This window comes from Enterovibrio coralii (genome assembly GCF_001559595.1).
GTDB classification, from domain to species: domain Bacteria; phylum Pseudomonadota; class Gammaproteobacteria; order Enterobacterales; family Vibrionaceae; genus Enterovibrio; species Enterovibrio coralii.
Genome location: NZ_LNTY01000049.1, coordinates 1 through 56,099 on the forward strand (window position 1 = coordinate 1; position 56,099 = coordinate 56,099).

General features: G+C 48.1%; 55 protein-coding genes and 5 pseudogenes (1 of these 60 running past the window's edge). 36 read left to right on the plus strand and 24 right to left on the minus strand.

Annotated features, from left to right (window positions below; genetic code table 11):
- Positions 1-590 (minus strand): annotated as a pseudogene (locus tag ATN88_RS17125) (hypothetical protein); the annotation flags it as partial.
- A gap of 217 nt (positions 591-807) precedes the next feature.
- On the opposite strand from ATN88_RS17125, the gene rodA reads away from it, so the two are divergent.
- Positions 808-1,920, plus strand: coding sequence for a rod shape-determining protein RodA (rodA, locus tag ATN88_RS17130; RefSeq protein WP_067418576.1), 1,113 nt, complete (start codon positions 808-810; stop codon positions 1,918-1,920).
- A gap of 51 nt (positions 1,921-1,971) precedes the next feature.
- On the opposite strand, the gene ATN88_RS17135 is transcribed toward rodA, so the two are convergent.
- The 4 genes from ATN88_RS17135 to ATN88_RS17145 form a co-directional block, all read right to left on the minus strand.
- Positions 1,972-5,091, minus strand: a complete 3,120-nt coding sequence (locus tag ATN88_RS17135; RefSeq protein ID WP_067418579.1) for an efflux RND transporter permease subunit — start codon at positions 5,089-5,091, stop codon at positions 1,972-1,974.
- 11 nt (positions 5,092-5,102) lie between these two features.
- Positions 5,103-6,017: an efflux RND transporter periplasmic adaptor subunit gene (locus ATN88_RS17140; RefSeq protein ID WP_232313372.1), complete on the minus strand. Its 915-nt coding sequence runs from the start codon at positions 6,015-6,017 to the stop codon at positions 5,103-5,105.
- A complete protein-coding gene (locus tag ATN88_RS27590; protein ID WP_232313378.1) occupies positions 5,912-6,205 on the minus strand; it encodes a hypothetical protein in 294 nt (97 codons plus the stop codon). Before ATN88_RS27590 ends, ATN88_RS17140 begins: the two co-directional genes overlap by 106 nt.
- Before the next feature lie 316 nt (positions 6,206-6,521).
- Complete coding sequence (locus ATN88_RS17145; protein ID WP_067418581.1) at positions 6,522-7,508, minus strand: ABC transporter substrate-binding protein; 987 nt, start codon at positions 7,506-7,508, stop codon at positions 6,522-6,524.
- Positions 7,509-7,767: 259 nt separating this feature from the next.
- Between ATN88_RS17145 and ATN88_RS17150 the strand changes: the two are divergent.
- The 4 genes and pseudogenes from ATN88_RS17150 (at position 7,768) to ATN88_RS17165 (ending at position 12,320) form a co-directional block, all read left to right on the plus strand.
- A pseudogene (locus ATN88_RS17150) lies at positions 7,768-8,879 on the plus strand (ABC transporter ATP-binding protein).
- Between the two features lie 172 nt (positions 8,880-9,051).
- Complete coding sequence (locus ATN88_RS17155) at positions 9,052-10,137, plus strand: ABC transporter substrate-binding protein (protein WP_067418584.1); 1,086 nt, start codon at positions 9,052-9,054, stop codon at positions 10,135-10,137.
- A gap of 67 nt (positions 10,138-10,204) precedes the next feature.
- On the plus strand, positions 10,205-11,461 hold the full coding sequence (locus ATN88_RS17160; protein WP_067418586.1) for an ABC transporter permease: 1,257 nt from the start codon (positions 10,205-10,207) through the stop codon (positions 11,459-11,461).
- A 10-nt stretch (positions 11,462-11,471) separates the two neighbouring features.
- Positions 11,472-12,320 carry an ABC transporter permease gene (locus tag ATN88_RS17165; protein WP_067418588.1) on the plus strand — a complete coding sequence of 283 codons (849 nt, stop codon included), beginning with the start codon at positions 11,472-11,474 and terminating at the stop codon, positions 12,318-12,320.
- A 59-nt stretch (positions 12,321-12,379) separates the two neighbouring features.
- On the opposite strand, the gene ATN88_RS17170 is transcribed toward ATN88_RS17165, so the two are convergent.
- The gene (locus ATN88_RS17170; RefSeq protein WP_067418590.1) at positions 12,380-12,727 is read right to left on the minus strand and encodes a DUF6404 family protein; all 348 of its coding nucleotides are present in this window, start codon (positions 12,725-12,727) and stop codon (positions 12,380-12,382) included.
- Positions 12,728-12,947: 220 nt separating this feature from the next.
- Between ATN88_RS17170 and ATN88_RS17175 the strand changes: the two genes are divergently transcribed.
- Together ATN88_RS17175 and ATN88_RS17180 are read left to right on the plus strand one after the other, a co-directional pair.
- On the plus strand, positions 12,948-13,847 hold the full coding sequence (locus ATN88_RS17175) for an AraC family transcriptional regulator (RefSeq protein WP_067418592.1): 900 nt from the start codon (positions 12,948-12,950) through the stop codon (positions 13,845-13,847).
- A gap of 69 nt (positions 13,848-13,916) precedes the next feature.
- A complete protein-coding gene (locus ATN88_RS17180; RefSeq protein ID WP_067418594.1) occupies positions 13,917-14,369 on the plus strand; it encodes an AraC family transcriptional regulator in 453 nt (150 codons plus the stop codon).
- 38 nt (positions 14,370-14,407) lie between these two features.
- On the opposite strand, the gene ATN88_RS17185 is transcribed toward ATN88_RS17180, so the two are convergent.
- Entirely contained in the window at positions 14,408-15,559 is a 1,152-nt protein-coding gene (locus tag ATN88_RS17185) for a multidrug effflux MFS transporter (protein ID WP_067418596.1), read from the minus strand.
- A gap of 102 nt (positions 15,560-15,661) precedes the next feature.
- Here ATN88_RS17185 and ATN88_RS17190 point away from each other — a divergent pair, with 102 nt between their 5' ends.
- The 3 genes from ATN88_RS17190 to ATN88_RS17200 all read left to right on the plus strand — a co-directional run bounded on the left by ATN88_RS17190 (position 15,662) and on the right by ATN88_RS17200 (position 17,584).
- Entirely contained in the window at positions 15,662-16,426 is a 765-nt protein-coding gene (locus ATN88_RS17190) for an AraC family transcriptional regulator (protein ID WP_067418599.1), read from the plus strand.
- Between the two features lie 104 nt (positions 16,427-16,530).
- On the plus strand, positions 16,531-16,812 hold the full coding sequence (locus ATN88_RS17195; RefSeq protein WP_232313359.1) for a hypothetical protein: 282 nt from the start codon (positions 16,531-16,533) through the stop codon (positions 16,810-16,812).
- A gap of 310 nt (positions 16,813-17,122) precedes the next feature.
- Complete coding sequence (locus tag ATN88_RS17200; RefSeq protein ID WP_332308921.1) at positions 17,123-17,584, plus strand: Hsp20 family protein; 462 nt, start codon at positions 17,123-17,125, stop codon at positions 17,582-17,584.
- Between the two features lie 127 nt (positions 17,585-17,711).
- Here the strand turns inward: ATN88_RS17200 and ATN88_RS17205 are convergent, their stop codons facing one another.
- The 4 genes from ATN88_RS17205 to gbdR form a co-directional block, all read right to left on the minus strand.
- Complete coding sequence (locus tag ATN88_RS17205; protein WP_067418604.1) at positions 17,712-18,056, minus strand: rhodanese-like domain-containing protein; 345 nt, start codon at positions 18,054-18,056, stop codon at positions 17,712-17,714.
- Positions 18,057-18,078: 22 nt separating this feature from the next.
- Entirely contained in the window at positions 18,079-18,534 is a 456-nt protein-coding gene (locus ATN88_RS17210; protein ID WP_067418606.1) for a GNAT family N-acetyltransferase, read from the minus strand.
- Positions 18,524-19,207, minus strand: coding sequence for an SDR family oxidoreductase (locus tag ATN88_RS17215; RefSeq protein ID WP_067418609.1), 684 nt, complete (start codon positions 19,205-19,207; stop codon positions 18,524-18,526). Before ATN88_RS17215 ends, ATN88_RS17210 begins: the two co-directional genes overlap by 11 nt.
- A 499-nt stretch (positions 19,208-19,706) precedes the next feature.
- The gene (gbdR, locus tag ATN88_RS17220; protein WP_067418612.1) at positions 19,707-20,741 is read right to left on the minus strand and encodes a choline metabolism transcriptional regulator GbdR; all 1,035 of its coding nucleotides are present in this window, start codon (positions 20,739-20,741) and stop codon (positions 19,707-19,709) included.
- 523 nt (positions 20,742-21,264) lie between these two features.
- Between gbdR and ATN88_RS17225 the strand changes: the two genes are divergently transcribed.
- The 5 genes from ATN88_RS17225 to ATN88_RS17240 are packed head-to-tail and all read left to right on the plus strand — an operon-like array spanning position 21,265 to position 26,507.
- On the plus strand, positions 21,265-21,780 hold the full coding sequence (locus tag ATN88_RS17225; protein WP_067418923.1) for a formate dehydrogenase subunit gamma: 516 nt from the start codon (positions 21,265-21,267) through the stop codon (positions 21,778-21,780).
- Positions 21,777-23,363 carry a formate dehydrogenase beta subunit gene (locus tag ATN88_RS17230; RefSeq protein ID WP_067418614.1) on the plus strand — a complete coding sequence of 529 codons (1,587 nt, stop codon included), beginning with the start codon at positions 21,777-21,779 and terminating at the stop codon, positions 23,361-23,363. Before ATN88_RS17225 ends, ATN88_RS17230 begins: the two co-directional genes overlap by 4 nt.
- A gap of 20 nt (positions 23,364-23,383) precedes the next feature.
- Positions 23,384-25,021, plus strand: a complete 1,638-nt coding sequence (locus tag ATN88_RS17235; protein ID WP_269748180.1) for a molybdopterin-dependent oxidoreductase — start codon at positions 23,384-23,386, stop codon at positions 25,019-25,021.
- Entirely contained in the window at positions 25,018-26,256 is a 1,239-nt protein-coding gene (locus ATN88_RS28335) for a molybdopterin oxidoreductase family protein (RefSeq protein WP_269748181.1), read from the plus strand. The genes ATN88_RS17235 and ATN88_RS28335 overlap by 4 nt, the downstream gene beginning before the upstream one ends.
- 14 nt (positions 26,257-26,270) lie before the next feature.
- On the plus strand, positions 26,271-26,507 hold the full coding sequence (locus tag ATN88_RS17240) for a formate dehydrogenase subunit delta (protein WP_067418617.1): 237 nt from the start codon (positions 26,271-26,273) through the stop codon (positions 26,505-26,507).
- A 54-nt stretch (positions 26,508-26,561) separates the two neighbouring features.
- Here the strand turns inward: ATN88_RS17240 and ATN88_RS17245 are convergent, their stop codons facing one another.
- Positions 26,562-27,158 (minus strand): hypothetical protein, encoded by a 597-nt coding sequence (locus ATN88_RS17245; RefSeq protein ID WP_067418619.1) that lies wholly within the window; start codon positions 27,156-27,158, stop codon positions 26,562-26,564.
- 303 nt (positions 27,159-27,461) lie between these two features.
- Here ATN88_RS17245 and ATN88_RS17250 point away from each other — a divergent pair, with 303 nt between their 5' ends.
- Together ATN88_RS17250 and ATN88_RS17255 are read left to right on the plus strand one after the other, a co-directional pair.
- A complete protein-coding gene (locus ATN88_RS17250) occupies positions 27,462-27,869 on the plus strand; it encodes a GFA family protein (RefSeq protein WP_067418622.1) in 408 nt (135 codons plus the stop codon).
- 59 nt (positions 27,870-27,928) lie between these two features.
- Complete coding sequence (locus ATN88_RS17255; RefSeq protein WP_067418625.1) at positions 27,929-28,342, plus strand: GNAT family N-acetyltransferase; 414 nt, start codon at positions 27,929-27,931, stop codon at positions 28,340-28,342.
- 3 nt (positions 28,343-28,345) lie between these two features.
- Here the strand turns inward: ATN88_RS17255 and ATN88_RS17260 are convergent, their stop codons facing one another.
- Positions 28,346-28,912 carry a TetR/AcrR family transcriptional regulator gene (locus ATN88_RS17260; RefSeq protein ID WP_067418628.1) on the minus strand — a complete coding sequence of 189 codons (567 nt, stop codon included), beginning with the start codon at positions 28,910-28,912 and terminating at the stop codon, positions 28,346-28,348.
- Between the two features lie 82 nt (positions 28,913-28,994).
- Between ATN88_RS17260 and ATN88_RS17265 the strand changes: the two genes are divergently transcribed.
- Complete coding sequence (locus ATN88_RS17265) at positions 28,995-29,528, plus strand: dihydrofolate reductase family protein (protein WP_067418631.1); 534 nt, start codon at positions 28,995-28,997, stop codon at positions 29,526-29,528.
- Positions 29,529-29,577: 49 nt separating this feature from the next.
- On the opposite strand, the gene ATN88_RS17270 is transcribed toward ATN88_RS17265, so the two are convergent.
- From ATN88_RS17270 to ATN88_RS17280, 3 genes are all read right to left on the minus strand, one after another.
- Positions 29,578-30,354: a siderophore-interacting protein gene (locus ATN88_RS17270; RefSeq protein WP_067418925.1), complete on the minus strand. Its 777-nt coding sequence runs from the start codon at positions 30,352-30,354 to the stop codon at positions 29,578-29,580.
- A 115-nt stretch (positions 30,355-30,469) separates the two neighbouring features.
- A complete protein-coding gene (locus ATN88_RS17275) occupies positions 30,470-31,609 on the minus strand; it encodes a Gfo/Idh/MocA family protein (RefSeq protein ID WP_067418633.1) in 1,140 nt (379 codons plus the stop codon).
- A 27-nt stretch (positions 31,610-31,636) separates the two neighbouring features.
- Complete coding sequence (locus ATN88_RS17280; protein WP_067418635.1) at positions 31,637-32,344, minus strand: GntR family transcriptional regulator; 708 nt, start codon at positions 32,342-32,344, stop codon at positions 31,637-31,639.
- Between the two features lie 224 nt (positions 32,345-32,568).
- Here ATN88_RS17280 and ATN88_RS17285 point away from each other — a divergent pair, with 224 nt between their 5' ends.
- The 6 genes and pseudogenes from ATN88_RS17285 (at position 32,569) to ATN88_RS17310 (ending at position 38,163) form a co-directional block, all read left to right on the plus strand.
- Positions 32,569-33,726 carry an LLM class flavin-dependent oxidoreductase gene (locus ATN88_RS17285; protein WP_067418638.1) on the plus strand — a complete coding sequence of 386 codons (1,158 nt, stop codon included), beginning with the start codon at positions 32,569-32,571 and terminating at the stop codon, positions 33,724-33,726.
- 26 nt (positions 33,727-33,752) lie between these two features.
- Positions 33,753-34,655, plus strand: a complete 903-nt coding sequence (locus tag ATN88_RS17290) for an aldo/keto reductase (protein ID WP_067418640.1) — start codon at positions 33,753-33,755, stop codon at positions 34,653-34,655.
- On the plus strand, positions 34,652-35,128 hold the full coding sequence (locus ATN88_RS17295) for a flavin reductase family protein (protein ID WP_067418642.1): 477 nt from the start codon (positions 34,652-34,654) through the stop codon (positions 35,126-35,128). Before ATN88_RS17290 ends, ATN88_RS17295 begins: the two co-directional genes overlap by 4 nt.
- On the plus strand, positions 35,128-35,775 hold the full coding sequence (locus ATN88_RS17300; RefSeq protein WP_198158402.1) for a TRAP transporter small permease: 648 nt from the start codon (positions 35,128-35,130) through the stop codon (positions 35,773-35,775). Before ATN88_RS17295 ends, ATN88_RS17300 begins: the two co-directional genes overlap by 1 nt.
- A pseudogene (locus tag ATN88_RS17305) lies at positions 35,775-36,973 on the plus strand (TRAP transporter large permease). The gene ATN88_RS17300 and the pseudogene ATN88_RS17305 overlap by 1 nt, the downstream one beginning before the upstream one ends.
- A gap of 98 nt (positions 36,974-37,071) precedes the next feature.
- On the plus strand, positions 37,072-38,163 hold the full coding sequence (locus ATN88_RS17310; protein WP_067418645.1) for a TRAP transporter substrate-binding protein: 1,092 nt from the start codon (positions 37,072-37,074) through the stop codon (positions 38,161-38,163).
- Positions 38,164-38,208: 45 nt separating this feature from the next.
- On the opposite strand, the gene ATN88_RS17315 is transcribed toward ATN88_RS17310, so the two are convergent.
- The gene (locus ATN88_RS17315) at positions 38,209-38,634 is read right to left on the minus strand and encodes a helix-turn-helix domain-containing protein (protein WP_067418647.1); all 426 of its coding nucleotides are present in this window, start codon (positions 38,632-38,634) and stop codon (positions 38,209-38,211) included.
- Positions 38,635-38,711: 77 nt separating this feature from the next.
- Here ATN88_RS17315 and ATN88_RS17320 point away from each other — a divergent pair, with 77 nt between their 5' ends.
- A complete protein-coding gene (locus tag ATN88_RS17320; protein WP_067418650.1) occupies positions 38,712-39,203 on the plus strand; it encodes a DUF2938 domain-containing protein in 492 nt (163 codons plus the stop codon).
- Between the two features lie 165 nt (positions 39,204-39,368).
- Positions 39,369-39,710, plus strand: a complete 342-nt coding sequence (locus ATN88_RS17325; RefSeq protein WP_067418653.1) for a hypothetical protein — start codon at positions 39,369-39,371, stop codon at positions 39,708-39,710.
- A gap of 110 nt (positions 39,711-39,820) precedes the next feature.
- Here the strand turns inward: ATN88_RS17325 and ATN88_RS17330 are convergent, their stop codons facing one another.
- Complete coding sequence (locus ATN88_RS17330) at positions 39,821-40,609, minus strand: sulfite exporter TauE/SafE family protein (RefSeq protein ID WP_067418655.1); 789 nt, start codon at positions 40,607-40,609, stop codon at positions 39,821-39,823.
- 375 nt (positions 40,610-40,984) lie between these two features.
- On the opposite strand from ATN88_RS17330, the gene ATN88_RS17335 reads away from it, so the two are divergent.
- The 7 genes and pseudogenes from ATN88_RS17335 (at position 40,985) to ATN88_RS17365 (ending at position 47,361) form a co-directional block, all read left to right on the plus strand.
- Positions 40,985-41,674 carry a GNAT family N-acetyltransferase gene (locus tag ATN88_RS17335; RefSeq protein WP_067418658.1) on the plus strand — a complete coding sequence of 230 codons (690 nt, stop codon included), beginning with the start codon at positions 40,985-40,987 and terminating at the stop codon, positions 41,672-41,674.
- Between the two features lie 231 nt (positions 41,675-41,905).
- The gene (locus ATN88_RS17340; RefSeq protein WP_067418660.1) at positions 41,906-42,124 is read left to right on the plus strand and encodes a hypothetical protein; all 219 of its coding nucleotides are present in this window, start codon (positions 41,906-41,908) and stop codon (positions 42,122-42,124) included.
- Between the two features lie 155 nt (positions 42,125-42,279).
- Positions 42,280-43,548 carry an HD-GYP domain-containing protein gene (locus ATN88_RS17345; protein ID WP_067418662.1) on the plus strand — a complete coding sequence of 423 codons (1,269 nt, stop codon included), beginning with the start codon at positions 42,280-42,282 and terminating at the stop codon, positions 43,546-43,548.
- Between the two features lie 123 nt (positions 43,549-43,671).
- Complete coding sequence (locus tag ATN88_RS17350) at positions 43,672-44,550, plus strand: helix-turn-helix domain-containing protein (protein ID WP_408607714.1); 879 nt, start codon at positions 43,672-43,674, stop codon at positions 44,548-44,550.
- A gap of 186 nt (positions 44,551-44,736) precedes the next feature.
- Positions 44,737-45,551, plus strand: a pseudogene (locus ATN88_RS17355) (nuclear transport factor 2 family protein).
- A gap of 62 nt (positions 45,552-45,613) precedes the next feature.
- Positions 45,614-46,504 (plus strand): protein-ADP-ribose hydrolase, encoded by an 891-nt coding sequence (locus ATN88_RS17360; RefSeq protein WP_067418664.1) that lies wholly within the window; start codon positions 45,614-45,616, stop codon positions 46,502-46,504.
- Positions 46,492-47,361 (plus strand): SIR2 family NAD-dependent protein deacylase, encoded by an 870-nt coding sequence (locus ATN88_RS17365; RefSeq protein WP_067418667.1) that lies wholly within the window; start codon positions 46,492-46,494, stop codon positions 47,359-47,361. The genes ATN88_RS17360 and ATN88_RS17365 overlap by 13 nt, the downstream gene beginning before the upstream one ends.
- Positions 47,362-47,421: 60 nt before the next feature.
- Here ATN88_RS17365 and ATN88_RS17370 read toward each other — a convergent pair whose 3' ends face one another.
- The 5 genes from ATN88_RS17370 to gfa form a co-directional block, all read right to left on the minus strand.
- Entirely contained in the window at positions 47,422-48,021 is a 600-nt protein-coding gene (locus tag ATN88_RS17370; protein ID WP_067418670.1) for a hypothetical protein, read from the minus strand.
- Positions 48,022-48,237: 216 nt separating this feature from the next.
- Positions 48,238-49,449, minus strand: a complete 1,212-nt coding sequence (locus ATN88_RS17375; RefSeq protein WP_067418672.1) for a multidrug effflux MFS transporter — start codon at positions 49,447-49,449, stop codon at positions 48,238-48,240.
- A gap of 135 nt (positions 49,450-49,584) precedes the next feature.
- Positions 49,585-51,057, minus strand: coding sequence for a hypothetical protein (locus ATN88_RS27600; RefSeq protein WP_232313361.1), 1,473 nt, complete (start codon positions 51,055-51,057; stop codon positions 49,585-49,587).
- On the minus strand, positions 51,030-52,109 hold the full coding sequence (locus ATN88_RS27605) for a hypothetical protein (RefSeq protein WP_232313363.1): 1,080 nt from the start codon (positions 52,107-52,109) through the stop codon (positions 51,030-51,032). The genes ATN88_RS27600 and ATN88_RS27605 overlap by 28 nt, the downstream gene beginning before the upstream one ends.
- Before the next feature lie 196 nt (positions 52,110-52,305).
- Positions 52,306-52,875 (minus strand): S-(hydroxymethyl)glutathione synthase, encoded by a 570-nt coding sequence (gene gfa, locus ATN88_RS17385; protein WP_067418674.1) that lies wholly within the window; start codon positions 52,873-52,875, stop codon positions 52,306-52,308.
- Between the two features lie 436 nt (positions 52,876-53,311).
- On the opposite strand from gfa, the gene ATN88_RS17390 reads away from it, so the two are divergent.
- Positions 53,312-53,929 carry an HAD family hydrolase gene (locus ATN88_RS17390; RefSeq protein ID WP_067418677.1) on the plus strand — a complete coding sequence of 206 codons (618 nt, stop codon included), beginning with the start codon at positions 53,312-53,314 and terminating at the stop codon, positions 53,927-53,929.
- A 4-nt stretch (positions 53,930-53,933) separates the two neighbouring features.
- On the opposite strand, the gene ATN88_RS17395 is transcribed toward ATN88_RS17390, so the two are convergent.
- Positions 53,934-54,488 carry a hypothetical protein gene (locus ATN88_RS17395; protein WP_067418680.1) on the minus strand — a complete coding sequence of 185 codons (555 nt, stop codon included), beginning with the start codon at positions 54,486-54,488 and terminating at the stop codon, positions 53,934-53,936.
- A 266-nt stretch (positions 54,489-54,754) separates the two neighbouring features.
- Here ATN88_RS17395 and ATN88_RS17400 point away from each other — a divergent pair, with 266 nt between their 5' ends.
- Positions 54,755-55,633: an NAD-dependent epimerase/dehydratase family protein gene (locus ATN88_RS17400; protein ID WP_067418931.1), complete on the plus strand. Its 879-nt coding sequence runs from the start codon at positions 54,755-54,757 to the stop codon at positions 55,631-55,633.
- Between the two features lie 29 nt (positions 55,634-55,662).
- Positions 55,663-56,099, plus strand: a pseudogene (gene catB, locus ATN88_RS17405) (type B chloramphenicol O-acetyltransferase) (it continues 192 nt past the right edge of the window).

Genomic DNA, 56,099 nt, shown 5'->3' on the forward strand with positions numbered 1-56,099 from the left:
AAGGCTTTTGCTTGGGCAACCGAGGCCTCGGCTTGTTGGAGTTGCTCTGCTCGCGTGCCTGCTAACAACAGGGCAAGGTACTGCTCGGCTTCTTCGAGTGCAGATTCGCAGCGGTCTCTGGACGAGCGCGCGCTGTCCAAATCGGCTTTGCCTTGCATGCCTTTGGAGACCAGTGATTTCGTGCGCGTAAACGCTTTTCTGGCTTCAACCAGTGCCGCTTGTGCGCCGTCCACTGTGGCTTTTGCTTTCGCGATTTCTTCTTGGCGAGGCCCCGCCATAAGCTCTGCTTGTTTGGCTTCAGTCATTGCAAGTTGTGCTAACGCATTGTTCACATCGAGTCTTGCTTGCGTGCTATCCAATCGCGCGATGAGGTCACCTTGCTTTACGGTTTCTCCTTCTGAAACCAAAAGTTCGGTAATGGTTTTTGATACCGGACTCTTGGCGAGATAGCGGTCTTTTTCAATCAAGCCGAGCGCATGGTGTTCTTCTGGCTCAAAACAGCCAGCGAGGAAGAGCGTGCACACGACACCTAGCAATAAGGTCGAGTATCGGCGAAGTAGGTTGGGTGAGGTGGTGACAATGCTGGACATAATGGAATCCAAATGTGAGTGGCGATAGATTTATCTTACTCTTTGAATTCATTGTTAAAAGGTGAATAATTCCGCAAAAACCACGTAGTGATTGAAAAAGTTTTACGGAGCAACAGTAGAGAACACCTCTGTATTTTCGAAAAGAATCGTTACTTTTTCCGAGAACCCAATATACTAGTGCCTCGCCTTGTTGTTGTAAGAGATACCTTCCGTGTCGATGATTCGCCCTCGGCTCGATTACCCGCTGTTTGCTGCAATCTGCACATTGATCGCTTTAGGCTCCATGAGTGTGTGGAGCGCGAGTGGTTACAGCGTTCCGATTATTGAGCGTCATTTAGCGCGAGCATTTATGGCTATTTTTGCCTTGCTTGCATTGTCTACTATCCCAGCCAAGAAATTTAAAGATCTGGCACCGCACCTATTCGGTTTGGCCGTCATTTTGTTAGTTGGCGTTATCATTGCTGGTGATACCACCAACGGTGCTAAACGTTGGCTAGCCCTTGGTCCTGTTCGCTTCCAGCCTTCTGAGCTGGTGAAAGTGGCCGTGCCCATGATGGTGGCCTGGTTAATTGTGAAAGACCCCGGCAGGCCGAATTTCCAGAAAATTATTCTCTGTGCGCTCGTCACGGCGGTGCCTGCAGGTTTAATTGTTATTCAGCCTGACCTTGATGGCTCCATCTTCACTGTCATGTATGCCTTGTTCGTGCTCTTCCTTGCCGGGATGAGCTGGAAAATCATTGGCTCTGTGTTGATAACCGTTGCGTCGTCTGTACCTTTGATGTGGTTCTTCTTTATGGAGGAGTACCAGAAAAAGCGTGTTACCCAGTTCCTGAATCCGGAATCTGACCCACTCGGTGCGGGTTACCAAATCATCCAATCGCTGATCGCGATTGGCTCCGGTGGCTTTAAAGGCAAAGGGTTTATGAATGCGACTCAAGGTCAGCTTGGGTTTATTCCTGAAAGCCATACAGACTTCATTTTCTCGACCTTTGCTGAGGAGTGGGGCTTTATTGGCAGCGTAGTGATCATCTTGCTCTACTTGTTTATTGCAGGTCGTGCATTGTGGTTGGCTGCTAACGCTCCTGCACCTTTCTCGCGTTTGGTGAGCGGTGCGTTGGCGATGAGTTTCTTCCTTTATGCCTTTATTAACTTGGGCATGGTGAGTGGTTTGCTGCCTGTGATGGGGAGCCCGTTACCGTTTATCAGTTATGGTGGTACGGCTATGATCACCCAAGGGGCATGTTTCGGCATCATCATGGCGCTGTGCTGTGGTAAGCAACCGACGCAGGCTACCTGGAGTCATCGAACCTTCTCGAAGTCGTCAATGTAGTGACAAAAACAAAAAAGGCAGGGATTTCCCTGCCTTTTCTATTTCTAGCCATCAAGTACTGGGCTTGGGTTGATCTTCCAATTCCTCCTGAAGCTCAACTTCTTCCTCTTCGTCTAAATCCCCTTCATGCAAACGGTGTCCGCCTGCAATGTAGGTATAAAGCACTGGCAACACAAAGAGGGTGAACAGCGTACCTACGGCGAGACCCGCGACGATAACCAGACCGATATTGTAACGAGAGGCTGCACCTGCGCCTGTTGCGAACAGCAATGGAATCAAACCCGCAATCATTGCGGAGGTGGTCATCAGGATAGGGCGAAGACGCACTGTCGCCGCTTCCACAATCGCATCTTGTTTAGAAACGCCTTTGTGGATTTGCTCCTCTTTGGCCACCTCACACATCAAGATTCCGTGTTTGGTGATTAGACCAACAAGGGTGATCAAACCAACTTGCGAGTAGATGTTCAGCGAGGTCTCTCCGGAGATATGCGTCCAGCCCAATGCAATCAAGGCACCGCTAATCGCCAGCGGAACGGTACACATAATAACCAACGGGTCTCGCCAGCTTTCGAACTGACTTGCCAGCACCAAGAAGATAATCGCCAGTGCTAGAGCAAAGGTCACGTATAGCGAGCTACCTTCTTCAACGAACTGTCGAGACTCACCACCAAACGAATAGGTGTAACCTTGCGGCAAATCGGTAGCAGCAATGCCTTCGAAGAAGCTAATCGCATCACTCATGGCAACGTTAGGCGCAGGAACCGCAGAGATATTGATAGAGTTCATTTGGTTAAAGTGAGGCAGTGTTTTCGCCTGACCTTTGACCGAGAAACTCACCAAACTCGACAGTGGAATCGCCTCACCGTTTTGGGCCGTCACGTAGTACTTGCTGATGAGATGCGGATTCGCGCGGTCTTCACGCACCAACTCAGGGATAACCTCGTAAGAGCGACCGTCGATGTTCACGCGGTTGATGTAGCCGCCACTCATCATGCTGCCCAAGGTTTGACCGATAGCTTGCATGGTAACGCCATACGCACCCGCTGCATCACGGTCGATGGAAAGCTGAACCAAACCAGAGTCGTATTTCAAATCCACATCTGAGTACACAAATAGTGGGCTGGCTTTTGCCTTGTCGAGGATTTTGCTACCTATGTTGTAGATGGTTTCGAAATCCGCTGGGCTGGTAATGATGAACTGAATGGGCAAACCGCCAGATGCACCCGGCAGCGAGGGCATTTGATATGCGGTTGCATTAATACCAGGCAGCTTTTTCGCGGCTTTGTTGACGGTATCAGAGATCTCTTTTTGGCTTTCCGAACGCTCACTCCAAGGGATCAAGGGGCCAATTGCAATACCCTGACTACTCGTCGGCACACCAATCAATGCCAACGACGCTTCCGCTTGTGGCTGCTCACCTAGAATCTTCGAGATAAGCTCCATGTTGGCCTGAATGTAGTCATTGTTTGAGGTCGATGGCGTATTACCAATCACTACGACCACGCCCTGATCTTCATCTGGTGCAAGCTGTGAGGGAATGAAGCTGAACAATACAGGTAGAGACACCAACACGATGAGCGCGAAAAAGACGACGGTCTTTTTGTGGTCGAGCACTGCGTGTAAGCCACGTTGATACTTGTTCGTCAGTCCTGAAAGGACGCGCTCTACCGTTTCCTCAAACTTGTCAGGCTTGGTGTGTGGCTTGAGCATTTTCGAACACATCATGGGTGACAGCGTTAGCGCCACGAAGCCGGAGATAAACACTGAGCCTGCCAGCGTCAATGCGAACTCTTTAAACAGCGACCCCGTGATCCCGCCCATCAAAGCAATCGGCGCGTACACTGCCGCGAGAGTAATGGTCATCGAGATTACGGGCACGGCGATTTCGCGTGTGGCATCAACCGCGGCTTTAAACGGTTTCACACCCATCTTGATATGACGGTCGACGTTTTCCACCACCACGATGGCGTCATCCACCACCAGACCGATTGCGAGCACCATGGCGAGCAGTGTCATCAGGTTAAGTGTGAAGCCAAAGCCTTGCATCACGAACATCACGCCTATCAGTGACAACGGGATGGTGACGATAGGAATGACAACCGCACGGAAAGAGCCAAGGAAAAGCAGGATAACGACAATTACAATGACTGCCGCTTCAACAATGGTTTTGATGACTTCGTCGATGGAGTCAGTGATTGCTTCGGTGGAGTCATAGAGCACTGAGGCGTCAATGTTTGACGGCAGGTTGCGATGAATCGACTCAAACTGAACACGAATACCTGCGGCAACATCGAGCGGGTTAGCGGTTGGTGTGGCATTAACACCAACGATAACCGCTTCACGTCCATTCGCGAGTGCACGCGTGCTGTCAGAGCTTTTGCTCATGTTCACTTCAGCGACATCACGAAGGTGCACGACCTGACCGCCTTGGCTTTTGATGACCAAGTTTTTCAGCCCTTCAACCGTGTCTACCTGACTGTCGATGGTACTGTTCAAAATGGTCAAATAGCTGTTGAACTGACCAACGGCGGACTGGTAGTTGTTTTGCTGAAGAATACTGATGAGCTGGCTGGTGGACAGGTTGTATTGCCCGAGTTTTTCAGGATCTGGCCATATACGTAGCGCAAAGGGCGCACCGCCCATCATGGCAATATTCGACACGCCATTCACGGTTGAAAGCTGCGGATTCACAACCCGTTCGAGGTAGTCTGCAATCTGGCTTGAGTTCAACTCACCACTGAAAAACGAAATGTACATGATGGAGGTGGTGGAACCGGTCGAAGAGGTCACGGACGGATCGTAGGCCTCTTGCGGTAGCTGGTTTGCGACTGAGTTTATCTGCGAAAGCACGTTGGCAAGTGCTTCTTCAGGGTTGGTGTTGAGCAGCATGTTCAAGACTATGCTGGACGCCCCTAGCTGACTAGAGGATGTCATAAAGTCGAGGTTATCAACCTGAGACAGCGCTTGTTCTAACGGCTGGGTAATAAAACCCTCTACCAACTCAGCATCTGCGCCAGGGTAAGCGGTCGCTACCGTTATTACCGTGTTGGTCATGTCGGGGTACTGACGAACCTGTAGGTCTTTTAGCGCGTTGAGCCCAAGCAACAGCAACAAGATGCTGAGCGATGCCGCCATCACGGGGCGGTATATGAAGATATCGGTAAATTTCATTCCCGTGCTCCTTACAGTTGCGGCATTTTGTCAGGCACGGAGATTGGGTTTGGAACTATGTCGACCTTAGTGTTGTTACCAAGGTTCAAAATTCCAGTGGTGACGACTTCTTCATCAAACTTCAAATCGCCTGAAATCAGCGCGTTGTTGCCGCTTCTTTCAAGCACTTCAACGGTGACTTGTTTAACGCGTGTGTCGTTGTCTTTCTTCTCAACCACAAAGATAGAGTTGCCATACAGCGCAAAGACAATCGCGGTTTGAGGCACAACAAACTGTTTTTCGAGATTGGTCAGCGCAATGTTTACATCGGCAAACATTCCGCCACGAAGTGTACCGTCGTCATTTGGTAATTCCGCTTGCACCATCACCAAACCGGTTTGATTGTTCACCACAGGCTCAATCGCGTTGATTTTGCCTTCGTAGACACGGCCTGGAAACGCCTCAACCGTCAAAGAAATTGGCTGGCCGATGGCAATTTTGCCAATGTCCGCCTGAGGCACACTAAAGCGCACGCGCATTGAAGAAAGATCGTCAAGACGCACAATGTCGGTACCCGCTGAAACATATTGTCCGAGGTTGACGTTACGAATACCTAGTTGGCCGTTGAACGGTGCTTTGATCTCTCGCTGCGCGATGGTGGCTTGGAGGCTTTCGATGTTCGCTTGCAAAGATTCATATTTGGACTGCGCTGTTTCAAGGCTTTGCTCTGATACTGAGCGTTCTTTGTAGAGCTTTTGCAGTCGTAAAAAGTCGTCGCGCACGGACGGGAGTTGTACTTGCTGCGCTTTTAAATCGGCTTGCTGAACAGAAGAGTCCAGACTCACCAAAACGGTTCCGGCTTCAACAGAAGCCCCGTTGTCGAAGTTAATGGCAGTGACAATACCAGATACTTCGTTGGAGACGTCAACACCTTGATTAGGTTCAATAAACCAATTGCCTGAATACCTTGGGGCCAAACGGTTGGCGCAAGTTTTTCAACAGACACGGGGTAAACTGGTTCTGGAAGGTTAGCCAATGCGGTTTCAATTTTGTTATTCACGAAAAGGTTAAAGCCAATCACAGTGCCAAAAGCCAGCACAGCGACCACTATCATCCCTAATACCCATCTATTCATCTGATGATTCTCCAAGTGTTTACTTTGGTGAGAGTTTTGGATCTTGCGTGTCTGAGAAAGACACAAATAAACACGCTGAGTGAGTCAGGTCTGAGATTCGCCAACACGTGAAGCAAATAATCAAGTTGTTTCATATTCACTCTATTTATGCTTTAAGTTCACTCAGAAGTATAAGCAAGGGTTTTAATGGTTGTGTTTCCAAGTTGGGACGATTTGATTAAAGGGGTAAGTAAGGTGTTGTTTTATAGGGTAGGATCTTGAACAGAGGTACTAAAAAAGGAGGCAATGTGCCTCCTTCAATACAAGATGTGAAAGACTACAGTGCTTGTTTTACTTTTTCCGCCACGTCTGCAGGCACCCACTGGGTCCAGACTTGCGGATAGCTTTCGAGGAATTCAAACGCTGCAATTTCGCCATCTGCTTGGTTTTCTTCCATCCAAGCCATCATCGCGCTCATGTCTGCATTTGAGTATGAACGGTTGCTGATATAGGCGTAAGCAGCAGGTGATTCTTGAGCGAAGCTTTCTGTGGTGATGGTGTTTACGGCAGAGGGTGGATAAGCCGTCACCTTCGGCTCAAGGCAATCTGCTTGCGTAATACATTGCTCATAATGTGCAGGATCCGGTGCAACGCCGAAATCCACTTTAACCATTTCATAGCGGCCAAGCACGGGTGTTGGTGACCAATAATAGCCAAACCAAGGCTTTTCACGGTCATATGCGCGAGCAATAGAACCTGCCAACGCTGCACCTGAGCCGGGGTCGACTTGTTCAAAGCCTGCTTTTTCTAGTTCAAGAGCATCAAACAAATGACCTGCCGTAATTTGACATGTCCACCCCGCAGGGCATGTCATAAAGCCAGAAACGCCATCTTCTTCTGGATGAGGAAACAATGCTGCGTTGGCCTTAATGCCTTCAATGGTGGCGAGTTCTGGGTTTTTATCCACCATGTACTTTGGAACCCAAAAGCCCTCTTCGCCACCTTCCGTAAAGGCTTTACCTGCGAAACGCAACTTACCTTCTTTTTGCCCTTTCTCAAGCATCTCTTTATGCGAATTGCTCCAAAACTCTGGGGCAATATCCGGCTCGCCCTTTTCAGACATTGAAATGCCTGTCGGCATGGTATCGCCGGGAACGAGTTCAGCATTGCAGTCGTAGCCATGTTCCAAAATGAATTGATCAACGTGCGCCATTAAGGTGGCGGAATTCCAGTTCATATCTGCGATGGTGACATCGCCACATTCTTCAGCAGAAACGAAAGGAGAGAGGGCAAGTAACGGCAGCGAGAGATAGCGAGCATGCATGGCAGAAATCTCCGATTTAGACAAAAGAGTATTGTTGTTTTAGACCTGTCTAAGATAACAAACTGGATGTAATCATTGTTGCCAAATTGTTTTTAAATGTGATGAAAGTGACGCGAAAACCTTATTAATTGGAGTGTAATGCGTTTTTTGACTACATCTTGTATTGATCCGTCTCTCACTAGAGATCATGGACTTTGATTAATGTTAACACCCTGTTATAGGCTTTATATGTTTAGAGGTGTAAGGGAAATCATTAAGTATGCAATCTGGTAATGGCGGGAATAACTCAGGGTTTCCTTTTGTTAAGTTCGATAATGTCCAAAAGAGCTATGACGGCAAATCTTTGGTGGTCAAAGGATTTGAAATGGACATTGATCAAGGGGAATTTATTACCCTGCTCGGGCCGTCCGGATCAGGAAAGTCTACGGTACTCATGATGATGGCTGGCTTTGAACAGCTACCCACGGTGAAATTTACCTCAACGGCAATCCAATAAAAACCTTGCCACCCCACAAGCGGGGCATCGGTTTGGTTTTTCAAAACTATGCACTTTTCCCGCATATGACGGTGGAAGAGAACCTTGCCTTCCCGTTACAAGTTCGTAACTTATCCAAATCGGAAATTGAAGACAAAGTGAGGCGCGCATTAGACATGGTGCGTCTCTCTGACTTTGGTCACCGCCGACCTGCTCATCTTTCAGGTGGACAGCAGCAACGTGTTGCCGTTGCGCGAGCCTTGGTTTTCGAGCCTGAGCTGGTCTTGATGGACGAACCCTTGGGCGCGTTGGATAAAAATCTGCGAGAAGAGATGCAATATGAGATCAAACACATTCAGGAAGATCTCGGCGTTACTATGATTTATGTAACGCATGACCAATCCGAAGCACTCACCATGTCAGACCGTATTGCGGTATTTAACGATGGGATCGTACAGCAACTCGCAACGCCTGAAGAACTCTATGAACGCCCAGTGAATGCGTTTGTTGCTCAATTCATCGGTGAGAATAACCGCTTAAAAGGCGACGTGATTTCGCTAGATAGCCAACGTTGTCAAGTTAAAGTACCGAATGGTGACGTGATAACCGCTAAACCCGTTGCAGTTGGTAAAGAGGGCGAGATTTCAACGCTTTCCTTACGTCCAGAGCGCATCATCATCAACCCGTCTCAGGGAACGCTCCCCAATATTTTTGATGCCCAGGTAGAAGAAGTTATCTACCTCGGTGATCACCTGCGCACGCGCGTGAAAGTGTGTGAAAGCGATGAATTTATTATAAAAACACCGAATGCCGAAGGGCATCCGAATTTACGTCGTGGCGACATGATTAGGATTGGCTGGTCCGAAGAAGACTGCCGAGCCTTAGATGCATCATAGGCATCGACTTTACGGAATTAGCTGAGTATGAGGCGGCGGACATCCGCCCATGGCTAGCGAAAGTACTGAATATGGATTGCGATGAACGCAGTAGTTCTGTGCCGTAGTAACGTGCAGAAGTGAATTCCTGTCCTGCTCAGGCTTAACAAGCGAAAGACTTGAGGAGAAAACAATGAAGAAACTAGCGTTACATGCCGCAATCCTTGCAGGGTGTGCTAGCTTGGCGACCACAGCTGTCGCTGACGAGACGTTGAATGTTGTGTCTTGGGGGGGCGCATACACGGCAAGCCAAACTAAGGCTTACCACGAACCTTGGACTGAAAAGACGGGCGTGAAAATCGTTAACATCGATAAGTCATCGAACGCGCTTTCTGGTCTGCGTGCGCAGGTTGAATCTGACAACGTCACGTGGGATTTAGTCGATATTCTACCGTCGGATGCGATTGTCGCGTGTGATGAAGGGCTGGCTGAGCCGCTCGACCATGACGTGTTGTTGGCGGCTGCGCCAGACGGCACGGTGGCGACTAAGGACTTCTTGGCGGGCTCTCTGACCGAGTGTTTCGTACCGTCCATCGTTTACTCCAATATTATCGCTTACAACACTGAGCTATTTAATGGCAAGAAGCCATCAAAAATTGATGATGTGTTTGACCTGAAAAATTTCCCAGGCAAACGTGCGTTGCAGAAAAAGCCAATCAACAACCTAGAGTGGGCGTTGGTTGCTGACGGTGTTCCCTCTGAAGAAGTGTACGAAGTGCTTTCTACCGAAGAAGGCGTTAAGCGTGCGTTTAAAAAGCTGGATACCATTAAAGACTCTGTGATTTGGTGGGAAGAAGGTGCACAGCCACCGCAGTTGCTGGCAGATAAAGAAGTGGCGTTTGCTTCGGCATATAACGGTCGTATCTTTAACGCAGCGGTTAATGAAAAGCAGCCGTTTGACATTATCTGGGATGGTCAGGTGTTTGAGCTTGATGGTTGGGTTGTGCCAAAAGGCAAACTGGACAAAGTGAAGGACTACCTGCGCTTTGCGACAGACTCTCAACGTCTGGCCGATCAGGCTAAGTACATTTCTTACGGTCCAGCACGTAACTCTTCTGCGGGCATGGTAAGTACGCATGCTGATACAGGTATCGACATGAAACCTCACATGCCGACTTACGCACCTAACTTCGTGACTGCAATTCCTAAAGACGATGAGTTTTGGGCTGACAACGGTGATGAACTGGCACAGCGTTTTAACGCGTGGTTAGCGCAGTAAGGTAAAGCTTTAATGGCGGGCAATGAATGCCCGCCATTTTTCGTTTTTATAAGCAGTGGGAGGTCTGGTGCAGGGAAGTCCAGCCAATGAAATTAAAACCGCTGACGGTGTTTCTCTTCGAGTTAGCCAGCAGCGTTCAATCCGTAGAAACAAGATTAAGGCATTCCTTCTTGTTGCCCCGTTATTAGCCTTTCTCTTGGTTGCCTTTGTTCTCCCTATTTTGGATATGCTGCAGCGCAGTGTTGAGAACCCAGAAGTCTCTACTTATCTCCCAAGAACGACAGTTGCACTAGAAAACTGGGATGGCCAGCAACTGCCCGATGAAGCGGTATACGCAGCATTGGTTGAAGATCTTCAAGTCGGTGCCAAAGCACGAAACATAGGCAAGGTCGCCTCGCGACTGAACTATGAAAAATCAGGCATGCGCTCACTTCTAATGAAGTCCGCGCGCAAATCAAAACGAATCGATGAAGGCCCATACAAAGCGCAGATTGAGAAAATGGATAAGCGCTGGAAAGACATCAGCGTCTGGCGTCTGATTCAGCGAGAGTCATCAACGTACACCCTTTCTTATTACTTGAATGCTGTCGATCATCGATTCGACGATGAAGGCAACATTGTTGCTCAACCTGAGCATCTCCAAATCTATAACGGCCTGTTTTGGCGCACGCTTTACATGAGCGTGGCGATTACGTTTTTGTGTTTGTTACTGGGATATCCGGTGGCTTACCTACTCGCAAATTTGCCGCTCAAGCATGCCAACATTTTAATGATTTTTGTTCTGTTGCCTTTCTGGACCTCGCTGTTGGTGCGAACGGCGACTTGGATTGCCATCTTGCAGCAGCAAGGTGTGTTGAACGACATGATGGTTGGTATGGGGATCTTGGATGATCAGAATCGGATTCAGATGATCTACAACCAAACCGGCACGTTGATAGCGATGACCCACATACTCCTGCCGTTCATGATATTGCCGCTTTATTCGGTGATGAAGACCATCTCACCAAGCTATGTGCGAGCGGCGCGTTCAATGGGGGCGACGCAGTTTATGGCTTTTCGACGCGTCTATTTCCCGCAGACTTTACCGGGTATCGGTGCGGGGTCGATATTGGTCTTTATTCTCGCGATTGGTTACTACATCACCCCTGCTTTGGTTGGTGGACAAAATGGTACATTCATTACCAACTTCATTGCCTACCACATGCAAACCTCGCTGAACTGGGGGCTTGCAGCAGCAATCGCTTCGATTTTGCTGGTGGTGGTCATTGTTCTTTATTGGCTCTACAACCGATTGATCGGTGTAGATAATGTGAAGTTAGGGTAGGAGGAATACCATGGCAATGCCTGAATGCGCCACCACAGGCGAAAAAGTGTGGTATGTGGTTTTCCGCCTGATTTGTGCGGCAATCTTTCTGTTTTTGGTTGGCCCGCTGTTGGTGATTATCCCTTTAAGCTTTAACGCCGAACCTTACTTCACCTTTACGCCAGAAATGCTGAGCTTCGATCCTGCGGGGTTCTCTCTCAGATGGTATGACGACTTCTTCACGTCAGATGCATGGCAGACTGCCGTGAAAAACAGCATCATTGTGGCTATCGCATCGACGATTTTAGCGACTGTGCTTGGCACGATTGCGGCACTTGGCTTGTCGAGCCGCTACATGCCGTACAAAGACGTGATCATGGCTATTCTGATTTCACCAATGATCGTGCCATTGATCATCTCCGCTGCAGCGATGTTCTTTTTCTTTTCTCGCTTCCAACTCACCCAGACCTATATTGGCGTTATCCTGGCACACACGGCATTAGGGATTCCGTTTGTGGTGATTACCGTGACGGCAACGCTGAGTGGCTTTGATCACTCGTTAACGCGTGCGTCTGCGAGTTTGGGTGCAAATCCTGTTCAAACCTTCTTTAAGGTAGTTCTGCCGCTAGTCACACCGGGCGTGATTTCTGGTGCACTGTTTGCCTTTATCACGTCATTTGATGAAGTGGTTGTAGTGCTCTTCATTGCGGGGCCGGAACAAACGACATTGCCGATACAGATGTGGGCAGGGATTCGAGAAGAGATCAGTCCGACCATATTGGCGGCCGCTACGTTACTGGTTGTGCTTTCGATTGCGCTTTTGACAACGTTAGAGTTTTTGAGACGTCGCAGCGCGCGGATGAGAGGTATTGAAGAATAGTAAGTTGGCCTGCCAGTTACCCATTCCCCCTAATGACGGTAACTGGCAAACCAAGCTTGTTAGATGTCAGCCCAATTTGGCAGGCTTTTGCGTTTCGCACTTAATCTGTACCAGAGTGCCATCAGCAGACCGAAGATTAAGCCTGTGGTCAACGAAGCGTTGAACATGTAGATGATTGATACGCCGAGGCTGCTCCACTGCATGAACCACATGATCACGCCCCAAAGCAGGCCAAACCAAATGGTGCTCAGCATCATGTTAATGCTGAAAGAAGCAAACTGAGGTGGCGGAACTTTCAGACCGATTTTTCGCGCAAGGCGATAGATCACCGGGTTGATAGAAGATGCTAGAAAGCCTTTTTTCAGTAACAAAGCATGGGCTTTGTCTAGGTGTTGCTCAAAACTCATTTAAAATCACTAATTACAACGTGTTGCGCCCACTATATCGCAACATGTGACCTTGCCTATGAGCATCAATGGAATTGGTGACCGCGCTCTCGAAGAATCGGTCGTTGGTGAGTAAAGACGCGACAGGCCTTGAATTTGTGGGGTTTGGAACGATAGTCAGATTGATCGCTACGGCAATTTGTTTAGGCTAGAGCGAAAGGTTTTCTCACTGCGAATATCGATGAAAGTAGACTACGACAAGCGATTGACGCCCGTCATCCGATACTTAGAAAAACACTTCAATGAGCCACTTAACTTACATGAAGTCGCTGCTCAGGCTAACTTGTCGCCTTATCATTTCCACCGTATTTTCAAAGCGGTTCAAGGCGAAACCTTGGCGGAGTTTATACGCAGGTTGCGCTTGGAACAGGCTGCGAACGATTTGTTTCGCAGCAAAGAACCCGTATTAAACGTCGCGTTAGATTATGGGTTTTCCTCTTCTCAGAGCTTGGCGAAGGCGTTTAAGCAAAACTTTGGCGTCACGCCATCTGCGTTCAGAGAGTGTGAAAGCTACGACGCCTTTTCGGCTCTGACTCGAAGCAGCAAGATTGGACACGCACTGCGCAAGAACGGAAACGTCAGATCGTCTGCCTCTCCATATACTGACTCCTATCTACAAATCAGGAGTTCGCACATGGAAACACAACACTTCACTGCATCAAAACTTGCGTATATTCGTGTCGTTGGGCCTTACGGCAAAGGTTATCAAGAACCTTGTGGCCGCTTATATCAATGGGCAGGAAGCAAAGGGCAGGCAGGCAACACCTGTATTTTCATTTATCACGACAACCCAGAAATTACGCCTGAGGATAAATGCCGTACAGATATCTGCCTGATGGTCGACGATAACATCGAAGTACCAAATGGTATTGAGTTGCAAGACTTTCCTGGAGGTCAATACAGCACGGTAAGACACACAGTGACTGATGCCTCGGAGTATGCGGCGAAATGGGAAGAATTGACGAGAGGCATTATTGCTGCCGGGCTTGAAGCAGACAACAGACCGTGCTTCGAGCTTTATCATAGCATTGGCCAGAATCCTTGTACGGCAGATGTGACTTTTTGTACGGCTATCAAATAACCCTTTGAGTGTGAGCGTGTTTGCCAACAAAAGGCACTTCGTTCTCCATTAGATTTGAGAGAAATTCGTATGCTGGACATCATGGTGCTTGAGGAAGCGACGCTTGCTTGTGTTCGCCTTCAAGGTGCATATGGAAAGGGGATTGAAGAGGCCTGTGACACGCTTGCATTATGGGCGGAAAAAGACCACTTCAATGATGGTGAATTGATGATTTTCTATCACGATGATCCAAAAACAACCGTGGACGCAAAGTGTCGGACAGATGTCTGCCTGATTGTGCCGATAGATACACAAGCTGAAAAGGGTATTGAGATAATCCCTTTTGCTGGTGGAAGATTTGCAACGATAAAACGAAGGATCTCGCATTCGTTAGAGTATAGGAGTGCATGGGAAGACCTTTACGCTTTTATCAAGGATGCAGGCTTTGAATTGAGTAAGTCGGCAGCAGGTATTGAGCTTTACGGAAGTTATATGCCCTTCACCAAGGTGGCTGAAGTTACGTTTTGCGTCCCTGTAAAATAAAAAACAAACCCGCCAATTAGGCGGGTTGTTTGTCAGTTTCACTTCGCTGGAGAAAATACTCCTCGGCTCAGTTGAGGTATACGTAGGGAGCAAATAACCGCAATCAAGGCTGCGATAACGAGCGTACCGCCCAAATGTTGGAACGTGCCTGCAATACCGAGTGCAACACCAAGCATAAGGTAATACATCAGGCCAAACAGCGCACCTGCAGAGCCAGCCACATCGCGATAGTTAGCCAATGCGCGTCCCAGCACATTTGGAATGGCGATACCGTTTGCCGTCACGACCAGCATCATTGGCGCAAGGAGCCATATGCTGTCTGAAAGTACCCAAACACCGAGGCTTCCAACTAACATCAATCCACAAGATATGGCGACAATGCGGTCGAGGTTGTTGTGGCGTTGAACAAGCGATTTGTTAATGAATCCACCAATAAATGAACCCGCCGCTAGGGCAAACCCGCTGTAGCTAAATTCGATGGTGCTGTACCCCAAACGCTCAAACGTAAATGGTGCGATTGCATAGAAACCAAACAACAGCAGATTAAACATGGCGATAAGCAATGCGTTGCGCCAGATGCTGAGATCTTTGGCCATATTCACGGCAAGGCTAAAAAGGGATACACGCTGAGTAAACGACGGCTTGGTCTCTGGCAGCTTCATGGCAGAGAAAACAAACAAGGTGGCGGCACTTGCCATTAAGGCAAAGAAGACCCCCAAATACCCCCAATGTGTTGTAAGCACACCGCCAGCGAGTAAACCTAATACGGGACTGATGGCGACCGCCATCCCCATAATTGAAAATACTTTGGCTAATTCGGGGCCTTCAAACACATCACGGAGAATGGTTTGACCGATAACAGAGCCCACTGCCGCACCGAACGCTGCAATAACGCGAGCCAGCAGCACTAAAGAGAAATCGTTCGCGACGATTGCAAGCGCGCAGCCAGTGCCATAGGTCAGCAGTCCTGCGAGCATGGCTGTTCGTCTACCAATCACATCACACAGTCTTCCCCAAACAAACACGCCGACTGCAAATGCGGAAAAGTAAACCGACAAGGTCAAAGATGCCGTATCAGAAGATATGCCAAATACGTTCGCCAAGTCAGGTAGCGCGGGACTGTATATCGTTTCGGCGACCTGAGGGAACATCATCAAGCTACTGAGCAGCCAAAGTGGGGGCGTTTTCATAACAACTCCAAAAACAAAAAACGGTGAACGCTGCGCAGTCTACGGTGTAATATGGCTGGCCTAATATCGACAACAGAACCTTAAATGACAAGATAAGGACAAATGGCAGTAATCAGCGAAAACACGCATTTCAATGCAGACGCACTCGATAACCTTGTGATTGGTGTAGCGACACAAATTGGCAAGCATGATTCGGGCATGCACAAGCATAGGAAGCATCAACTATTATTCGCCTCCTCGGGGTGCATGAGCATCAACCTAGACGGCGTTTGGTGCGTGCTTCCTCCTTCGCGCGCCGTGTGGATCCCCGCAGGGGTAGAGCATTGCGCAGTGATGAGAAATGTCGTCGATTACCGCTCCTTGTATTTTGACGTTGATGTATCACCGCTGTTTCCTCAACAAATAAAGATACTTTCTGTCAGTGGCTTGTTGAGGGAGCTCATTGAGCGCATGGCGCATTGGGAATGGAAAAAACCTGTGGAAGAGCAGGTCAATACATTTGCCCTGTTCTGTGAAGAATTGCTTCTTTGCGAGGAGGAACATTTCTCGCTTCGGCTTCCTACTGATCGTCGACTCCAGAGATGGCTTGAACAAGTCATGGAAGGATCTTTAATCCCTGAGCACCTGGCAGAAATGGCCTTAAACATTGGTGCGAGTGCTAAAACCATAAGTCGGATTTTCTCACGGGAAACCGGGATGCCATACCAATCTTGGCGGCAGCAATGGCGACTTCAGGCTTCTATCGAGAGGCTATCGAAAGGCGCGAGTGTGTCTGATGTTGCCAGCGAACTGGGATTTTCCAGTGACAGTGCCTTTATTAGCTATTTCAGGAAGATGACAGGACACACGCCGGGTCGGTACCTTTAGCGTGCGTCTCAATTTACAGTGTAATTCAAGCAAATTACTTTAATTTATTGTAATGATAACCATTCTCATCTATTTTTAAGATAAATCCGTGATGAGAGTTGGAAATGGCAAACAAGGACAGAGCTGGGATGGGCAGCACGTCGGCTCAACAGATGAATCGACAGGAAAAAGTGCAAGTCGAGATAAGTGTGGAGACGCTTGAATCGCTCTTTCTTCGAGGAGAACTCTGTGCGGCCAAGTTGAACTGCCTCAATGCAGAGTCAAAACACATCGTCCAGACGCTTTGTCTGCATGCTTGTGCGAAGCGCTTTTGCCAACCGGAAGAAGCCGCCATGGCACTTAAGATTACCGAGCATTTCACAGTAAGAAAAGAAACGACACACTAATTGTTTATCACCGCTTGAAATGTACTTCTTTCGTCCCCATATAGTATTAATTACCCAATTTACATTGGATTATAAAGTCAATGGATGGGTGAAAAATAAAAGATCATCTTTTTCATTGATTTAAAAATAAAATGCATTTTATTTTCAAAAAACGCTTGAAAACATTTTGGCAAATCCCCAAATCTATAAGCGAAGAGGTTGTGGCGATAATCGTGCAGCCTCAGTGATTGAAAATGTTAGTCGGTATTTAGGCAGCCTGATAGGTGTTTAAGCACTGACGTTAAATTATCGCTTCCTTGGAGGATATATGATGAAAACTATCGATTTGAGCCCACTGTATCGTAACAGCATTGGCTTTGACCGTTTTGCTTCTTTGTTGGATAACGCATTCCGTGCAGAAAGTGCTGCAGCAGGTTATCCCCCATACAACATCGAAGCTCTTGAAGAGAATAACTACGCGATCACGCTTGCTGTAGCTGGCTTTACTGACGAAGAGCTAGATATTAAAGTTGAGCGTGGTGTGCTGACTGTGCGTGGCGAAAAAGCCAAAGCTGAAGGCAAAAACTACCTATACCAAGGTATTGCGAATCGTACCTTTGAACGTAAGTTTAACCTTGCTGACTATATTGAAGTAACGGGTGCGGACTTAGAAAATGGTTTATTAACCATCAAGCTTCTAAAACATATTCCAGAAGCGATGAAAGCCAAGTCAATTTCAATTAACGGTGCAAATAAAGCACACGTTGAATTGAAAGACGAATCTTTCGCATAAGTTATTTCATTTCTGCTTGATAATAGCAGGTTAATCTAAATTATCGGTATGTTGCGTAGAGCGTTATAAAGCGGTTTATAACGTTCGGGGATGAGGCCAGTCTTTGCTGGCCTTTTTCTTTGTATATTTATTTTTTCGAATTGTTTGGGTGTATTCCACGCACTTTTCTTGCATCATGAATTCCGCCCTCATTAAATACATTGACGTACCCTGCATCGTTCAACAGAGATTGGGCTTTGCTCGCACGAAAGCCACTTCGGCAATATAGCCGGATCTCGGTATCTTTCTCTGGATAAAGCTTGGCGATTTCCGTCACGATCTGCGGATGCGAGATACGTAAATCGCCATCGATACTATCGACTTGGTGCTCTGCCACGCTCCTGACATCTACCCACACTATCTCTGCATGCAAGTAGGTGCTGAAAACGCTCCCTAAAAGCAATGTGATGATCCATTTCGTTTTTCTAAGCATAAAAGTGTCCAATTAAGGGTGTTCAATCAGTCGTATTAACCATCTTTATATGGGCGACATCTGTTAATACTGAGTTATAGGGCTCTCCAATCGTTTCAAAACCCAGTTTTGTATATAGCGGCACTGCGTGCAAACGCGCGGCTAAGTGAAGTTTTCGTACGCCTGTTGATTTCGCCTGCTCAATCATATATCTCAACAACGACTCACCATGGCCTTGCCGTTGAAATTCTGGTGAGACGACCATCTGTGAGATCTGCATTTGTGCCACATCCGTTTCCGAGAGCCTGCCATAGGCAACTAGGGTGTCGTCTTTTGAAACTGAGTAGTGAAAGCTCTTAGCTTCCTTTTCATCGTGAACAATACTTTTTGGCAATCCCAACGCTTCAAAGAAAAGTGCGTATCTGAGACTGACTGCTTGGTGATAAAGCAGCGAATCGCGTTTAATTTCTTGGATAGTGAAATGACTGTCACCATGCATGCTCATGTCCTTCCCAGGTAAAGAATTTCCCGGATTTTTCTATGGAGAGGGTATCGGCAAGCGCAATAATACCGGCAGCACTCTCATGTGCTGTAATGTCGGCCTCACTGCCGCCCATGTCTGTTTTTACCCAACCCGGATGGACAGGGCAAACGGTTATGCCTTTGTCTTTTAGCTCGAGCGAGAGAACTTGCATAACTTTGTTAACTGCAGCTTTAGAACTGCGATACGCCAACATGCCTCTAGCCTCTCGATGTAACGAGCCCATTTGACTCGAGATGGTCAATACTCGTGGGTTGTTCCCTTTCTGCAAGTTGGGGATAAGTGCGCTTGTGATCATCAGTGGCGCAATGGTATTAATTTCAAACGTTTCCATCCAGCCTTTCACATCCATATCGTCATAAGCCTGATGTTCGGGGCCAATAATCCCGGCGTTGTTAATCAACACATCAATGGGCTGGTTTTTGAGGTGGGCAGCGAACGCATTAATGTCACCTTGTTCAGTGACGCGAAGCGGAAAAAGCAGCAATTGGGGGCAGGATAACGCGGCAAGCGAGGCGGGCGGCTCAGCTCCTCGGTATGTGGCGATTACAAAGTCACCACGATCCAACAATTGTTTGACCGTTTCTAAGCCAATTCCTCGCCCGGCACCCGTGACTAAAACACGATTCATATCCCTGCTCCTAAATTTGCCTTATGTTTTGGGCATGTTATATGTCATTGATATAAAGGTTATTTTACCGTACGCAATCTTAGAAGTATGTCGAGAAAGTGCCAGTGGTCGAAAAATAACCATTGACGTTCAATATATTACGAGAAGAGAAGAAAGTTACCCACAGAAACGGTGGATAACTCTTTGGGTAACATTGGATTAAGACAAAAACGATCCAAACAGCTCGCCTGCAATCCACAAATACTCGGATTCTCTCCGATATTCCTTAGACAGTCGCCACTTAATTTACAACGCGAAATCAGGCGATTTTTAGCTCGTTCTCTATATGTGCAGTCATGAATATCGATTTACTGTCACGTCTGAAAAAAACGGCAACAGATGACATCAAGTTCTCAATATATACGCTGGTTAAAAAATGACCACATGTATTTAGAGGGAATCGAGATGGGGCGCGAAGCAAGCTTAATCCCCCCAATCACTATGATTGGGGGAATGTTAACTAGATAGCTATCTGTGCGTCGTTTGCCGACGGAATAAGATCTGTTGTGGCGTTTGCTGTTGCCGCTTGTTTGAGTCCTTGGCGCTCCTCGCGAGGAGGCAGGCCAAAGTAATCTCTGTAGCACTTGCTGAAATGAGGGGTAGAGACAAATCCACACGCGATGGAAATCTCGATAACCGACAAATTAGTTTGCGTAAGCAGTTGTCTTGCCCTCGTTAAACGCAGGTGTAGATAGTATCGAGACGGTGAACACTGGATGTGTTTTTGAAACAACCTCTCCAGTTGACGTCGTGATAGCTGAACCAGGCTTGCCAGTTCGTCAATGGCGAAGGGCTCTTCGAGGTTAGCTTCCATCAGGGAGACGGTTTCAAGCAACTTGGGTTGAGATGTCCCAATCAGGTTTCTGAGTGGAACCTTTTGCACATCTTCACTGCTTCGTACTCTCTCGCACATAAACATTTCTGATATCGCCGCACTCAGTCTACCGCCATGTTCTTGCGATACCATGGTGAGCATCATATCCATGGGAGCAGTGCCACCCGCACTGGTCATGCGTTTTTCACAGAAAGAGAAGAGCTTGTTACTGACGCGAATGGTAGGAAATGCCTCTTGAAACCCGGCCAGATTCTCCCAATGAATCGAGCAAGATTTTTGATGCATGACGCCTGATTTAGCCAACAGGTAGCTTCCAGTACATATCGCACCGATGGTTTTGTTTTTCCGGTCTTGCTGTGCGATCCAACTGAGAACTTTGGGAGAGTAGTTTTGCTGAATGTCTATTCCCCCGCAGATAATGACAATGTCAAACTCGTGTTGGCTGGGAATTTTGTCATCGGTAGTGATGGTAATGTTGTCGCTTGCGGTGACAGGATTGCCGTCATCACTGAGCGTCCACCACTTATAAAGTGTTTCACCGGATAATTGATTGGCCATGCGAAGTACCTCAATGGCTGAGGCCATGGCGATCATGGTAAAGCGGTTGCAGAGGTAAAAACCTATTCTGACTGGCTGGCGTAGCGAGGATACTGACCCCATAGTGGATCCCCTTTCCCTAGTGCAAATTCATTACAGTTCGTAGAGATTTCAGCTAACCCAATTGCGTCTTCTCTTTTCTGCGTAGGACAGGGATCCACAAAAGTAAAATGCAAAAATAAAAAACCATGGTTGAACTACGGATTTTCTGTGCTAAGCGGTGTGAAACAAGGAAAATTATCGAAGATGGGACAGTTCGTGACGCAATTTGGCAAGTCGAGAATACTTAGAGTTGTAAATAAAATGTTGCAAAATTCGATGTCAATCGACGATTAGTGCTCCGTTTGGAAAATATCAATTGCCGTGTTTTTTTGCTTAGAGCACGGCACATGTTGCCAACATTCTGCTCAGAATTCGACGCTGAAAAAAGCGTTGGTTATCAAGATGAAAGTTCTCTTTTACTGTTCTTTCGCTCGCCCGTTTACGTCTTTTAGGTCTTAAATCGACACTTTTAGGTCTCATTTCGTCGACATTCACCAAGGGCTTTACCGCTACACTCAAAAGTAATGGAAGTCAGGTGATTGAAATGGATAGCAAAGTATATAAAAGCGTAATGAGCAGTGAAGAGACAGATTCCGTCATTCAGGCTCTTAATTCTAATCGCCACAGGCAAGGTCCCTTATTGCCTGTTTTGCATAGCATTCAAGCGCGTATTGGTTACGTGCCGAAAGGCTCTGTCGCTCTTATCGCGCAAGAACTCAACCTTTCTGAAGCGGACGTGCATGGTGTGATCTCGTTCTACCACGATTTTCGTCATGAACCGACTGGTGCGAACGTCATCCAAATCTGTAGAGCCGAATCCTGTCAGGCACTCGGTGCGAATGCGTTAGTCAAACATGCTTGTTCTCGTCTTGGCGTCGGATTTCATCAAACAACGCGCGACAACAATTTCACGCTTGAACCTGTTTATTGCTTGGGCAACTGCATGAACTCCCCAGCAATAAGGGTGAATGACGATGTTTATGGCGACATGACCGACGAAAAATTCGATGACCTCGTTGAGCAGCTAATAACGCAAGTGATAGAGGTGAAATCGCCATGAGCTATCGCATATATATCCCATTAGATACGTCTGCTGTTTCTAAAGGTGCGAATGACGTTGCTGATCGTTTCGCTCACAGTGCAGCCAATCTTGGTGAGTCATTAACGATTGTAAGAACGGGTTCGCGAGGCCTGTTTTGGCTTGAACCCATGGTCGAAGTGGAGTCTGCAGAAGGGCGTATCGCGTTTGGGCCTGTATCGCCAGATGATGTTGATGCGCTACTCGCACTGCGTTTTTATGACCCCGACGGATCTGGTAGTGCAGGGCAAGAGCACCCTCTATGTCTTGGGCTAACGGAAGACATTTCGTATCTCAAAAAACAGCAGCGCCTAACGTTTGCCCGTGTCGGTATTATCGATCCCCTGAGTATCGATGATTACCGTGCGCATGGCGGCTTCGAAGGGTTGAAGAATGCCCTTGAAATGCATCGCCAAGCCATTCTTGATGAGGTCAAAGAAAGCGGGCTGCGAGGCCGCGGCGGGGCTGCGTTCCCGACAGGGATAAAATGGCAAACCGTTTCTGACCAGCCGGAAGGCGACAAATACGTTATTTGTAACGCCGATGAAGGGGACTCAGGCACGTTTGCGGACCGCATGTTGATGGAAGGCGATCCCTTCACCTTGATTGAAGGCATGATCATTTGCGCACTCGCCGTGGGTGCAAACCAAGGGTACGTCTACACACGCTCAGAGTATCCGATTGCGTGTGACATCTTTACACGCGCGATTGAGCTTGCGGAGCAGGCAGGTTATCTCGGTGAGGATGTATGTGGCTCAGGACATCGATTCCATTTGGAATTGAGAATGGGCGCGGGTGCCTATATTTGCGGCGAAGAAACGTCGCTTATGGAGAGTCTTGAAGGCAAGCGTGGCTTAGTGAGAAGTAAGCCGCCGTTGCCCGCAATCTGCGGCTTGTTTGGCAAGCCGACTGTCATTAATAACGTTATCTCGTTGGCCTCCGTTCCTACCATTCTTGCGAAAGGTGGCGACTACTACAAAGACTTTGGCCAAGGTCGCTCACTTGGCACCATGCCGATTCAACTTGCAGGCAACATTAAACAAGGTGGACTGTTTGAACTAGCGTTTGGCGTGTCGATCAGAGAACTGCTTTACGGCTTTGGTGGTGGCAGCAAAACAGGGCGTCCGCTCAAAGCGGTTCAACTCGGTGGCCCGCTGGGTGCTTACTTACCCGAAACAGAATGGTCGACAGATATGGACTACGAAGCACTGGCTTCGCGCGGTGCCATGTTAGGTCACGGCGGTATTGTGGCTTTTGACGATCAAACAGACATGAGTCATATGGCACGCTTCGCCATGGAGTTTTGTGTTGAAGAGTCGTGCGGTAAATGTACACCTTGCCGGGTTGGTGCGGTGAGAGGTGTTGAAGTCATCGACAAGCTTGTTGCCGCTGAGGCGGGTGAGAAAGAAGAAGCAGAGATTTTGCTTACCGAACTGTGCGAGACGATGGAGCTCGGGTCGCTGTGCGCTATGGGCGGCATGACGCCGTACCCAGTAAAAAGTGCACTCAAGTATTTCCCGGAAGACTTTGGCCTTGAAACAAAGGTCAGCAATGACGCGAGTTAAACGCGTCAAGGAGAGAGACAATGGTTGAGTATTACATCCCCATTGAGGAAGGCCGAAAGGATTTCGGCACCCCACCAGTAGAGCATGAAAGTGCACAACTCGTATCGCTGACCATCGACGGGTGGCCGATATCCGTGCCAGAAGGCACGTCCGTGATGCGTGCTTCTTCAATGCTCAACATCCAAATCCCAAAACTTTGCGCGTCAGATAGCTTAGAAGCGTTTGGGTCTTGTCGTCTTTGCGTGGTTGAAATTGAAGGCATGCGCGGAAAACCTGCGGCGTGTACCACGCCTGTTGCCGAAGGCATGGTCGTCACAACGCAAAGCGAAACGATACAAAGGTTACGCCGTAACGTAATGGAGATGTACATTTCCGACCACCCTTTGGATTGTTTGACCTGTGCAGTGAACGGCGACTGTGAACTGCAGGATATGGCCGGTGCGGTTGGCCTTCGTGAAGTCCGCTATGGATTTGATGGCGAAAACCATCTCAATATGGAAAAAGACACGTCCAATCCGTATTTCACTTTTGACACCAGCAAATGCATTGTTTGCTCACGGTGTGTACGTGCCTGCGAAGAAATTCAAGGTCAACACGCGCTGACAGTGGAAGGGCGAGGCTTTGAATCGCGCATTGTCGCTGGTGATAACAACTTTATGGACTCAGAATGTGTGTCTTGCGGTGCGTGTGTTCAAGCGTGTCCAACGGCTGCATTGACTGAAAACAGCGTGATCGAACAAGGCACGCCTAGCCACTATCGCATCACTACGTGCGCGTATTGTGGGGTTGGCTGTTCCTTCCGCGCGGAAATGCGTGGTGACCAACTTATCCGCATGGTGCCAGATAAAGCGGGTAAAGCGAATCAGGGACATTCTTGTGTGAAAGGGCGCTTTGCCTTTGGCTATGCAACGCACAAAGACCGAGTGCTAGACCCTATGATCCGAGAATCAATCGATCAACCTTGGCGTAAAGTGAGCTGGGATGAGGCCATCGCTTTTGCCGCTGGCAGACTGAAAGGTATCCGCGAGCAACATGGTGCCAACGCGCTGGGCGGTATCACGTCTTCACGTTGTACTAACGAAGAAACCTACTTGGTTCAAAAACTGGTGCGTGCAGGATTTGGTACCAACAATGTTGATACCTGCGCCCGTGTCTGTCACTCACCGACAGGTTATGGATTGAAAACCACCTTGGGTGAATCCGCAGGTACGCAGACCTTCGAATCCGTTCAAAAAGCCGATGTCATTGTCGTTATTGGTGCTAACCCGACGGATGGACACCCCGTTTTTGCTTCTCAACTTAAACGTCGCTTACGAGCGGGTGCAAAGCTGATTGTCATTGACCCACGCCAAATTGATATCGTGAATGCCCCGCATGTGCGGGCGCAATACCATATTCAATTGCGGCCTGGCACCAACGTTGCGGTGCTAAACGCGCTGGCGCACGTGATCATCACAGAAGAATTGGAAGACAGCCGCTACATCAATGAACGCTGTGATATGGAGGCTTACAACAAGTGGAAAGCCTTCATTTCTCAGGAAGAGCATTCGCCGGAGTCGATGGAAAGCGCAACAGGCGTGCCTGCGATGCTGATCCGCGATGCAGCTCGGATCTACGCCAATGGCAACAATGGACCATCTATTACGGCTTGGGCGTGACGGAGCATAGCCAAGGTAGCTCCGCGGTGATGGCAATCGCCAACCTTGCGATGGTAACAGGCAACGTAGGGCGTGAAGGTGTAGGTGTTAATCCACTTCGCGGGCAGAACAATGTTCAGGGCAGTTGTGACATGGGTTCGTTTCCTCATGAATTGCCAGGCTATCGCCATGTCTCTGACCCTGGCGTACGCGCGCTATTTGGTGGTGCATGGGGTGTGACCATTGATGATGAGCCGGGTCTTCGCATCCCGAATATGTTTGATGCCGCTATCGCTGGTCGATTCAAAGGTATGTATGTGCAGGGTGAGGACATTGCGCAATCTGATCCAAACATCCTACACGTGGAAGCCGCGTTATCTTCACTAGACTGCCTGATCGTGCAAGATATCTTCCTTAATGAAACGGCCAAGTTTGCCCATGTGTTCTTACCGGGGGCGACATTCCTTGAGAAAGACGGCACATTTACGAATGCTGAGCGACGCATATCTCCAGTTAGAAAGATCATGGCTCCACTTTCTGGTATGGCGGATTGGGAAGCCACGGTTGCCTTGTCGAATGCGCTGGGATACGAGATGAATTACTCGCATCCTTCAGAAATCATGGATGAAATCGCCAAACTCACCCCAACGTTCCACGGTGTGAGCTACGAAAAGCTGGATAGATTGGGTTCCATTCAATGGCCTTGTAACGACGAGGCTCCAGAAGGGACACCCACCATGCACATTGGCCAGTTTGTGAAAGGTAAAGGCAGTTTTGTCGTCACTGAGTATGTGGCGACAGAAGAAAGGGTAAACAAACGCTTCCCGCTCCTGCTCACTACAGGCCGTATTCTTTCTCAATACAACGTGGGTGCGCAAACGCGACGCACTGACAATACGCACTGGCATCAAGAAGACGTGCTTGAAATCCATCCGCTTGATGCAGAAGACAGAGGTATTACCGACGGCGGTTTAGTGCGGGTCGCGAGTCGCGCGGGAGAAATTTCACTACCTGCAAAAATCAGTAACCGCATGCAACCCGGTGTCGTATACACCACGTTCCACCATCCTGTTTCAGGGGTGAATGTAGTAACGACAGAGAACTCGGACTGGGCGACTAACTGCCCGGAATACAAGGTCACGGCAGTGCAAGTGAAAGTTGCTGTAGAACAAGCGGATTGGCAAACCCGATTCAAAGAGTTTGATGAGCAACAGCAGGCGCATCTATCGGCTGCAACACAAGATAACAATTCGTAACTGAAGGAGTGTCAATGGACGGAGAAACACACCGTACACAACGCCTGTACGACATGGCGAATCAGATTGCGGATAACCTAGAACATGGACGCAGTGATGAAGAGTCAGTGGCCGAAGTGGCGTCTCATATTCGCCGATTTTGGTCGCGAGACATGAAAGAAAGCTTGTTTGATGCGGTTGGAGAGGGCGAACTGAATAGCATTGCTGAACAGGCGGCGAACCAATTGGCGATGGAATATGGAAGCAAGTAATCCTCAGTGATGAGTAAAAGAACGCCTAGTCAATTCGGCTAGGCGTTTTTATTCTTAGTTCTTTATTTCACGCTCTTCATTGATAGGACGTCCATCTGCCCACTGGATCAAACCGTTAAAAAGTGGATAGAACAAAGGTTGATCAAGGCCATCCCAGTTAAAGGCATCGTTCACAAGATAAAGAACCGTTTCGCCCGTTTCCGCATCAATGGCTTTAAGGCTAGATGTGTAGTTATAACCCCCTTTCCATTCAACATAAGGCTCAAGGATCAAAAAGTTGCCTATGTGTTTTTGAAGGTTGTGTAGACCAATCAAATCAGACACGCTCGAAACGTTATCAGTCAGTTTTTCTCTGAGCACGAGAGACTCCATGTCTTGTTTGCTCATGACTTTGTTGAACTTATTTGAATTCTTAACTGAATTGATAAAGAAGTCGTTGTATTCCTGTGCTTTTTCATCCGTTTTTACATAGACCATGTTGGCATAGCCTTCCTCAAACGGCTCGGCGATTTTCACGCCGCCATGACTGATTTTATGGCTGGTTTCGAATTCTCCGGTATCTGTGTTGACTGACGTTGTTTTTAGTGTGGTTGAACAGCCGCCTAACAAGGCGAAACATGTTAAGACTAAAATGAGTTTTCCTCGAATCACGATACTTCCCTCCGTGTGGATTCAAGTTTTTTCCTTTTTATGATGAACTGCGAACCTGTCATTTCCGACTAGAACAACTGGTGTAGAGTGCGTCAGAAATGGGTTCGCAGTTTTAGGTTACTCGGCTGCTGAATCTGGATTCGTCTCAAATGAAATACTTGTCAGGATTCTTAGCTCATCAGTGAGTCAACATTGAAACTCGTCACATTTTTCAATGAATAAGCCTGAAGATATCGCCCAATGGGAACAGGTTTGAGAGAGTGATTCGAAAGGTGTTTTTACAAGGATATTGTTGAGGGACGGATGACAACACTTCATGGCTCTTGCTTATGCAAGAAAGTAAAAATTGAACTGCCAGATGAATTTGAATACATGGGTAACTGCCATTGTTCAGAATGCCGCAAGTTCACAGGCTCAGATTACTCGTCTGTCGGTGGTATAAGCTCGGAGAAATTTGCTGTCGTTTCAGGCAACGAATTTGTTCGAATCTATCCGAAAAGCGACCAGACAGAATTGGGTTTTTGCGGCGAGTGCGGTTCGAGTTTATTTTCTAAAAAGCTTAAAACGGGCAAGCATAACGTTCGATTGGGGATTCTCGATGATGTGCCAACTCATCGACCGAGTTTCCATGTGTTTACGGGCTCAAAAGCACCCTGGAACGACATAAACGATGACTTGATGCAGTTCGAAAAAGGCCCTGTTAAGTCTTAACGTGTCTTGATGCGTGCATTAATGAGTATCTTCACCAAAACGTGTGAGGGAGAAAAGCGATGAAGTTTTCTTTGACGACAGAGCCAACAACCGCAGACATTGAGGAGATCCGCGCGCACCTTATTCGATTCAACGATGAAAAGCTAAATGGTGTTCAAGAGGAGCCTGCAGCCATTTTTGTTACTGACGATGATGGAAACAAGGTGGCTGGGATTACCGCTGAAATCTGGGGCAAATGGCTCCTTATCAAGCTGCTTTGGGTTAATGATACCTACCGTTCTCATCAGTTGGGCAAAACATTGCTGGTTCAGATGGAAAACCATGCAATGTCAAAGGGCTGCCAAAAATCGCTGGTGGAAACGTTCAGCTTCCAAGCTCGCTCGTTTTACGAAAAACAAGGCTACGTTTGCCAGTTAACGCTTGATGATTACCCAGTATCAACCGCCACCCATTTTCTTGTTAAGCAACTTTAATCGTCACGAATCTTTAGTTCGTAAGGCTCGGCAGTATAGTGAGAGCGGCCCCGACAAATGTGAGGGATTCAGAGGGCTTTGCGTCTGATTACATTTCATGGCAAGTGCGAATCCATGCAAATAGTCAATCAGCAGCGCCTCAGCATTGCTCGTTGCGATTGCATCAAGATTAAGTGGCGCAATCACAGTCAGAAACCTTTCTCTAAACTTCTCTGCGGGACCTAGAGATGTCATGGACAACAGCGTTTCCAGTAGTCCTGGGTAGTGCGCGAGAAGCGATAGGTAGCTTTCGCAGAGTTTGTTTAACTCTACCTCCCAGTCGTCTTCTGTTGCTGGCTGATAAATATCATCTACCAAAGACGTTGTGATGGCCTCCAGCAACGCAGCTTTGTTGGCGAAATAGTGATAGATGGCCATAGGGTCAACCGCAAGAGAAAGAGCCAGCGCGCGTATGCTGGGCACTTTTCCTTCTTTAAGCATCAATCCTTTAGCAGCATCAATGATGGCTTCACTACCGAGCTGGTTCTCTGTTCCGGCTGGGCGACCTCGTTTTTTCGTCTTGACACTCATTTCTATCGATCTATAAACTAATTCTACGTTGTAGAAATAATTCTACTGACAATTCGGCATCGCCACAAGTTGAGAGTGTTTCATGGCAAATATCGTATATATCGCAACCAGTCTTGATGGGTACATTGCAGACAAAAACAACAATCTGGATTGGTTACACGAGATTCCCAACCCGGAAGGTTCAGACTTCGGTTTTGCAGCATTCATGGACCGTGTTGATGCCTTGGTGATGGGACGAAACACGGTTGAGATGGTGTTGAGTTTTGATTGTGACTGGCCATATCCAAAACCTGTTTTCGTACTCAGTAATACCATGACAACGGTGCCTGCTGGCTATGAGGACAAAATCTATCTGGTGAAGGGTGAGCTAAAAGACATTGTGAGCGAGCTTGGCGCGAAAGGGTTCAAGAATTTGTATATCGATGGTGGTTTGACGATCCAAAGCTTTCTGAAAGAAGACTTGATCGACGAAATGATCATCACAACCATTCCCGTTGTCTTGGGTGGCGGTATCCCACTGTTTGGAGACCTACCTCAACCTCTGAAGTTTAAGCATACCAAGTCAGAACAATTGCTCGACTGCATCGTCAAAAACTACTACGTCCGCACACGCTAAAAGCCACAAAAAAAGGATGTCTTGCGACATCCTTTTCTTCTCTTTCTTACTACGCTTCAGCTTCTGCATCTTCACGTTTGATGACCTTGTGACCTTCTTCCGTCACACCGTTCTTCCAATAGCTGCTGATGTAGATATTGTCCCGTTCAACGTTTCGCTCGTTGCGAAAATATTGTCGGAGCGAGCGCATAGCGTCGAACTCACACGCTGTCCAAACGGCTGCATTACCCTCTAGCCAGGATTTTTCAGCAACACTGTCTGCAAGGGTGGATGTTTGGCCTTTAATCACCCAGTCGATATCCATAGCTTTAGGCGCGTCAAGTGGCTGGATGTCAGACTCTGAGAGCACTTCAATCACCGCGTAGCCTTTTGCATGTTTTGGGAGGGTAGCGATTTTGACAGACAGTGCCGGAAGTGACGTCATGTCTGCGGCCATGAAGAACCAATCTGCATTTTGATTGATTTCTTGAATGGTGCCTGGGCCCGCGATATTGATCTCGTCACCTGGCTTTGCATTCAACGCCCAGCGAGCGGCATGACCACAGCCGCTGTCATGTGTAACGTGGCGAACAAAGTCGACCGTGAGTGTGTGGGTGTCGAAATCCAGCTTGCGGATGGTATAGGTGCGAAGAGCAGGGCGTTCGTTGTCTCCCAACTTGCTCAAATCCGTGCTGCCATCTGGCGCAAACATCAACTTAACGTACCCGCCTTCACAATCACGAGGAAAACGCGCCAAGCCTTCGCCTTGCAGCTCAATGCGTTGCATGTTTGGTGTCAGTTGAACAGATGACTGAACAACCAGTTTGGTAGGGGTTGGTTTTCTCATTGTTATGTTCAGACCTTTTACTGCTTTACCTGACTCTACCATACGGATTGATAGTTAATTATTCAATGATAATAATTATCATTGCGCAAGTTTACATTTCAGCATTCCCGAAATGCTAATAACTCAAGCCATCATCCTTTAGCCGTATCACCTGCTTTTTTCGGATGGATTCTTGTGCGGCCAAGCCAATCACGACCGCTTTCAGTCCATCTATAATGGTCACTTCAACATCTTGCTGTCCCCAAATAGCGCGCTGAAATTTTTGGTGCTGATAGAAGGTGGAACCATTGTGGTCGCCAGCTTCGAGCAAGGTAGGGTCGACGGGAACATCAACAGATTTTGGGCCCTTTGGATTGCGTGGGCTTGAGATGACTTTCGCAACGGGCGCGTCGCCTAACGTCTCTTTAGGCCAGAAACGGTCTGGGCCGGGCACAAGACATTCCACTTTTCCTTTATCGCCCACAGCTGCAATTTCCTCTTGATAGGTGGATCCCTCAGCAAACATGCAAAGCTCAAGGCTAGCCCGAGTACCATTATCAAACTCCATGGTAACGAGTGCGTTGTCGAGAATGTCTGGTGTTTCGCCATTATAGGATTCATCAAGATGGTTAACGGCTTGGCTACCTGAGGCATAAACACTGACGGCATTGGCTTTAGTGAGTAGTCGCATCAAATCGAAAAAGTGACAGCATTTTTCAACCAGTGTCCCGCCCGTTTTTTGATTGAACCGATTCCAATCGTTCACTTTCTCCAAGAACGGAAAGCGATGCTCGCGAATAGAGAAGAGGTGCCCTTTACCTATTTCTCCATCATCAATGAGATTGATAAGTTGGGTGATGGGCGGCATATAACGGTATTCCATCGCAACCCACACAGGTGCGCCATAAGTGCTCGTCACTTCGAGTAAACGCGACACATCATTAAGGTTTGTGCAGATAGGCTTCTCGACAAGGATGGGAATAGGGCTACTCAGTGCAGAACGCTGTTGGATAATAGTGATAAGTTGGTCGACGTGCTGGTAGTTAGGGGTGGCGATGACGATCGCATCAATGTCTTGGGAGTCTAACAACGCCTCAATTCCGTTCACGACTCTGGCATTGGGTACCAGCAATTGCGCTTTCTTCCGCATGTCACTGTCGGGCTCAGCAAGCACTGTGACGTCGGCTTTGTCCAACAATTGAATATTGCGGATATGTTCTTGCCCCATCATGCCACAGCCGAGGATCCCATATCGAACCAGCGCATTGTCTGCCATTTTTCTTCCTTGTCTTAGTGAATGTGATTACGTCCATCGCGCTGCGTAGCGCACGGTTTCTGGGTCATACCAGGTGAAAGAGACTTCTTCAATTTTGTCTTGATTTGACCAACTCAACCTTTCGATATATCCCGCTGCCGAGCCAGCTTCCGGGCCAAAGTCCTTGTGCTTCCAGTCTGGTACTGGGGCGACAGTAATGCTGTCTTGAACGCGCGAGATCCAAAAACCGAGTTGTTCTTGGTAATAGACATAAAGCGACTCGACGATATCTTCGCTGCGAATCGCATCAAAGTGCTTGCCATCAATCCATATTTCTTCCATTGCAGCGGGTTGCTGGTCGAGCTTTCTGAGTCGTCGAAATCGGCACAGTGGCGCGTTAGAGGGCAATCCCAATAAAGATGCCACATACGTGTTGGTGTGTTGTTCAATGCTCAGAATGTCTGCATTGGGCAGTCCACCGCCACTGGTCAGCTCAAGGCGAAAGAAGTGGTAAACGGCGCATTTGTCTTGTGCGTTTTTAACATAGGTGCCAGACCCTTGTTTTCGCTCTAGCAGGCCACTTTCTTCCAAATCAGCCAGTGCCTTTCTCAGAGTGCCGACGGCGACGCCTAGCTTTTTCGCAAGCTCTGCTTCGGTTGGCAAACGCTCTCCGGGTAGCCAGTAACCTGCGGCGATCTCTCTACGCAACAGTTCACTTATCTGAACAAACATGGGTAATCGGGTTGATTCACTCATTGCTTCAAATTCTCAAAAAAGATAATCGCTTTTCTTTTAGTTAGTTATGACTCACTTTCTCGCTGAATACCAAAATCAGGGCGTAAATTCATTCAGCATTGATTTACTTTTTCTATTTCTCTTATAGCATTTATTAACAATTCATTCACCAATGATTTTCATTTGAGCGTGAGAAAACTAAGCATCGTCAACAGGATGAAACAATAACTATCAGGAGAGAGAAGATGAGCGTTGTGCCCATTACCAGTGAAGGGCTGGAAGCCTCAGAGGTATCGTGGTTTGCGCCGTTGTGCAGTGACGACTACCGTTTTCTCGGTGTGCCGGAAGGGCGAATAAGAAGCAGTTGGGAAAACACCAGAGACATTGTGCTGACCGCAGAGCAGCAAGGATTTAGAAATATTTTGTGTCCGTCGTCATATCAGGTGGGTCAAGACACCATGACATTTGCGTCGGCAATGGGCCCGTTAACCGAACGCATCAACCTACTTGCCGCAATTCGCTGTGGTGAGCTGCACCCAGCGATGCTGGCAAGATCGGTGGCGACGCTGGATCACATCATGAAAGGGCGTTTGACGCTGAATGTGATTTCATCTGACTTCCCTGGACAGAAAGAAGACAGCGCATATCGCTACCGTCGCTCGAAAGAAGTGGTGGAGATACTTCGCCAAGCGTGGACTCAAGATGAAATTCGTTATGACGGCGAGATATACAAGCTAAGTGAGTTATCGACCGCTCCAGTCAGGCCTTATCAGCAAAATGGCGGCCCTTTGCTTTATTTCGGTGGCTACTCGCCAGATGCGTTAGAGCTTTGTGGCTCCGAGTGTGATGTTTACCTGATGTGGCCGGAAACGGAAGACATGCTGGCATCACGCATGAAAGCCGTAAACGAAGTTGCTGCGCGTCATGGTCGTACGCTCGATTACGGACTTAGGGTTCATATGGTAGTGCGAGACACAGAAGCTGAAGCAAAAGAATACGCCGAGTCGCTGGTATCTAAATTGGACGATGAGTTTGGTCAGTCGATTCGCAACCGCGCATTGGATTCAAAGAGCTTGGGTGTTGCGCTGCAATCTCAACAACGCGAAAGTGCTGACCAATTTGGTTATACCGAGCCTCACCTGTGGACGGGTGTTGGTCGGGCTCGCTCTGGCTGTGGGGCTGCGTTGGTGGGCAGTGTTGATCAGGTGCTTTCGAAGATTGAGCGTTACCAAAAGATGGGGATCCGAGCCTTTATTTTCTCTGGCTATCCGCACAGAGACGAATGCGAAATCGTGGGGCAAAAAATACTTCCCGAGTTGAAAACCTGCTCGTTGCCCCATGAATACGGAAGAGTACCAGAAACCACGCCAGCGACGCCGCTTGGCGTTGGTGAACGCAAATAATGGCGACGTTAAGAAAGGATGCATAAATGAAATACACCGAGTTACATGCCAGCTTACCTGCGTTCAGCCGTTTGGTTTATGGCGCGTGGCGGTTGGCTGATGATGCCAACACATCAGAAGCGCATGTTCGCGCGAAAGTGGACGCGTGTTTAGAGCAGGGAATTACGACGTTTGACCATGCGAATATCTACGGCGATTACCGTTGCGAAGCTCTATTTGGAAAGGTCTTAGCGGCCACACCGTCACTGCGAGATCAAATGCAGCTTGTGAGCAAATGCGACATCATGTTGTTGTCAGATAACTATCCTGACCGCCGCGTTAAATATTACGACACCTCAGAACGTCATATCCGTCAGTCTGTTACCCAATCGCTGACGAATTTGCATACCGATCATCTCGACTTACTTCTGATACACCGTCCCGACCCGTTTATGGACCACATTGAAACAGGGAAAGCGTTAGACGCGCTGGTGGATGAAGGGCTGGTTAAAGCCGTAGGCGTATCGAACTTTAATCGCTGGGATTGGGATTTGTTGCAGTCAGCGATGAAGCATCCGTTGGTGACCAATCAGATTGAATTGAGTCTGCTTGCGCGAGAGAGCTTTTCTGACGGCACCATGCAGTTTATTCAGCAATACGGGGTTAAACCCATGGCATGGTCACCTCTGGCGGGTGGTGCATTGTTTGGCAATGGGGAAGCGGCTCAGCGCGTCAAACCGCTGCTGGCAAGGGAAGCGGAGAAGTTTAGCGTTGGTATAGATGCTGTTGCGGTGGCTTGGCTTCTTGCTCACCCGGCAGGCATTTTACCTGTGGTCGGCACCAACAATGTTGAGCGCATTCGTGCTGCGAGTAATGCACTCGACGTCGAGATGGACAGAGAAACATGGTTTGAGCTGCTGACCGCAGCAGCAGGGGAGGAAGTCGCATGAGCAGAGAATTGCGTAACGCACTGTCATGCTTTGCTACAGGCGTGACCGTGATTACCGCGAATCACGAGGGAAAAGACTACGGGCTGACATGTTCGTCGTTCAATTCAGTATCGCTGGATCCTGCCATTGTGTTGTGGAGCATCAACAGTACATCTTCAAGCAAAGCCCCGATCCTTGAATCCGGTGGCTACACCGTCAGTGTGCTTGCTGCGGATCACTCCGATCTTGCGATGAAGTTTTGCAATGACAGCCATGAAGAACGCTTTCGCGATGTGTCGATTACGCGTGCACCAAGCGGACGCGCCATCATTGAAGGTGCAGTAGCGTGGTTTGACTGCGATTTGAATGGCGTCATTTCAGCAGGTGATCACGATATTCTCTTGGGCAAAGTGGCGGAATTTAGCTCTCAGCAAGACAGCGAAGGCTTGGTGTTTGCGCGCAGCCGGTTTGGACGATTTGGAGAAGTTGCTTGATGGCGGTATTGAAATCGAGCGTGAGTTTTCTGTCATCACTGAATGATTGGATTGGCCGAATAGGTGCGTCTATCGCCTGGGTGCTGGTGGCATTGATGGTTGCCAGCATCTTGCTGCAAGTAGTGTGTCGTTATGTATTTAATGCCGCGTTGCCGTGGCCGGAAGAAGTGGCGCGCGGCTTGATGATTTGGATGATGGCACTGGTCGCGGGATCGGCCTATCGCAAAGGCATGTTTGTATCGATCGACATGATCTACAACTACCTGCCGCCGACGATTGGGAAAGCGATTAAGATCCTGCTCCTTCTGCTTGCTTTCGCTGTGCTGGTTCAATTGTTCGTTATCGCGCTGGAGTTTTTTGATAGAGGATTCCGCACGCGCGCGGCGTCTTTCCCGCTTAAAAGGGCATGGATTTACCTCGCGATGCCTGTCTGCTTTGGCACCATGTTACTTGCCAATATTGAACTGTTCCTAAAAGCGATCTTGCCGCAAAAAGAAAATACGATCGCGCCCAAGCGGGCGAAGGATAAGTCATCGAGACACAAGGATGTAGTTGTAGATGTTGATATTGTTTTTACCGCTGTTTCTGATTTTCCTCATGCTTTGGCATGCCGGTGTTTTTTGCACTGCTCACTGCGCCGGGATTGATGCTTTATGCCGAAGGCATGGATCGCGATATTCCCCTGCTATTTCGCAATATATACAACGGAATAGACTCCTTCCCGTTAATGGCGATTCCCTTTTTTATGCTCGCTGGTGAAGTGATGAACCGAAGTGGCATCACGCTGAGCTTGGTGAACTTCTCCCAGTCGTTAATTGGACACGTTCGAGGTGGTTTAGCACACGTGAACGTCATGTCGAGCATGTTGTTTGCGGGGCTTTCTGGTTCAGCAGTGGCAGATACCTCGGCGATCGGCTCCATGATGATCCCTGCGATGGAGAAGAACGGCTACAGCCGCAAATTTGCAGCAGCGATAACAGCGGCATCGTCGGTTATCGGCCCGATTATCCCGCCTTCTGGCATCATGATCATCTACGCCTACACCATGGAAATATCTGTGGCTGCTCTATTTGCCGCAGGCGTTGTGCCGGGTTTATTGATCGGTGGCGGTTTGATGCTTTTGATTGCCTTGATGCGAAGAGCCAGAATCTGCCCATTGCCAGTGAAAAAGCGACATGGCGGGAGCGTGGCACCGCGACGAAGAAAGCGTTCTGGCCGCTCCTAACGCCCGTGATCATTTTGGGTGGCATCCTTGGCGGTATTTTTACGCCGACAGAAGCATCCGCGGTGGCTGTGCTTTATACCTTGGTTGTTGGCATGTTTGTGCTGAAAACGGTCAAGCTCAGGGACATTCCTGACATCTTTACCAGCAGTGCCAAGTCATCCGCGGTGATCCTGTTATTAGTGGGAGCGGCACTGGCGTTCAAAACTGTGGTATCGCTCTCTCATGCAGCCGAGTCCATGGCGGAATGGACACTCGGTATTAGTGACAATCCTTTGGTGCTGCTGTTTCTTATCAACATCCTGCTTTTCATCATCGGTATGTTCCTCGATGCAGGCCCGGCCATCATCATTCTGGGGCCGATTTTAGCCCCTGTATTTATCAGTTTGGGTATCGATCCGGTTCACTTCGCCATCATTATGAGTGTGAACCTGACAGTGGGGTTAGCTACACCGCCCATGGGATTGGTGCTCTTTGTGGCGTCTAGCGTTTCTGGTGAAAAAGTCGAAACGTTGTCGCGAGCAATCTTGCCGTTCTTGGCGGTTGAGGTTGCAGTAATTTTCCTGATTACGTTTTTCCCGTCGCTCTCCATGACAATCCCACGTTGGTTAGGGTTGGCGTGACGGTTGAGTGCGGTTTTAAGCAACTGAGAACGTGAGTTCTCACCTTAAATTGCGTCGCTGTAGACATGGACGACGCTCACGGCAGTGAAAGGTGAAGTATGAAAAAAACAGTAAGCAAGATGCGTAACGCATTGAAGGGAAGTGCACTCGCGCTGTTGGCAGGGATGATGACCACGGCAGCACTTTCAGTGCCAGCTATGGCCGCAGACTTCAACCTGCGTGCGGTGGCGAATTCAAACGAAAACGATGAGGACTACGATGGCCTTATTGTGTTCAAAGACTTCGTGGAAGCGCACTCTAACGGCAAAATCAAAGTCGATTTATTCATTGGTACTCAGCTTTGTGGCAACGGCACTGAATGTATTCAAGCGGTAGAAGACGGTTCTGTTGATATCTACATTTCTACGTCTGGCGGTGCAGCGAATATGTTCCCGTACATTCAGGTGCTAGATTTACCTTACGTATTGCCTGATGACCGCACCGCTGAAGCGGTATTGCAGGGCGATTTTGTGCGTGAGTTGCGCAAAGCCATTCTTGCGGATACCGACAACAAACTTCGTTTGATGGCAATTGGCAACACAGGTGGCTGGCGTAACTTTGCCAATACCAAGCGCACGGTAAAATCGCCAGGTGATATGGAAGGCTTGAAAATCCGCACCGTAGTGGCAGATCTTCCTCAAGAGCTAGTAAAAGCACTGGGTGCCAGCCCAACACCTATTCCATGGCCAGAGCTTTACACGTCGTTCCAAACCGGAGTGGTTGAAGGGTCGAAAAACGGCATTACCGACATCATGGGCATGAAGTTCCCGGAAGCTGGCTTGAAGTATGTAACGCTTGATGGACACGCTTACATGTCAGCACTTTGGTATATGAACAATGAAGTGTTCTTGGACATGCCTGCAGATCTTCGCAAAGTGGTGGTCGATGGCTTCCGTGCTCTGCAACAAGCAACCTTTGCGTCGCCTAAGCGCAAGTCTATCGCTGCGTATGAAGCGTTTAAAAAGTCTGGCGGTAAACTCTATGTACCTACACCAGAAGAAAAAGCGGCTTTCCAAGAAGCGGCTGCACCAGTGTACATCTGGTTCCAAGAGAACGTAGAAGATGGCAAGAAGTGGTTTGATTTGCTGCAATCAGAATCTGATAAAGCGCAGCAACAAATCGCAGCCGCGGACAAAGCAGATTTGTCGTAGTAGGTAATACCTAATCAAGGCCAACCAATTCTAGTTGGCCTTATTTCACGATCTCTTCTTCCGATTTGAACTCCCTGCAATCTTTGCAGCTTTGGTTGCTGCGACAGCCATCAAGCGTCGAAACTTGGGACATTCCATATGACTGGGCGCATTGCAAACCGCAGCATGTCTGAGCCCATCTCGCATCGCAATCAGTGACTGAATGGTTTTATCTAGCTCATCTGCCTTTTGATTCAGCATCACTCGGTCTATGTCGGGTTGACCATTTACCGGCATCATTTGGCCAATTTCTTCCAAGGAAAAACCGGATGCACGACCCAGTGCGATGAGCGCAAGTTGATCCACAACACTAGGTGCAAAGACCCGACGCAAGCCGTTCCTGCCTACCGACTGAATCAGTCCTTTTTCTTCATAAAAACGCAACGTAGAGGCCGGTAAGCCCGATATTTTTGCGACTTCAGAAATGTCCATTTTGACGCTTGACCTCAAGTTAACTTGAAGTTGTACGCTATCACTTGCTCAGAATTCAAACAAGCAAGGAAAGTGAGATGAATACCATACTATTTACGATTTTGATCGGTGCAGGTGCTACAGCGACAATGGATCTATGGGGCATTGTGAGAGCAAAGCTATTTGGCATACCGGCATTGAATTTCGCCCTAGTAGGACGTTGGCTTGGGCATATGCTTGAAGGCAAGTTTCGTCATGACTCGATAGCGGCAGCAAAGCGAGTAAGGGGCGAGAGCCTTATAGGTTGGAGCGCGCATTATCTGATTGGAATTGGCTTCGCAGCGATACTGATAGGCCTTTTTGGCGAAGGTTGGATACAAAACCCAACATTGTTACCCGCGCTCTTCGTGGGTGTTGCAACGGTTGTTGCTCCCTTCTTTATTATGCAGCCAGGAATGGGTGCTGGTATTGCGGCATCTCGAACGCCTAACCCAAACGGAGCGAAAGTTCAGAGCTTGGTAAATCACAGCGTATTCGGTCTCGGGTTATACGTGTCAGGAATTGTTGCAGCAGCAATTTTGCGTTATTAGATTTTCAGTGGCGAAAGGGTTAAACACACTGAAATCCCAATATGGGAGATGTTAGCCTAGTCGGGGTTTGTATGTTTATTTTTACTTTTCGTCTATCTGAGTGGTCAATTGTTGAACGGTTTTCCTAGTATTGATGATGAATCGATAACGTTAGGAGGCGATAGAATGTCTTGTTCAAAAACCCACTCACACCCAGAACATGTTCACGGTCCGAATTGCGGCCACACGGCAATTCAGCACGGTGATCATGTTGACTATCTTGTAGATGGAAATTTGCATCACCCTCACGGTGACCACTGCGACGATCATGTACTTGAAGTGGGCGCGAAGAACCCGAACGATTGTAATGCAGCGCATTCTTGTGGCGATCATGTCCATGGGCCAGATTGTGGTCACGAAGCAGTGAAACACGGTGACCACATTGACTATATCGTTGATGGTCGCTTGCACCATCAGCATGATGGTCACTGTGACGATCATGGCCCAGTGCAGGTTGTGGCGGGATAATTAGATTCGATTCGTAAAAACAATTACACAATCTGAATAAAGATTACGGGATAAGCGCACTAAAGTGTTTTGACAAGCTCTGGCCTCCAAAAAGAAGCCAGAGTTTTTTATTAGGCAAGGATCATAATGCCCGCTAGCAGCAAATAGCCATAGAAGATGCGCTGCATGATATGACTGCTAACGTTTTTGGCGATTTTGAGTCCCACGGGCGGAAATATTGCCATGGTAATGGCGATAACAATGAAGGCGGGTAAGTAGACGTAGCCCAATGTGAAGCTGTGTGTTTCGACACTTGCATGGGATGCGGCAACCACATAGCCCATCGTACCCACAATTGAATACGGAACGGCAAGCACTAAGTTCGAACCCAGTGCACTGCGGTGATCCGTGTATTTTGACAGGTAAGGGATCATCAAAATACCTAACGCTACCCCCGCCAAACCGCTCAAGGTTGAGCATACTAAGCTCGTCATCATCAGAAACAGCGCCTTTGCTGGTTTTGACGTTGAGTTTTTGTTTTTGATGCTGGCAAACAGTTTATAAACGGCGATGAGTGAGATCAGCGAACCGATGTAAATACGAAGAACATCCGCAGGAATGTAGTTTGAGAGCATCGGGGCGAGTAAAGAACCCACCAATACACCGGGCAAGCTGTATTTTACGATGCTCTTGTCATACAACTTGGATTTTATGTAACTCGCTGCCCCCGAGATACTGCCGACGATTAAGGTCGCCATGCATGTCGCGACGGCGTATTTCAATGCCAAGGTGTCTGGAAAAAGGCTCGAAAACGTTAGCGTCAGGATAGGAAGAATAACCAAACTGCTTCCGCTGCCTAATGCTCCAATGATGGTGCCACCGAATGCGCCTGTTAACAGATAAACTGCGTTGACTAACATAAGTCTCTGACTTTCAGTTGATAAGCTTGTCAGTCTATCTGTGTTCAGAATAATCAGCCAGCTTATCCCACCCATTTTTCAGTAATTTAAAGCGATGACGCGTTAATTTACTGACTGATTTATATCAAGAATATTGTTTCCGTCTCAATGTGTGTTCAGCAGGTGAGTTTTATGTTTTTCGGTGTTTACTACCTGTTAAGTGGCGCGCAAAACAGTGGTTGCTAAACAAGTGATGAGCATGTCTCACGTACCATGGAAACCTCTCAAGGAAGAATCGACGCAGAGTGGGCCTTACCCTGTATGTAAATGTCTCTGAAGGCAAGGGTTGGCACTGGGTGAACGATGATAAGGACGGCGTAGAGGAAAGGATTATTCATGAGCCTTGCTTTAAAACACAATCTCGACAACCTGCATCAATACTGGCTTGCGCTGAACCCGGTTCAAGACGGGGAAATATATCGCCACACAAGATGGCCAAACAAACGCTGGCGACCAGACTTCTCGCTAAATAACGTCACTTTCGCGGTTGGCGAGCGAGCATCAACAATTGAAGAATGCGATGAAGAGCGTTTGTCTGCGCTGAGTCGTGCTAACGGACTTGAACTTCAAAAGCTGTTTCAGTTGCAAATCATGACGCTAGAACTCGAATCGGAGAGCACATTTCAACGTCAGCCAGATATAGAACGTGTTATCTCCCACGCGCAAATGCAAGCGTGGACTGAAGCATGTGGCAATGCATTTGGCTACGCATTGGATATTGCTGCAATAGTGCATATACACAAGGATCCAAATTGCCATCTTTTTGTTTTTTATAAAGAAGGGGAGATTGCTGGCACTGTTTTGTTGTATCAAACAGGGAAAACAATGGGTGTGCATCAACTGGGAACGCTCAAAGCTTTTCGACAGCGCGGCGTTGCTGCCGCATTGATGGCTCACAGCCTGGCGTTCGCTAAAGAGAAAGCGTGTACGCACGTGACATTGCAAGCGTCAAAAGCAGGTGTTCCTCTCTACGAGAAGCTGGGCTTTAAACAGGTTGGAAAGCTCAGTGGGTTGTTGGCAGGATGATAGTTCTGCCAGATACAACCGCTTGACCAAGCCGAATAATTCACCCGTGAGAATAAATTTTCATCAGCCTAGATGGTGACTAGCATCTGCTAACACGCTGTTAAAAAGCAAGTTTCTATCAAACGTTGAAAACAACCGATACGGCGGCAGGTCAGCAAATTCTGCGTGTCATCTTGACGTGCTACAGTGCATCTTTTAAGTTGTATATAAAATGCATGTTAAGGAGGCGGTATGGATTTCAAAACGATCAGTGGTGTTGGTGGTGCAGCAATGCTTCTCTCTTCGGCTGTGATGACGGCCACCATACTCATCAGCTTTCCTTATGCCGAACACTTTACGATTATCGAGCAAGCGATTGCCCACATCGGGACAATCATATTTGCAGGCGTATTTAAAGTTGGGTATGTCATTTACATTGTCGGGCGATACGAAAGGAAACTGTCTTGCTAAGTTGGGACGCTACGAGCGCACCTCCCATCAAACTCGCTGAATTCGCGCAACCATCTAATAACAAAGCTGTTAATAGTTACCGCTGCTAACCTTATGTCATTACTATTTGTATGGTTAATGCGCGTCACACACAGATGCAAAGGGAGAGGCAACGAATGACAGCACTATTGAAACAGAAAGAAGAAACTGAGTTTCAGATTGACCTTCGACATGCACTGTTGTTATTCGCAAAGGCACTTGATTACGTTGGCGTTGATGATCTTTTTCACGGACATCGTGTGGCGTATATCGCCTATAAATGCGCAGAGAAATTGGGTTGGTCAAAAGAGAAAATCCAGTTCTGTTTCTTCTCTGGTCTTATTCACGACTGCGGCGTATCCCAAAGTCATGAGCGACTGCATTTACTCAAAAATATGGTTCCGCAAGGCGCAGAAGCGCATTGTGAACGCGGCTATGACGCATTGAAACAATGCAATATTTTAGCAAGCTTTGCCAACGTAGTGCGTTATCACCATACCCCATGGGAGCGTCTCCCAAATCATGGCCTTACCGAGGATGAAAAAGATGTCGCCGCTCTGATTTTCCTTTGTGACCGAGTGGACTTCCTAAGGGCGAAATATATCGGCGACAAACATGAAAACCTGGTGACCTTGCATGAATCATACATCGCCGAAAACCTACGGTCTTTCTCTGGTACCTTGTTTAATAGCAACATGGTTGAAGTGATGTGCAGCTTGGTTCACCAAGATGGATTCTGGTTTTCAATGGACATTGACCACATCGAGTCCCTCGCCGTGTCTTTTGACAATGACCCTGAATACGACCAGCTTCTGTCATTGGACGAAATGATTCAGGTGGGCATGTTTCTCGCCAAGATTGTTGATGCGAAAAGTCCTTTTACCTTTCAGCATTCCAAGAAAGTGGCTGATTTAGCGATGTTTCTTGGACGAGAAATGGGTCTATCGGAAACAGAGCAGAGAATGATCTATGTAGCGGGTTTGGTGCACGATATTGGCAAACTTAGAACGCCAGACGAGATTCTGGATAAAAATGGCCCACTCACCAGCGAAGAGTTTGTTCACATTAAGCGCCACACAACCGACACCGAACTGGCACTTAGCAAGGTGTTCTCTGATTCAAAGATTTGTCGTTGGGCAGCCGATCATCATGAACGACTCGATGGCTCAGGTTATCCAAACCGCAAGCGAGCCGAATCTATCGAACTTCCTGCAAGAATTATCGCCATCGCCGATGTTTTTCAGGCATTGTCACAAGACCGTCCTTACCGAAAAGCGTTAAGTCCGGATAAGACGCTTGTTCTGATGAAAGAAATGGTCATGAAACGAAAACTGGATGAGAACGTGTTTGCTTGTCTGGTTGAGCACTTAACCGAGTGTCATGACATTGCGACGGCTGAATGCTGAGCATTACTCAGCTAGTGCCTCGCGCACTGAAAATAACCTGCGATTGGATAATTATCTGAGAGTAGAGAACATTTTGGAGTGTCTGATGAACTAAAATAGTGTTATTCGTTCATCAGATCTCCCATGTTCATGGCAATACCTCTTATTGATTTCAAACAGCGTGACGCGCTGCAGCCCCAAATAGAAGTTATCGAGCTGTCCACCCTGTACGAGCGAGCGTTTAACAATCACGACCCGCAGGATCCTCATCGATTGTCTTTTTTCATGTTGGTATTGTTTGAAAAGGGCAGTGGCAAGCAAATGGTGGACTTTAAAGACTATGCCTTCGCACCAGGCACGGTGATCAGTGTGCAGCAAGAACAAGTAACAGCTTTCGATTTCACCGATAAGCCAGAAGGCAAAATGCTACTCTTCACGCAAGACTATTTAGATAACGTGCATGCCAATATGCGCCTGCCGAGCTTTACGCCGATCCATTTACATGACCACTATTCCCCAATGTTCACATTGGACGAGACCAACCTTACTCGCACACAATCGCTGTTTGCAGAGATTTCAGCAGAGCTAGCGTGTGAAGACGGCGACCCATTGATTGTTATGTATCTCTTCTCAGCATTGAGTCTGCTGCATAGACGCTTAAAAACGGTGGGTGAAGTGGAAAGCCTCTCGCCTTCTCAAAGCCGGATACTCTCCCGTTTTATGACTTTGCTCCAGCAGCATTTTGAGCGTGTTCGTGATGCCAATTGGTATGCGGATCAAATAGCAACCACGTATAAAACCCTCAATCAAATTTGCAAAGCATCGACGTCATTAACCGCCAAGCAGATGATAGATGCCTTCACGATCATTGAAATCAAACGTCGTTTGGTTGTCAGCAAAGTCACCTCTCAGCAGCTCGCCTACGACTTTGGCTTTGAAGACCCAAGCAACTTTGTAAAGTACTTCAAAAAGGAAACAGGCATGACGCCAAGTGCGTTCCGAAACCACTATCGTAAGTACTGAATATGTAAAGTAGATGCTGTGAATCTCGTTTCATTGCGTTCGAAATCTACCATTTTTCTGCCTATTTTCACTCTGCTCAATACCCTCACAACGACCTAGCATTGTCTCCACGCCGAAAACAAAAAGGACAAGACAATGAAAAATACAACAAACAAATTACTACGATCTGTTGCCGTAGCGGGTGTAATGGGCATTGCGGCTTGCAGCGCGAATTCAGCGGAAGACACGCTTTCAAATAAAGACAAAGCCGTTGCACTGATCAACAGCATTGAAACGGGCGACCAAACACCGATCGCTTATATCAATCCAAATAAATACATCCAGCACAATCTGGCAGTGGGAGATGGCTTGGCGGGATTTGGTGAAGTGATGAACGCCTTGCCAGAAGGTAGTGCAAAGGCGGATGTGAAACGTGCTTTTGAAGATGACGATTACGTTGTGCTGCATACAGAGTATGATTTTTTCGGGCCAAAAGTGGGGTTTGATGTTTTCCGATTTGAAGATGGTCTGATTGTAGAGCACTGGGACAACCTTCAAGAGATTGCACCACCAAACCCAAGCGTCGCACACAGCTTGATGGTACGACACAAGTGACAGATTTGGACAAGACTGATGCTAACAAAGCGCTAGTGGCTGACTTTGTTAAAACCATCTTGATGGAAGGCAACATGGCGCGCATCAATGACTTCATTGATAACGATGACTCGGCGTATTTGCAACACAACCCGATGGTTGCCGACGGCCTGAGTGGCTTGGGTGTTGCGTTAAAAGCACTGGCTGAGCAAGGTATGCCAATGTCTTACTCCGCCAACCACAAAATTATTGGTCAGGGTAACTTTGTGCTGGCGATCAGCGAGGGCAAGTTCCTTAACGAACACGTGGCATTTTACGACCTGTTCCGCGTAGATAACGGCAAAATCGTGGAACACTGGGACACAATTGAAACCATTCCACCTCGCAGTGAGTGGAAAAATGACAACGGAAAATTTGGTTTTCAGTAAACCTATTTTCTTGAATCAATAGGCCACATTTAATGTGGCCTCTTTTTATCCGGGAGGTCTGCATGAGAACGCTCACCGTCAATGATTACGCAAAACAGATTCAGCTTCATCAGCCATTTGAGTCGACAACCCTCCCGCAGTGTAGTGAAGCTGAGCTTGTCGATGTGTTGTTGGAAACCTTGTCTTCAACTCTACGAGGTTTTGGTCTTCAAGACACGACACCGTTGATCGCTGCAGAAAAGCGGAGCTTATTGGATGCAGCGATTACGGTCTTGCCCCCTCACGGATTGAATGAAAAGGGAAAAGCAGCACTGGATGCGCTGCTAACTAAAGAGCGAGAAAAACGCGATATCACGTATGCCAATGCGTTACGGCCGTTTGTAACGATTGGGAAGACCAACATTGTTTTATGGCGCGGCGATATCACCACGTTAAACGTGGATGCCATTCTGAATGCGGCCAATAGTCAGTTGCTGGGGTGTTTTCTTCCCCATCACAAATGCATTGATAACGCGATTCACAACCGAGCTGGTGTGCAACTACGTGAGGATTGCGACGCGATCATTCGTTTGCAAGGAGCCGAAGAGCCAACCGCAGCCGCCAAGATCACTCGAGGTTATAACTTGCCGTCGCGATATGTGATTCATTCCGTAGGGCCGATTGTACAAGGCGCGGTGAGTGAGGAAAGTGAGCGTTTGCTTGCGCAAGCCTACACCAAGGTACTGAGTGCAACGCAATCCGTCGATAACATCCGAAGTTTGGCATTGTGTTCGCTCTCGACAGGGGTTTTTGGTTATCCCATTGAAAAAGCAACGCCAGTGGCCTTGAAAACGGTGGCTGAATGGTTGAATCGAAACCCTGACGCGTTAGACGTGGTGGTATTCAACGTATTTAGCGAACGTGATTACGATGTTTACCAATCAGAATTGGAGGAGTTTGTATGCAACAACTAAATATTCAAACACTAAAAAACATTTCCAGTTTGATAAAAGATGCGGACGCGATTTTGATTGGAGCAGGCGCAGGTTTAACTGCTGCGGCGGGTATCAACTATCTCGACCGAGAGAAATTCGCTGAGGTCTATCCGGGTTGGCAGAAGAAAGGATTCAATGCGCAATATGAACTCATGGGTTATCCATACTGGTCTCAAGAAGAACAGTGGGGTTACTACAAAGTGCATCTTGAGTATGTGTATTTCTCTCAGAGCGCGAACCCGCTTTACCAAACGCTGTTCGATCTCGTCAAAGACAAGGACTACTTTGTCATGACGTCTAACGTTGATGGATTGTTTTATAAAAGTGGTTTCGCCCGCGAGCGTTTTTACGCTCCTCAAGGCGATTACGGTAAGATCCAATGTACCACGCCGTGCTCAGAGCAAGTGTGGGATATTGAACCCTTCTTGGCGCAGATGGATCCTTATTTCGACCCCGTCGAGCAAGTCTTGACCTCTGATGATGGGGTGCCAAAGTGCCCAAATTGTGGAGAGACGATGTTTATCCATGCGCGTGTTGATGGCTCTTTTGTCGACAAAGTACATGAAGGTGAGCGAGAAGCTTTGATTTCATGGCTGGATAGCAATCGTGAGAAGAAGGTGGTGTTGTTAGACCTAGGGTCGGGTTTTAATACACCAACGGTGATTCGCCATCCAATGGAGCAGATCACTCGGGCTTTCCCCGATGCACACTTAGTGCGTGTGAATTTGGACCATACATCAACGCCGCCAGATTTAGGCTTTCGTGCAACAGCGGTGAAAGGAGATATTAAGGCGGTTATTGAGCAGGTTTCTGCCTTGGCTGCCGTGGCAGAATAGGGTGCTTATTTCCCATTGGGTCGACACTCGATCCGATGGGGTTTTTTATTCTGTGCTCCTCTAGCCTTTGTGAGAAACGAACCGTCGAACACCCACGATCGCTGAGCATTGCTGCTTGCCTTTGAAGAAAACACTGGATTGAAAATAGGCATAAGGCGGCAGCGCGTTTGATATGGCTTTGTTGGTTGCACCATAGTCCTCCAAATCAACATCACCATGTGCAAGATATAGAATGCTAGTGGCATCACCGATTGCGTTGAAGGTGAGAAAATCAATCAGCCTGGCTTGGTCATCAAAGGCATAGAGGTTATCGGCGTTATCCATTAAGGTCCTAATGTCCGCAATATCCACATTGTTTGGCATCTCTTTCGAGTCCAGCTTACCTTTCATGCTGCTTATCACATGTCTCACCGTGTCTGCGTTTCCGTCGAGACTTTCAATACAGGCGACGATGCAGCGACCCACTCTCAAACCTTCGCATAACTGTTTAGCATTTGGCACTTCAGTGCCATTGACCAACAGCAAATCTAGGTTTTTTGATTCAATTTCAGCGTCACAAAGATGTGTGCCCGAGATGAACAAACTGTCGTTGTGGGTTTCTATAAATGCGCCAGCCAACCCAATACGCGCTTCTTCGTCTTCAGTGATAGGTTCGAACATTTGCGTTCCTTTTGGGATTCCCACATTTCATTAGTATCAAGAAGAAACTGGGGCGTGAAGTGCCGAATTAGCCGTTTTATCTGGACTGTTCAAAGGTTCACAGAATCTAAAAAGTGTGCTCCATCATTACCCGAAAAGGTAAGATCTTCATCAGTAGAAAGGGGAGAGAACTTCTGGTGGTTTTCACCAGAAGTTTCTTAGAAAACGGTTCTTAATTCACGGCCGGTCTTGTTGGAAGTTCCCCTCATCATCAAGGCGATTTTTCTCAGAAAATCCAGCTCGCACTAAGCCACTGCCAAGTATGCCGACACATACGAGAAGAAGCCCCAAGTGCCAGGCTTTGCTCATACCCAACATCATCAAGAACATACTGAGAAGCGAAGCGGTGACCATTTGCATGGCTCCCCCTAATGCAGCGGTTGTGCCGGCCTTGTTTTTGAACGGAAGCAATAACTGAGACTGAGCGCATGGGAAGGCAATACCGTTGGCAACGACCATCAAAAACTGCCCTGCGATGATGGCAGCAGGCGTGAGAGGTGCAACGATGAGCCAAATGCCGGCCAATGCATGCAAGCAAGGTGCGACCTTGAGCATGTTTTCTGAACCAAAGCGTGGGCGTAGTTTGTTGCAGATGGTACCGCCAAGTAAGAGGCCAAATGCAGGAATGAGTGCCCACATGGCGTATTGGTCACTGGTCATTCCAATTTGAACCTGCATAACAAATGGAATCACGGAAATGGCGACCACCACCATGCTGTAATTGAGCCAACCGATACCGGAGAAACTGATGAAATAGCTCGAGGTGATAAGCTTTTTATAATCGCTCAGCACGGTTTTCATTGGCGGTACGTGGGATTTGGTGTTCACCGTTTCTTTGAATGAAACCGCGAGAATCATCCATACCAAACCGATATAGCTGAGCATCACGACAAACACGGCCAGCCAACCGAAATGATGGTTAACAAACCCGCCAATAACCGGTGCAATGATAGGGCTGAATGAGGCAACAATCCCCAACCACGTCATGGCTAGCGCTAAGTGTTGGTAGGAATAACTATCACGCAGAGACGCCCGCGATAAGACGGAACAACAACCTGCACCTAACCCTTGAAGAAAGCGTCCCCACAGAAGCAATGCGAAGGTATCGCCACCCCAAACAGTGAGGGCAAGCCCAACGATTGAAATGGCAATACCTGTCAGCAATACAGGCTTTCTACCGATGGCATCGGAAAGTGGACCGTAGAAAAGCTGCGACGGTCCAAAGCCCAATAGGTAGTAAGAAATTAAGCGTTGTACTTGTTCTGCGTTTAACGAAAAGTTTTGAGCAATAGAGGGCAACGCAGGGAACAACAACCCCACGCTTAACTGACCGATACTGACGATCAGACAAGCGAGCAAGACGGGGCGGATGGGAAATTTGTCTGGCATGAATGAACTCCTTGTTCTGCCATTATCCCTGCAACCTTCTAATTATATTGAGGAATTTCTGTCAGCAATCTCTTTCCGCACAGGAAAGAGTGATTGCTCCTCAATGTGATTGATATTTCGCTTATTAACTGTCTGTCATATCGCAGTATCTACCTTGGCGGTCTCTACTTTTATCTTGAAGTAATGCAGTTGGTTTGCCGTACTGGGATAGCTAAATGCTTTACTGTCTGTATTGAAAATGGGGAGTTCCACATAGAACTTTTGGGCCCCCGCAGCGTTCTTCCAAAGCCGCACGCGTGCGGGCATCAAAAGCAAACTTGCGGGCAGTTTGGGGGCAGGTGTACCGGGTGTTTTCTTCAGTTCATCAAACAGGTAGTTCACTGTCACGCTCAGAAGATTCATGTCGATATCGTCAAATTCTTCGCTGAGCTTGGTGATATCAAATGTCAGCGTTTTTACTTGGCCCGGTTCAATGCCGAAGCCTTTCATGTTGTAAGGGTGGGAGCCAAAGTGCAGGGTGGTGAGCGCATGCTGACCGGCAATACCAATGGAGTCGGCACTCAGTGTGACATCTTTCCCCGCTCCTGGCAGGCTCTTGTCTTTGGCCGAAAACACGACCTTCCAGCCATGAGGAAGGTGGTTTTTTATGGGGGTGATTTCGTAAACCCAGGGGCGGAAAAGCACAGTACGAATCCCGGAGAATAGCCCTTGCAGTTCGCCAGGCCCACCCGGTTTGGCCTGTAAGTCACCCCCTGCGCGTTCATGTTCATCATAAGGCGTGAGATGCAAATGGGCGATAGATGGCGGTCGCACATCTATCAGTGAACCAAAAGTATCTGGTCTTGGGTGGCAATAATGATTCCCACTTAACCCACTGTAAATATTGGAGTCAGGATTGCTCGGGGAAGCGGATTCGTGTTCAAGTCGCGCTTTACAATAGGTTACACGGCGAGAATCTGTCGGCGTGCTGGTAATGACAATGTCATTTTGTCTGGAATCAGCGGTGAAGACCACAAGGCTGGTCCATCGCATGGGGTTCCAGTCGGCGCGTTCTCTCAATGTCGAGGTGCCAAACGGGTCAAGGTTATGGCTATCGAAATGGTGCTCCATGCTCCCCGTTTGCATCGAGTTAGAACTTGCGCCCATGTACAGTGAACCACCACGGTTGCCGTAACAATCAAAGTTACCCAAGTCGTTAGAGGAAGCAATGTACGTCCATTTTCGATGCACTTTGAGTTCGCCTTGCGCGTTTGGCCACTGGTTATTGTCAGCACCATTACGGCTGGCAAGTGTGGGTTCTGACAGGTACAGCCCCCAACCGTCGTTGTTCACGGCGGCACAACCGATAAAGCTGTTGTGCATATAGTCTTCGTAGCCACCCGGGAAATACCAGCCGTCTAAACCGTTTTCTCTCGCCATCAAATCGATATGGGTGTTGTAGGCACCATCTATGCCCACAAAGCCATTCCACGGCATCTCCTCCACCACAATATTCACGAACTCGTTATAAGAGGCGCGGGCATTGGTGTAAAAGTTCTCGGTGAGATACGGCGTCATCTGCGACAGAAGGGTATGGTGAGTCACGAAGTTGTAAAACGAAACTTCCACGGTTTTCGTTGTGGCAGGCAAGCCCAGAGGCACAATAACAGTGGTGGTTGTGTCTGTGGGTTTGATGGGAAGGTTATAAACACGTGTTTCGCCTTCTGCTTTTGGCCTCCCCGTCGTTTGGCGGTCATCGGCGTTAATGCGACTAGCTTCCCGTCGAGTTTTTTCCCGCTGTTGGCATATCGTGCGACTTCTTTGCCGCTGGCGTCGAATGCTCTGACCCATCTCACTAGCGGGATATCAACGGTATCATCCAGCAGTACGTCTTTCGGGTTGGAGTAGGTGCCTTTTGCTGGAACCGTAATGACAGTCTGCGCTTTATCGTTACGAAGCTCAAAGCTTGTCAATCCTAGCCATACTTGCGGCGCACCGAAGCGTTTTTCTGGCATACGATTGGGCTGACCTGCCCAATATTGGGCAACGTTTGGCTTGGCACTGCCCACGGCTTCTGGCTCTGGCGGCGTGTGACCGAAGATCATGCCGTTGCCGCCGTCTCCCTCTCCTTTAAGACAACCACTGATAGCAAAATCAAACACACGACTGGAACCACATTGTGTCAGGATGCCGTTGTTATCTGAACCGCCAATCGGGCAAAGTGCCGTTGGATGTGTGGTAACGCCCTTAAACGCAGAGGGAAGGGCTTTTCTCCGCACATAACAACCTTGTCCTCGAAAGGTGCCAGCACCAACTGGGATAAGCAAATTGCCAAGGATGGGAAAGTAGCCTTTTCCCATGACCACATTGAAATCGAAACGTTCTTTGGTCGGAGGCACCAACTCGCCAAATCGGTCTCTAAGTCGCAACGCTTGCTCCAGCTTGATCTGGTTGCGCTCCGCCATGGCTATGACGGCCGCGCGATTGTTTCGCCACATTGCTTTGGCTTGCTCGGGACTCTCACCAATGGATTCCAAGTCCATGGTGATTTCACCTGTCTCAAACAGGCTGAGTATCCATCGAACCAAAAGATTCCACGTTTGTGTGATGATGGTGATGACGTTATTAACGGACTGTCTAAAAAAGCTTTGCTGTGATGGAGGCGGTGAACACTGTGGCATTGCGTCGTATCCCTGAAAGGCAGTGGAGATACGAATTTATGCCAAGTGGTGATAGCAGGGTGTCTGTATATTGCTACATCGGCAATGATTTTTGTCTTGATTGCTTTCAAAAAAGGTTAAACAGCAAAACGAAAAGGTGGGGTGCGAAAAAGCGGGGTGTAAGAGCCACCCCGAAAGGAGAATGTAGATAACAGAGTTAGTGCGCTGTCTGCGCTTTTGCCACGTGTGTAGCGATGGCATCCATCAATGGTGGCGACAGGCAGTCGTAAGGCTCAAGCCCTAACTCTTTGAGTCGATGGCGAATCGCATCCATATTTTCCGGTGGCGTGCCGGATTCGATAATAGAAGACACAAACGCCGCAAATTCCGGTGCAGACCAGCCTTGTTCAGGCGACAGTTCGGTATGAATGAAATCAAGCCCATAGAAAGGATGATTCGTGTCTTCGATGCGGCCATACATGTGCACACCACATGAGGTGCAAGCATGCCGTTGAATGGCGGCGTTGGTGTCGATAATGGTGAGCTTTTCGTTGTTTTGCTCCACCGACACATTGTCTTTTGATACCACGGCGACTTGAGAAAACGTCGCGCCTTGTGGTTTCCAGCATTTAGAGCAGCCGCAAACGTGATTGTGCGCTGTCTGCGCGGTAACGCTGACAACGACGGGATTGTCTGAGCAGTGGCATGTCAGCGTGCCACCAGCAAAGCCCGGGACATCTGTGTGATTGACACCCCTGTCAACCGCAGGATGGATTGATACAGTCATAGGAAACACCTTAGCAATGAGATTCCGTATTGCTTTCCACATGTTTTCACCTCAATTCAGAAGCGTATGAATACCCGTAAGCAATACCCAGAGGTCTTCAGGCCGTTTGGGTAAATCCATTTCGGGTAGTTTTCTCAGACTAGGAGCCTTTTGGTCGAGTGAATACGGGGCTTATTGGAAAAGTGTCTTGTAATCTTACTGTCACAAACAAGGCCGACGGGATTAGCAATAATCGATTGATATTTATGACGTGCTCGGTGGTTTATTGCTTGAGATTGGATCAACAATAGACTTTTGTTCACAGAGAACAGCGCGAGAATGATGCGAATTCATGCACGCATGTTTAGAGAGTTGGTCAATTAAGCGTAAGTTGAACTGGCTATGCTTAACCGTATCAATCCCAATACGCCCCCTTTTTATTTCAGGAGAAGCCTAAATGGCGACGACACCCATCAAGAACATCGTCTTTGACATTGGCAACGTCATGGTGCGTTGGTCACCGGCAGAAATTGCGCGTTTAACCTTTGGAGAGGGTGCTGATGGTCAGGCGAAAGCGGAGAAGATATTTCGCAGTGACATTTGGCTGGCGTTGAACCGCGGTGAGCTCACTGAGGCCGAGGCAAAAGAGCAAATAATGGCATTGTCAGGCATTTCAGCCGCACTGGTTGATGCACTGTTTTACTACATCAAAGAAACGCAAATCTTGCTGTTTGGCTCGTTAAAGCTGTTAAACGATGCCAAAGCGAAAGGCTACAAGGTATTTGCACTTACGGATAACGTGCATGAAATTGTGGCGCAACTTAAAGCGCGTTATGACTTCTGGCCGCTGTTTGATGGGGCCATTGTTTCTGCGGAAGAGGGTTGTCTAAAACCGGACGCCGGCATATTCCAACGTTTGGTTGCCAAATACGATGTGGAGCCAGAAGAGTCAGTGTTTCTGGATGACGTTCAGCGGAACATTGATGGCGCGAGAGCGGTTGGGTTTCACGGCATCCTGTTTGTCAGTGCTGAGCAAGCCAGACAAGATCTAGCAGCACTTGGCGTGGCACTTTAAAGCGTCACGCTTGGCTTGGCTTGGCTTGGCTTGGCTTGGCTTGGCGCGATGCAATCGTATCGGTATTGATGAGTGTTTTTCGCGCCATTGAGGACGCGAACAAGAGCGTTAGCACATAGGGTAGCGTCCATGTGAGAACACTGATCAACGTGCCGTACGAATAGTCAGAATATCGACCGATAGGGTCGGTGATGAGCGCGAGACGGTATCCCAACATGGCAATTGCGATGTAAAACATGCCACCCAACAGTGCGCCTAAAACGAAGTAGTCACTGAGTTTGTTCAAAACGGGACGCAGCTTCAACAAGACCCAGAAAGCGCAAGCAAAGATCAACGAAACCACGGTGGCGTGCAATGCGCTGGTGACTGCGGACAGAGTGGAAAAGTGAATATCTGGGTTTTCGCCAATGAATGCTCTAATCGATGGCAAATCAAGAAGCCACAGCAGAAAGGGTTCAAAAGCACGCATACTGAACGGGCTGTGTAGCAAGGCGTAGTAACCCCAAAACGTCACGATACCGCCCAATACAGCAAGCATTCTGGAAAAGAACAGGTTCACCAGCAAGAAGTCCTTCAGGTTTTATGTGTTGAGTTAGCAGGTGCCAATTTAGCAGTCGGCAAGTCTACCACTGATTGGAGAAAGAAATTGTTGATGACGGCCTGAATTCCATGAATTACCCACAAAAACAGCAAAGTAGGAAATGCTAAAACTGAGGTTTCTAACCATCTGTAGCTATTTTGCGAGTTTCGGCGCAACATACGCGCGATAACGATAACAGTGATAACACAAGCATGGGAAAGACCACGCTTGAAGAGGTTGGAACGTTGAAAATCTTAGTCACAGGTAGCGCCGGACGTGTGGGTCGAGCTATCTATATCAAGTTGATGAAAAGCCATGATGTCGTGGGGATTGACAGTACACCTTGCTCAACCGCTGACTTTGTTGGCGACATTCGAGATGAAGTGCTGATAGGCAAAGCGTTAGAAGGCGTTGATGTTATCGTTCACACCGCTGCACTTCATGCGCCACATGTGGGTTTGATGTCAGATGACGACTTTGAAAGCATCAATGTAAATGCAACGGAAAAGTTGGCTTTGGCAGGCGTTAAAGCTGGAATTAAGCACTTTGTATTTACCAGTACCACGGCATTGTATGGGCATGCGTCGACACCCAAAGACAAAGCGGGCTGGATAGATGAAAGCGTCGAACCCAAGCCGAAAAGTGTCTATCACAAAAGTAAAGTCAGTGCTGAGCATAAGCTTAAAACGATCAGCGACCTGTTTAACTTGCCCGTGACTGTGCTTCAGATGTCGCGATGTTTTCCTGAGCCTGTCGATTTGATGGCGGTATATCGTATGACAAGAGGTGTTGATGCGCGCGATGTGGCCTCTGCACACCTTTGTGCGATTGAAAAACGATTAGCGGGATTTCGACGTTACATCATCTCAGGAAAGACACCATTCACCTCCGATTGTTGCCATACGCTCTATTATTCAGCAGACAAAGCACTGGAAGGGGTTTCGCCAGATCTCGCGGCTGTTTTCGCTGAACGAGGGTGGAAATTACCAAGCTGTTTAGACCGTGTTTACGACTCGTCTTTGGCGCAGCAAGAGTTGGGCTGGACACCAATATATGGCTTTGAAAGCGTCATCGATATGTATGATCAAGACGTCGCTGAAGTGCTAACCCCAAGTAAAAAATAACGTTACTCTCCAATATCGTGAAAAACAGCATGAATTACTTTGAATCGCCATTTGCGGGCAAACTGCTCAGTGAGCAGGTAACAAACCCTAATATCCTTGTTGGTCGTCATAGTTACTACTCCGGCTATTATCATGGCCACAGTTTTGACGAGTGCGCCCGTTATCTTGCACCTGACCGGAACGATGTCGACAAGCTGGTTATTGGCAGCTTTTGCTCTATTGGTTCTGGCGCGGTGTTTATGATGGCGGGCAATCAAGGCCATCGTTCAGATTGGGTGAGTACCTTCCCCTTCTTTTACCAAGATAACGAGAACTTCAACGGTGCCGTTGATGCGTTTCAACGCATGGGTGACACCATTATTGGTAATGACGTTTGGATTGGCTCTGAAGCATGATCATGCCGGGTGTCAAAGTGGGTCATGGCGCCATCATCGCCAGCAGAGCGGTAGTCACGAAAGATGTCGCG

What these genes read in the sequence shown, in the direction of transcription:
- ATN88_RS17240 (WP_067418617.1), top strand. Translation starts at nt 26,271, where the DNA reads ATGGACGGAGAAACACACCGTACACAACGCCTGTACGACATGGCGAAT.
- rodA (WP_067418576.1), top strand. Translation starts at nt 808, where the DNA reads ATGATTCGCCCTCGGCTCGATTACCCGCTGTTTGCTGCAATCTGCACA.
- ATN88_RS17295 (WP_067418642.1), top strand. Translation starts at nt 34,652, where the DNA reads ATGAGCAGAGAATTGCGTAACGCACTGTCATGCTTTGCTACAGGCGTG.
- gbdR (WP_067418612.1), bottom strand. Translation starts at nt 20,741, where the DNA reads ATGGGGTCAGTATCCTCGCTACGCCAGCCAGTCAGAATAGGTTTTTAC.
- ATN88_RS27605 (WP_232313363.1), bottom strand. Translation starts at nt 52,109, where the DNA reads ATGCCACAGTGTTCACCGCCTCCATCACAGCAAAGCTTTTTTAGACAG.
- ATN88_RS17290 (WP_067418640.1), top strand. Translation starts at nt 33,753, where the DNA reads ATGAAATACACCGAGTTACATGCCAGCTTACCTGCGTTCAGCCGTTTG.
- ATN88_RS17335 (WP_067418658.1), top strand. Translation starts at nt 40,985, where the DNA reads ATGAGCCTTGCTTTAAAACACAATCTCGACAACCTGCATCAATACTGG.
- ATN88_RS17275 (WP_067418633.1), bottom strand. Translation starts at nt 31,609, where the DNA reads ATGGCAGACAATGCGCTGGTTCGATATGGGATCCTCGGCTGTGGCATG.
- ATN88_RS17370 (WP_067418670.1), bottom strand. Translation starts at nt 48,021, where the DNA reads ATGTTCGAACCTATCACTGAAGACGAAGAAGCGCGTATTGGGTTGGCT.
- ATN88_RS17205 (WP_067418604.1), bottom strand. Translation starts at nt 18,056, where the DNA reads ATGCTTAGAAAAACGAAATGGATCATCACATTGCTTTTAGGGAGCGTT.
- ATN88_RS17280 (WP_067418635.1), bottom strand. Translation starts at nt 32,344, where the DNA reads ATGAGTGAATCAACCCGATTACCCATGTTTGTTCAGATAAGTGAACTG.
- ATN88_RS17345 (WP_067418662.1), top strand. Translation starts at nt 42,280, where the DNA reads ATGACAGCACTATTGAAACAGAAAGAAGAAACTGAGTTTCAGATTGAC.
- ATN88_RS17145 (WP_067418581.1), bottom strand. Translation starts at nt 7,508, where the DNA reads ATGCATGCTCGCTATCTCTCGCTGCCGTTACTTGCCCTCTCTCCTTTC.
- ATN88_RS17390 (WP_067418677.1), top strand. Translation starts at nt 53,312, where the DNA reads ATGGCGACGACACCCATCAAGAACATCGTCTTTGACATTGGCAACGTC.
- ATN88_RS17300 (WP_198158402.1), top strand. Translation starts at nt 35,128, where the DNA reads ATGGCGGTATTGAAATCGAGCGTGAGTTTTCTGTCATCACTGAATGAT.
- ATN88_RS17365 (WP_067418667.1), top strand. Translation starts at nt 46,492, where the DNA reads ATGCAACAACTAAATATTCAAACACTAAAAAACATTTCCAGTTTGATA.
- ATN88_RS17190 (WP_067418599.1), top strand. Translation starts at nt 15,662, where the DNA reads ATGGCAGTAATCAGCGAAAACACGCATTTCAATGCAGACGCACTCGAT.
- ATN88_RS17175 (WP_067418592.1), top strand. Translation starts at nt 12,948, where the DNA reads ATGAAAGTAGACTACGACAAGCGATTGACGCCCGTCATCCGATACTTA.
- ATN88_RS17185 (WP_067418596.1), bottom strand. Translation starts at nt 15,559, where the DNA reads ATGAAAACGCCCCCACTTTGGCTGCTCAGTAGCTTGATGATGTTCCCT.
- ATN88_RS17285 (WP_067418638.1), top strand. Translation starts at nt 32,569, where the DNA reads ATGAGCGTTGTGCCCATTACCAGTGAAGGGCTGGAAGCCTCAGAGGTA.
- ATN88_RS17315 (WP_067418647.1), bottom strand. Translation starts at nt 38,634, where the DNA reads ATGGACATTTCTGAAGTCGCAAAAATATCGGGCTTACCGGCCTCTACG.
- ATN88_RS17165 (WP_067418588.1), top strand. Translation starts at nt 11,472, where the DNA reads ATGGCAATGCCTGAATGCGCCACCACAGGCGAAAAAGTGTGGTATGTG.
- ATN88_RS17340 (WP_067418660.1), top strand. Translation starts at nt 41,906, where the DNA reads ATGGATTTCAAAACGATCAGTGGTGTTGGTGGTGCAGCAATGCTTCTC.
- ATN88_RS17135 (WP_067418579.1), bottom strand. Translation starts at nt 5,091, where the DNA reads ATGAAATTTACCGATATCTTCATATACCGCCCCGTGATGGCGGCATCG.
- ATN88_RS17270 (WP_067418925.1), bottom strand. Translation starts at nt 30,354, where the DNA reads ATGAGAAAACCAACCCCTACCAAACTGGTTGTTCAGTCATCTGTTCAA.
- ATN88_RS17320 (WP_067418650.1), top strand. Translation starts at nt 38,712, where the DNA reads ATGAATACCATACTATTTACGATTTTGATCGGTGCAGGTGCTACAGCG.
- ATN88_RS17375 (WP_067418672.1), bottom strand. Translation starts at nt 49,449, where the DNA reads ATGCCAGACAAATTTCCCATCCGCCCCGTCTTGCTCGCTTGTCTGATC.
- ATN88_RS17200 (WP_332308921.1), top strand. Translation starts at nt 17,123, where the DNA reads ATGAAAACTATCGATTTGAGCCCACTGTATCGTAACAGCATTGGCTTT.
- ATN88_RS17260 (WP_067418628.1), bottom strand. Translation starts at nt 28,912, where the DNA reads ATGAGTGTCAAGACGAAAAAACGAGGTCGCCCAGCCGGAACAGAGAAC.
- ATN88_RS17325 (WP_067418653.1), top strand. Translation starts at nt 39,369, where the DNA reads ATGTCTTGTTCAAAAACCCACTCACACCCAGAACATGTTCACGGTCCG.
- ATN88_RS17330 (WP_067418655.1), bottom strand. Translation starts at nt 40,609, where the DNA reads ATGTTAGTCAACGCAGTTTATCTGTTAACAGGCGCATTCGGTGGCACC.
- ATN88_RS17210 (WP_067418606.1), bottom strand. Translation starts at nt 18,534, where the DNA reads ATGCATGGTGACAGTCATTTCACTATCCAAGAAATTAAACGCGATTCG.
- ATN88_RS17180 (WP_067418594.1), top strand. Translation starts at nt 13,917, where the DNA reads ATGCTGGACATCATGGTGCTTGAGGAAGCGACGCTTGCTTGTGTTCGC.
- ATN88_RS17265 (WP_067418631.1), top strand. Translation starts at nt 28,995, where the DNA reads ATGGCAAATATCGTATATATCGCAACCAGTCTTGATGGGTACATTGCA.
- ATN88_RS17155 (WP_067418584.1), top strand. Translation starts at nt 9,052, where the DNA reads ATGAAGAAACTAGCGTTACATGCCGCAATCCTTGCAGGGTGTGCTAGC.
- ATN88_RS17225 (WP_067418923.1), top strand. Translation starts at nt 21,265, where the DNA reads ATGGATAGCAAAGTATATAAAAGCGTAATGAGCAGTGAAGAGACAGAT.
- ATN88_RS17310 (WP_067418645.1), top strand. Translation starts at nt 37,072, where the DNA reads ATGAAAAAAACAGTAAGCAAGATGCGTAACGCATTGAAGGGAAGTGCA.
- ATN88_RS17235 (WP_269748180.1), top strand. Translation starts at nt 23,384, where the DNA reads ATGGTTGAGTATTACATCCCCATTGAGGAAGGCCGAAAGGATTTCGGC.
- ATN88_RS17360 (WP_067418664.1), top strand. Translation starts at nt 45,614, where the DNA reads ATGAGAACGCTCACCGTCAATGATTACGCAAAACAGATTCAGCTTCAT.
- ATN88_RS17170 (WP_067418590.1), bottom strand. Translation starts at nt 12,727, where the DNA reads ATGAGTTTTGAGCAACACCTAGACAAAGCCCATGCTTTGTTACTGAAA.
- ATN88_RS17195 (WP_232313359.1), top strand. Translation starts at nt 16,531, where the DNA reads ATGGCAAACAAGGACAGAGCTGGGATGGGCAGCACGTCGGCTCAACAG.
- ATN88_RS17350 (WP_408607714.1), top strand. Translation starts at nt 43,672, where the DNA reads ATGTTCATGGCAATACCTCTTATTGATTTCAAACAGCGTGACGCGCTG.
- ATN88_RS17230 (WP_067418614.1), top strand. Translation starts at nt 21,777, where the DNA reads ATGAGCTATCGCATATATATCCCATTAGATACGTCTGCTGTTTCTAAA.
- ATN88_RS17255 (WP_067418625.1), top strand. Translation starts at nt 27,929, where the DNA reads ATGAAGTTTTCTTTGACGACAGAGCCAACAACCGCAGACATTGAGGAG.
- ATN88_RS27590 (WP_232313378.1), bottom strand. Translation starts at nt 6,205, where the DNA reads ATGAATAGATGGGTATTAGGGATGATAGTGGTCGCTGTGCTGGCTTTT.
- ATN88_RS17250 (WP_067418622.1), top strand. Translation starts at nt 27,462, where the DNA reads ATGACAACACTTCATGGCTCTTGCTTATGCAAGAAAGTAAAAATTGAA.
- gfa (WP_067418674.1), bottom strand. Translation starts at nt 52,875, where the DNA reads ATGACTGTATCAATCCATCCTGCGGTTGACAGGGGTGTCAATCACACA.
- ATN88_RS17215 (WP_067418609.1), bottom strand. Translation starts at nt 19,207, where the DNA reads ATGAATCGTGTTTTAGTCACGGGTGCCGGGCGAGGAATTGGCTTAGAA.